Below are 52,500 nucleotides of genomic sequence, written 5' to 3'. Positions count from 1 at the left end.
CATGAGGATGAAGCCCTGCAGGATGGCGAAGTCCCGCGCGAAGATCGCGTCGTAGAGCGCCGAACCCACCCCGCCGAACGCGAACACCGTCTCGGTGAGCACCGCGCCCGACAGCAGCAGGCCGATGTACAGGCCGATCGTCGTCAACACCGGGAGCAGCGCGTTGCGGATGATGTGCCGGCGCCGCACCGTCGACGTCGCCAGGCCCTTCGCGTTCGCCGTCCGGACGTAGTCCTCGTTGATCACGTCGAGGACCGAGGCGCGGGTGATGCGGACGATGATCGCGAGCGGGATCGTGCCGAGCGCGATCGCCGGCAGGATCAGGTGCAGGACGGCGTCCCAGGCCGCGTCCCACTCACGGGTGAGCAGGCCGTCGAGCACGTAGAAGTTGGTGATGCGGGTGGCGTCCATCCGCACGTCCTGGCGGCCGGACCCGGGCAGCCAGCCCAGCTCGACGGCGAAGATCAACCGGAGCAGGTAGGCGAGGAAGAAGACCGGGATGGCCACGCCGAGCAGCGAGCCGACGACCGACGTGGAGTCCAGCCAGCTGCCGTGCTTGCGGGCGGCGAGGTAGCCCAGCGGGATGCCGACCCCGATCGCGAAGATCATCGCGAAGATCGTGAGCTCGATCGTGCCGGGCATGCGCTCGAGGAACTCCGTGGTGACCGGGCGGCCGGTCCGTGCGGAGGTGCCGAAGTCGAGCCGGATCGCACGGCCCAGGAAGCGCAGGTACTGGACGATCAGCGGTTCGTCGAGGCCGAACAGCTCGTTGTAGCGGGCGATGGCCTCGGGGGTGGCGCGCTCCCCCAGCGCGGCCTGCGCCGGCCCGCCGGGCAGACCGCGGAGCCAGGCGAACAGCAGGACCGAGAGCCCGAGCAGGATCGGGATCAGCTGGAGGAGGCGCCGGACGATGAAGCGGAGCACGCGCTCAGGTTCCCTCTCACGGAGCGGACCGGCCCGACAGGCTCGCGGCGGCCCCGTGCAGGGGCCCGCCGCGAGCCTGGCGACGTGGTGGAACGGCCCCTGCAGGGTCCCGCCGCGAGCTTGCGAGTGGCGGGGGGCAGGGGTCCTTCGTCAGTCGCTGAGGGACACCGTCGAGAACACCTCGGCGGTCAGCGGGCTGGGCTCGAGACCCTGCACGTTCTCAGCGACCACCAGGGCCGGCGGCGAGTGCGAGATCGGGACACCCGGCAGGTAGTCCATGATCAGCTCGTTGGCCTCCTGGTACAGCTCCGTGCGGTCGGCCGGGTCGGGCTCGGCGTCCGCCTCGGCCAGCGCGGCGAAGATCTCCGGTGCGCTGAACGCCCCGAACTCCGCCGACGCCTGGTTGTTCGACGCCTCGGCGAAGAACGTGCCGATGAAGTTGTAGGCGTCGTTGTAGTCACCGGTCCACCCGAGCAGGTGGACGTCGGCCTGCCCCGCCTGGACGGCGTTCAGGTAGTCCGGGTTCCACGGCAGCGCCGTCGGCACGACGGTGAAGCCGGCGTCGGTCAGGTTCTGGCTGATCACCTGGAACATCGCGGCCGGGTCCGGCAGGTACGGGCGGCTGACGTCGGTCGGGTAGAAGAACCGCAGCGTGGTGCCGGTGGCGCCGGCCTCGGCCAGCAGCTCCTGAGCCCGGGCCGGGTCGTACTCGTAGGTCGTGACGTTCTCGGACCAGCCGTCGACCGTCGGCGGCATGAACTGGGTCGCCACCTCGGCCCCTCGGGCAGCAGCGAGGTGACGATCGTCTGGCGGTCGATGGCGTGCGCGATCGCCTGCCGGACCCGCGGGTCCTGCAGCGCCGGGTTGGCCCCGGAGCCGGCCACGTTCCCGCCGTTCATGCCCAGGTACAGGATGTTGAACGGGTCGCGGACCAGGACCTGCGCCCCGGTGTCCTCGAGCGTGCCGTAGTCCGCCGGGGAGACGAAGTCGTAACCGTCGATCGAGCCGGACTCCAGCTCCTGCCGGCGGGTGTTCCCGTCGGAGATCGTCCGGAAGATGACCTCGTCCAGCTGGGCCTGCTCACCCCAGTAGTCCTCGTTGCGGACGATGGTGACCTCGCCGTTGCCGCGGTCCCAGCTCTCGAACATGAAGGGGCCGGTGCCCACCGGGTGCTCGAGGGCGTACTCCGAGTAGGTCAGCGCGTCCTCGCTGCCCGACACCTCGTCGGCGTTGTACTCCTGCAGCGCCGTGGGGCTCTGGATGGAGAACGCCGGCAGTGCGAGGGCTGCCGGGAACTTGAGGTGACCTGCGACAGCGTGATCACCGCGGTGTTCTCGTCGGTCGCCTCGCAGCTCTCGTAGATGCTGGGGTGTCCGGGGTGTTGGCGAAGCCGCCGAAGACCGCCTGGTAGTAGTACGAGGCGCTGGGGCTCTGGGCCAGGCCCTCCCAGTTGTACCAACGGTCGAAGTTGAAGCAGACGGCCTCGGCGTTGAAGTCGGTGCCGTCGTGGAACGTCACGTCCTGCTGCAGGTTGAACGTGTACTCGAGGCCGTCCTCGCTGACCTCCCAGTCCTCGGCGAGCTCCGGTACCGCCTCGGTGCCGCCGAGCTCGTTGCCGAGCAGGCCCTCGAAGATCTGACGGGAGACGCGGAAGGTCTCACCGTCGCTGCCGAAGGCGGGGTCGAGCATGGCCGGGTCACCGGCCGCGCCGAACACCATGGTGCCGCCGGTCTCCTCGCCGCCCTCCTCACCGGAGTCCCGGTCACTGGAGGCACAGGCGGACAGAGTCACGGCCAGCAACGCGGCCGCTGATGCGGCCGCAGCGCGGGTATGACGACGGGTCATCGCGGAAAACCTGCCTTCTCGGCCCTCGCGGGCCGGATGAGCTCCGGGCGGGACTGCCGTGGACGGAAATCGATCCACGGACGTGGATCGGACCATAGGACGCCGCGACGCGCCCTGGAGAGCGCGCGATCGGCATCGACACCAACCCGTGACCTTGGTCCGCGCAGGTGAGGCGCTGGCACGGCCCACTGCGGGCGCCCACCGGGAGCCTCCGGAGGGGGTCGTCAGGCGATACCCATGGCGTGACTGCGCGCCCCGGTCCGCTCCTCGCTCGTTCCTCGCTGCGATGCTCCCGCGGCTGTCGTCACGCGTCGATGCGGCGGCGGCCCTCGAACGCGCGGCCCAGGGTGACCTCGTCGGCGTACTCCAGGTCGCCACCGACCGGCAGCCCGCTGGCCAGCCGCGAGACCGCCAGCCCCATCGGTGAGACGAGCCGGGCCAGGTAGGCGGCCGTCGCCTCGCCCTCGAGGTTGGGGTCGGTCGCGATGATCAGCTCGGTGACCGCGCCGTTCATCAGCCGGGTCATGAGCTCCTTGACCCGCAGGTCGTCGGGGCCGACGCCGTCGATCGGGCTGATGGCACCGCCCAGCACGTGGTAGCGGCCCCGGAACTCCCGCGTTCGCTCGATCGCCACGACGTCCTTGGGCTCCTCGACCACGCACAGGACGTCGTCGGTACGGCGCGGATCGCGGCAGATCTTGCACTGCTCGGCCTCGGCGACGTTGTAGCAGGTCACGCAGAAGCGGACCTCCTCCTGCACGCGGACGAGCGCGGCGACCAGCCGGCTGACGTCGGCGGACTCGGCCGACAGCAGGTGGAAGGCGATCCGCTGCGCGCTCTTCGGGCCGACGCCGGGCAGCCGGCCCAGCTCGTCGATCAGGTCCTGGACGGCGCCTTCGTACACGGGGGCGTTCCTCGGGGTCCGGTGGGTGCGGTCAGAAGCCGGGGAGGCCCAGGCCGCCGCCGGGAGCGCCGCCGAGCCCACCGGCGAGGGGGCCCATGGTCCGGGCGGCCAGCTCGTCGACCGCGCGCTTGGCGTCGCGCAGCGCGGCGACCACGAGGTCCTGGAGCGTCTCGACGTCGTCGGGGTCGACCGCCTCCCGGGCGATGGTCACGGCGGTGACTTCGCCGTTGCCGGTCATCGTGGCCGTGACCAGGTTGCCGCCGGCCGAGCCGGTGACCTCGGTGCGCGCGAGCTCCTCCTGCGCCGCGACCAGTTGCTGCTGCATCTGCTGGGCCTGCTGGAGGAGCTGTGCCATGTCGGGCTGACCACCGGGGAACATGCCACGAGACTAGGCCGCCGATACGACGCGCAGCGGCACCCCGACCGCCGCAGCCCTCGGACCTCAGCTCTCCCGCGAGCGCTCCACCAGCCGGCGCGCGATCACGTTCCGCTGGATCTCGTTGGTGCCCTCGCCCACGATCATCAGCGGGGCGTCGCGGAAGTAGCGCTCGATGTCGAGTTCGGCCGAGTAGCCGGCGGCGCCGTGGATGCGCATCGCGTCCAGCGCGACCTGCATGCACGCCTCGGACGCGTACAGCTTGGCCATCCCGGCCTCGAGGTCGCTGCGCCGGCCCGCGTCGATGCCGGCGGCGGCGTCGAGGACCAGGAGCCGGGAGGCGTGCACCTTCGTCGCCATGTCGGCCAGCAGGTTGCCGACCGACTGGTGCTCCCAGATGGGCTTGCCGAACGTCTCGCGCTGCTGGGCGTAGGCGAGTGCGTCGTCCAGGGCCGCCTGCCCGACACCCACCGCGCGGGCGGCCACCTGCACCCGGCCGAGCTCCAGGCCGGCCATGAACTGGGCGAAGCCATGCCCCTCCTCGCCGCCCAGCAGCGCGTCGGCGGGCACCCGGGACCCCGCGAAGGACAGCTCGCAGGACTCGACCCCGCGGTACCCGAGCTTGGGCAGGTCGCGGGAGACGTCGACCTGCCCCGGCTCGACCAGCAGGATGCTGATCCCGCGGTGCCTCGGCTGCGCGACCGGGTCCGTCTTCACCAGCGTCGCGATCACGCCGGCGTGCCGGGCGTTGGTGATCCACGTCTTGCCGCCGTCGACGACGTAGGCGTCCCCGTCCCGGACGGCGCGGGTGCGGATGTCCTGCAGGTCCGATCCCCGCTGGGCTCGGTGAGCGCCATGGCGGCGCGCACCTCGCCGGTCGCCATCCGTGGCAGCCATCGCTCCCGCTGCTCCGGGGTGCCGTGCACGGTGAGCAACCTGGCGACGACGCTGTGCCCGCCCATGGCCCCGGCCAGGCTCATCCAGCCGCGGGCGAGCTCGGCGGTGACCAGCGCGAAGCACCGGGCCGAGACGTCGGATCCGTCCCACCGCGCGGGGACGACGAGGCCGAAGACCCCCATCTCCTTCATCTGGTCGAGCAGCGCGGCGGGGTACTCCCCGCCCGCTCCAGCCGGCCGGCCTGCGGGCGCACCTCCCGGTCGACCCAGCGGGCGACGGCCTCGACGATCGCCTGCTCGTCCTCGGGAAGGTCGCGTGCGGTCACCGGCTCAGCTGTCCACCGGTCGCGCGCCGAGCTGCGCACGGAGCAGGGACAGGGCCGCCTGCTCCGGGTCGACGACGGGCGGGGGCTCCCCGTCGGCCGCGGCCGAGACGTCGGCCGCCCGCTCGTCCATCAGCTCGCGGGCCTCGGCCGCCTCGGCGGCCCGCGCGGCCTCCTGTGCCTGCTCCGGCGGAACGGCCGGCCCGGGGGCGGCCGCGGCGCCTCGACCACGGCGTCGACCCGCCAGCGGACGCCGAGCAGCTCGTTGAGCGCCTCGCGGATGACGTCCTTGTTCAGGTCGTCGCCGAGCCGGCGGGCCAGCGCCGGGGACGACGTCGCCAGCGTGAGGACACCGTTGGCCAGCTGGTGCACCTGGGCGTTCTTCAGCAGCGCCTCGGTGGTGCGCTTGTGCCGCTTGACGACGACGAGCAGCTCCGGCCACACGCGCCGGACGTCGGTGGTGGTGAGCTCGGCGTCGTCGGCGGCCGGCTCGGGGTTGGCCGAGACGACCGGCGTCGGCTCGCCACCGCGGGGGCGGGCGAGGACTCGGCGGCGGCCCGGGGCGGACCGGCCGCGGACGGCGTCCCGTGCTCGGCGGCATCGGTGCGCGCGGCGGCGGCGCGGGCCGCGGACGGGCTGGCCGGGTGCGGCCACTCCTCGTCGTCGGTGGGCTCGGGCGGCAGCGGGATGTCGGGCTCACCTGCGGCCGGGCGCGGCGGCGTCCGGCCCGCGGGCGGGCCGGGGGCGGGTGCGGCTGCGGCTGCGGGAGCCGACTTGCCCCGGCCCGAGCCCGGCTGCACCGTCTCGGGCCAGTCGTCGGCAGCCTGCGCCGCGGCGGCGGGAGGAGCGGCGGCCGGTGCCCGGCGCGGCGGTTCGCTGCGCTGCGAGGGGCGGACGTACTCCTTGCGGGCTCCCCATCGGTGGCCGCGGGCGGGACGGTGGGCGTGGGCGGGCCCGCAGGCGGAGCAGCAGGCGCTGGAGCGGGCGCCGGAGCCGGCAGGGGTGCGGCGGCGGCTCGCGGCGCCTCGCGGGGCGGGGCGGCCGGCGCTTCGCGGACCGGGGCGGCCGGTGCCTCGCGCACGGCCTCCGGCCGACCGGCGTGCTCGCCCGCGATGGACATCCGTCGCTCGAGCCGCTCCAGCCGCTGGAGGGTGGCCGCGGCCGCGCCGTCGGTGGCCGGCAGCAGCATGCGGGCGCAGACGAGCTCGAGCAGCAGCCGCGGCGCCGTCGTCCCGCGCATCTCGGTGAGGCCCTCGTGCACCGTGTCGGCCATCCGCGACAGCGTCGCCGAGCCCAGCGCCGACGCCTGCTGGTTCATCAGGTCCAGCCGGTCCGGCGGGCAGTCGAGCAGCCCGTTGCCGCCGGCGTCGGGAACCGCGTCGAGCACGATCAGGTCGCGCAGCCGGTCGAGCAGGTCGGTGGCGAAGCGGCGCGGGTCGTGCCCGGCCTCGACGACGCGGTCCACGGCGCGGAAGACCGCCGGCGCGTCGTGGGCGGCCAGCGCGTCGATCGTCTCGTCGAGCAGCGCGTCGTCGGTGACCCCGAGCAGCCCGACGGCGCTCTTGTAGGTGACGCCCTCGGGGCCGGCGCCGGCCAGCAGCTGGTCCAGGATCGACAGCGAGTCACGCACCGACCCGCCACCGGCGCGGACCACCAGCGGGAAGACCGTCGGCTCGACGGTCACGCCCTCGGCCTCGCAGGTCTTCTCCAGCAGGCTGCGCAGCGTCGTGGGGGCACCAGCCGGAACGGGTAGTGGTGCGTGCGCGAGCGGATGGTCGGCAGGACCTTCTCCGGCTCGGTCGTCGCGAACACGAAGACCAGGAAGTCCGGCGGCTCCTCCACCACCTTGAGCAGGGCGTTGAAGCCCTGCGTGGTGACCATGTGCGCCTCGTCGACGATGTAGACCTTGTAGCGGCTGCTCACCGGCGCGAAGAAGGCCCGTTCGCGCAGGTCACGGGCGTCGTCGACGCCACCGTGGCTGGCCGCGTCGATCTCCATGACGTCCAGGGAGCCGGGGCCGTCGGGTGCCAGGGCGATGCACGACTCGCACACGCCGCAGGGGTGGACGTCGGGCCCTGCTCGCAGTTCAGCGAGCGGGCCAGGATCCGCGCCGACGACGTCTTGCCGCATCCGCGCGGGCCGCTGAAGAGATAGGCGTGGTTGATCCGCCCGCCGTCCACCGCGTTCATCAACGGTGTGGTGACGTGCTCCTGCCCGACCACCTCGGCGAAGGTCGCCGGCCGGTACTTGCGGTAGAGAGCCAGGGCCACGCTTGCTGAGGTTACGTGGCCGCACCGACGGTCCGACGGACGTTCCCGGACCCGCTGTGGCCGACGGTGCCACCTGGCCCCAGCGAGTGTGCGCATGTCCACCTCTCGCCGGAGGGATGACGTGCATACGCGCACAATCGGCGCCTCACTGCGTCAGGTGCAGGAGGACCTCGATCGCGCCGTTGTCCTCGACGCGGACGAATCCGAGGTCCGGCGCCTCGATGCCGTGGTCGGCGAGGGTGAGCGGGACCGCCTCGGAGACGTCCACCCCGTCGGGGGTCCGGACGACGGAGAGGTCGACCTGTACCTCTGGCGTCTCGCCGGCCAGCGTTAGTTCGCCGGCCACCGGCACGGTCACCGGAGCCCGGTGAGCTCGGGCAGCTCGACCGGCTCCGTCGCGGCGAAGGTCGCGGCGAAGGTCGCGGCGAAGGTCGCGGTCGGGTGCGAGGCGACGTCCACGTCGGCGGACCCGAGGGCGCCGTCCTCGACGACGACCGCACCGCTGACCTGGTCGGTCGTGCCGGCCACGGTGACGTCGGCCCCGTTGAGGACCTCGGCGACCCGGTAGCCCGCCGTCGAGCCGTCCGAGACGGTCCACGTGCCGTCGGTGTCGGCACGGACCTGAGAGGGAGCCGAGAAAGAAAGGGACCCCCGCGCACCCGCCAGAGCCCGCTTATCCTTGCTGCCTTCCGGCCCTGGGGAGGTTCACAGGATGACGCCACACGAGGGGTCTGGCGCCCACTGTAGAGGAATGGAGCGGCGCCCCGGCGAGGGCTCCCGCTAGCCTTCCTGCCCATGACGCCCCGGCACGCCCTCGTCCTCCCCCGCCCCGCTCCTGACCCGGAGCACTGCGGGCTGAGCCTTCCCGCGCAGGTCACGACGGCCTGCCGCGTCGGCGTGCTCCGGACCCGATCCCCGACCCGGTCCGATCCAGGAGCGTCATGTCCTCCCCGCACTCCCCGTGTCCGCGACGTCCACCCGCGGCTTCCTGCTCGTGGTCCTGGCCGCCCTGTGCTGGGGCACGTCGGGCATCAGCGGCGCGATCGTCGCCGAGCGGACCGACCTCGGCCCGCTCGACATCGCCTGGCACCGCATGGCGATCGGGTCGCTGGTACTACTCGCCGGCTTCGCGGCCACCCGCCGCAGACGCGCCGGGAAGGCTCCCGCGCCGACCCACGCCACCGCCCTCCGGCTGGTGCTCGTCGCCGCCGGGCTGGCGGCCTACCAGCTCGCCTACTTCGCGGCGGTCGCCTCCGCCGGGGTCAGCATCGCCACGCTGGTCGCCCTCGGGCTGGCGCCGCTGCTCATCGCCGTCGGCGCCACCGTGCTGGGCCACGGCCGCCCCGACCGGGCCACGCTCGTCGCCCTCGTCGTCGCCCTGGTCGGCCTCGTCCTGCTCGTCGGCATCTCCGCCGGCGAGGACGCCGGGACGACGGTGCTGCTGGGCGCGCTGCTCGCGGTCGGCTCGGCGCTCGGCTACGCCGTCGTCACCCTGGCGGGCGGCGGCGTGCCGACCGGGGTGCCGGTGACCCTGGTCGGGTTCGCCGGCGGGGCGCTGATCCTGACGCCGGTCGCCCTGGTGGTCGGCCTGCGGTTCACGACCGACCCCGTCGCGCTGGGCGTGCTGATCTACCTGGGGGCGGTGCCGAGCGCGCTGGCCTACGGGATGTTCTTCACCGGGCTGCGCAGCGTCCCGGGCGCGGTCGCCGGCATCGTGACGCTGCTCGAGCCGCTGACGGCGACCGCGCTGGCGACGGCGTTCCTGGGCGAGCGGCTCTCCCCGGCGCGCTGGCCGGAGGAGTGCTCGTGCTCTGCGCCGTCGCGGGGCTGTACCTGCGGAGGATGGGAGATTCGAACTCCCGAGGGGTTGCCCCCAACCCGCTTTCCAAGCGAGCGCCATAGGCCACTAGGCGAATCCTCCAGTGCACCGGCGATGCTACCGGGCGCCGCCGCGGGGTGACGGTGCGGTCGGTCGTCGGGACGTCGCACGCCTCGGGAGGACCGCCCGGCGCGACGGACCCGCGGCCGTGCGGCATCCTGCACCGCAGCGGTTGATCATCGGGCCGCGGGGAAGGCTCCGAGGTGCGGGACGACGTGCCCGCACCCGGGCGAGCGAGAGGAGGCAGGACGTGAGCGAGTCGGGCAGCGCGCCGAACGAGGTGCGGCCGGAAGTGGTCGAGGCGATCGTCGGCGTCCTCCGGGGTGACGACACGGCCGATCTCCCTCAGGGCGCCACGGCCGCCGAGAAGGCGGCGGCCAAGGACGCGTACCTCTCGGAGTTCCTGGCCGAGCGCGGCAAGCGCGACCGCCAGTCGCACGCCTGGGAGCTGCTGCTGACCCGCAGCTACGACGAGCCGCCCACGTGGCGGCAGATCTTCGACGACCTGACGCCCGAGGTGCACGCCGAACTCGGCGAGCTCTACGACGTCCTGCCGGCCGGCGCCCAGGAGGAGTACGCGCGCCGGTTCGGGGTCCCGTCCACGGTCTGACCGCCGACCCGCCCGCCGTCCGACGACCCGACGACCGCCGACGTCCATGACCCGACCCGTGACCACCCCCGGCCGCCTCGTCGCCGGGCGCTACCGGTTGCAGTCGCAGATCGGCGGGGGCGGCATGGGCACGGTCTGGCTCGCCCAGGACGAGCGGCTCGGCCGGCAGGTGGCGATCAAGCAGGTGCTGACGCCGCCCGGGATGACCGCGGAGGAGACCGACCAGCAGCGCCAACGCGCGCTGCGGGAGGGCCGGATCGCGGCGCGGCTGAGCCACCCGCACGCGATCTCGGTCTACGACGTGGCACTCGAGTCCGGGCAGCCGTGGCTGGTCATGGAGTACCTGCCCTCGCGGAGCCTGGCTGCGGTCCTCACCGAGGACGGCGTCCTGCGGGCCGACCAGGTCGCCCAGATCGGCGCGCAGGTGGCCGACGCGCTGGCCGCGACGCACGCGGCGGGCATCGTGCACCGCGACGTGAAGCCGGCCAACATCCTCATCGGGGAGGGCGGCCGGATCGAGGGCCTGGTGAAGATCACCGACTTCGGCATCTCGCACGCCAGCGGCGACGTCACGCTGACCCAGACCGGCCAGATCACCGGCACTCCCGCCTTCCTGGCCCCCGAGGTCGCCCAGGGGCACGAGATGACGCAGGCCAGCGACGTCTTCTCCCTCGGCGCCACGCTCTACACCTGCGTCGAGGGAAGCCGCCGTTCGGCATGGAGGACAACGCGCTCGCCATGCTCCACAAGGTGGCGGCCGGCCAGATCCTGCCGCCCCATCGCGCCGGGTCGTTGACCGGTCCGCTCACGCGCATGCTCTCCGCCGACCCCGCTGACCGGCCGGCGATGACCGAGGTCCGCGACGAGCTCGCGAAGCTGGCCGCCGGACGCGGCGGCGACACCACGACCGTCCTGCTCGCCCGCACCGACCTGAACTCGGCCGCCCCCGGACGCAACCGGACGGCGGCGTTCCCGGCGGGGGTGACGGCTGCCGGCGCGGTAACGCCCACTCCGCCGACGCCGGCGCCCGGGCCGCCGGAGGCCCCGGCGGCGGCTCCGGTGCCGAAGCCGCGGGGACGGCGACGCGGGCGGGCGGTCTGGCTGCTGGCCGGACTGGTGGCCGTCGTGCTCGCCGGCCTGGTCGTGTTCTGGGTGGCCTCTCCGGACGACGAGGACCCGTCCGACCGGACCGCCGCCACCACCAGCGCCGCCACCACCAGCGCCGCCACGACGAGCGCCGAGCCGACGGACGAGACGGATGCGGGCGTGGACGCGGAGGAGTCACCTGCCACCTCCGAGCCGGCGGCCACGTCCGAGGAGGAGCCCCCGCCGACGACCCGGCCGCGGCCGCGAGGCAGTTCTTCGCCTCCGTTCCCGGGGACCTGCCGACGGCTTACCAGCAGACGAGCCCGAGGTTCCAGGCGGAGTTCCCCTTCGAGCAGCGGTTCGCCTTCTTCTGGCGCCAGTTCTCGAGCGTGCAGATCGCGAACGTCGAGACCGAGAGCTCCACCACCGTGGTCGCGGACGTCACCTACGTGCAGCCGGACGGCACCAGCGAGACCGAGCGCAAACGCCTGACCTTCGTCCCGGGCGACGACGGCCGGCTCCTGCTCGACAGCGACCTGCCCGCCTGAGACGAGCAACGGCGGCGCCCGGCGGGTGCTGGACCCGGTCGGACGCCGCCGTCGTGGTGCATGGCGGTGGCGGTGGGATTTGAACCCACGGAGGGGTTGCCCTCACACGCTTTCGAGGCGTGCTCCTTCGGCCGCTCGGACACGCCACCGCCGAAGAGACTACAGGCCCCGCTGAGCGCGGAAGAACGCGCGTAGCAGCGTGGCGGACTCCTCGGCCCGGACGCCCGCGGTCACCTCCGGCCGGTGGTTGAGCCGCCGGTCCCGGACCACGTCCCACAGCGATCCGGCGGCGCCCGCCTTCGGGTCGTCGGCGCCGTAGACCACCCGGTCCACCCTGGCCAGGACGCTCGCGCCGGCGCACATCGTGCAGGGCTCGAGGGTCACCACCAGCGTGCAGCCGGTCAGCCGCCAGCCGTCCCCGTGCACCCGCGCCGCCGCCCGCAGGGCCAGCACCTCGGCGTGCGCCGTCGGATCGCCCTGCTTCTCCCGCTCGTTGGCCGCCTCGGCCAGCACTGCCCCGTCCGGCCCGAGGACGACGGCGCCGATCGGGGTGTCCCCCACTCCTCCGCCGCGGCGGCCAGCCCCAGCGCCCGCCCCATCGCCGCGTCGACGTCCACGCTCACCCGGACCACCCGCCGCCACGCGTGTGCTCTGCGCCGCCTGAGCAGGCAGAACACGAGCGTCCGCGGGGCACATGGGGCGGGACCTCTCCGGGAGCTTGTGCTCTGCCCCGCTCAGCGGGGCAGAGCACAAGCGTCGGCAGAGCACCTGTCGAGGCGGTGCGCGTCACGCCGCGGTCCCGTCCAGCGGGAAGCCCACCAGCTCCGACAGCTCGGCCAGGGCCGCGGCCGGGTCGACGACCTTGATGGTCGAGAAGCCCAGGGCTCGGGCCGGCTTGAGGTTGATCCCGAGGTCGTCGAGGTAGGCGCAGTCGGTGGCTGCGACCGGCCGGCCGACCGCGTCCGACAGCCGCGTCAGCGCCCTGCGGTAGATCTCCGGCTCGGGCTTGCGCACGCCCTCGGCCGACGACTCGACGATCGCGTCGAACAGGTCCAGCAGCTCACCCAGCGCGCCGGCCCGCTCCATGGGCGCCACGTTGTTCGACAGCAACGCGAGCGGCAGTCCGGCCTCGCGCAGCCGGCGCACGGCCGCGACCATCTCCGGGCGCAGCTCACCGCGCAGAGCAGCCAGCACCCGGGCGGCCTCCACCCGGTGCCCGGCGGCCAGCGCCTCGGCCTCGAACACGGCCGAGAACCCGTCGACGTCCAGCTCGTTGCGCTCGAACCGCGCCCAGGCGTTGGTGTCGGGTTCGGTGGAGTTCAGCCGCACGATCAGGCCCGGCGGCAGCCCCACCTCCTCCTCGTACGCGGTGAACGCCGTCATCGGGCTCTCGGTGATCACCCCGCCGAGGTCGAACACGACCGCCGAGACGGCGCCCCGCCCGGCGGTCACGGGGCGACCGCCGCGGCCAGCTCGTCGGCGAACCCGAGTCGTTCCGCGATCCGCTCCACCATCTCGTCGGCCCAGAGGTCGTCGGCGGTCACGATCGCCCGCAGGTCGTCGTGCGGGAGGCCGTCGTCGGCGAACACGTCGAGGTCACCACCGGGCCACCCCGACTCGTCGTCGTCGAACGCGCCGTCGGTGTCCACGCCGATGCCGTACCGCTCGACCACCTCGGCAGCCAGCACCCACTCGAGCATCGTCGCGTCGGAGATCAGCGCTCGGACCATCCCGCCCGGTCCGTGCCGCAGGACGACGAAGTAGAGCCGGGAGTCCACGACCACCACGAACGGCGGCGGCCATCCGTCGGCGCCGGGCCCGCCGAGGGCGCGCTCGAGCACCGGCAGCTCGTCGCCGGCGTCCTCCGCCAGCAGCTCGACCCGCCACCGCTCGCCGGCCCGGCTGACCCGGACGGCGAAGCTCGTGCGCACGCCGGCAGCGTCGCTCATCGCTTGCGCAGCACGGTCAGCCCGTCGGAGAGCGGCAGCAGCACCGTCTCCCACCGGGGGTCGGCCACCAGCGCGGCGTTCAGCTCCGCGAGCGCCACGTCGTCCGGGTCCTGCGGATCGAGCACCCGCCCGTCCCGCAGGGTGTTGTCCAGCAGCACCACGCCGTTGCCGGTCATCCGGCCGTGCAGCTCCTCGACGTAGGCGGCGTACCCGCTCTTGTCGGCGTCGACGAAGGCTAGGTCGAAGGTCTCGACGGCGGGCAGCTCGCGCAGCGTCGGCAGCGCCTCACCCAGGCGCACCTCGATCCGGTCGGCCACGCCGGCCCGCTCCCAGTAGCGGCGGGCCATCGCGGTCCACTCGGCGTTCCGGTCCAGGCAGAGCAGCGAACCGTCAGCGGGCAGCCCACGGGCGATGCAGAGCGCGGAGAACCCGGTGAAGGTGCCGATCTCGATCGCCCGGCGAGCACCCACGGCGCGGGTGAGCAGCTGCATGAACGTGCCCTGCTCGGGAGCGATCTGGTACGTCGCCGACGCCTCCCCACGGGCCGCGAGTGCCGCGGTCTCGGCGAGGAGGTCGGCCACCACGGCGTCGGCGGGCTCGGAGGACGCGCGCACGTAGTCGGCGAGCGCCGGGGTCAGGAGGAAGGAGCGCGGCGTCATAGCCTGTAGATCATGGCCGATGCCGCAGGAACCGGTGCCGCACCGGCCCTCGCTCCCCGTCCCGACCATGCCCGCCCCGCCGGTGGGCGTCGTCGGGCTCGGCCAGCTCGGCGGCTCGCTGGCCGCCGCGCTCGTCGCCGGCGGGCGTCCGGTGCAGGGCTGGGACGTCGACCCCGGCGCCCGGGACGCCGCCGCGGCCCGCGGGGTGCAGATCACCCGCGAGCTGTCGGGCGTCGTCGTCCTCGCCGTCCCGCTGCCGGCGATGGCGGGTGCGCTCGACGACCTGGCCATCGCTCCCGACGCCACCGTCACCGACCTGGGCTCGGTCAAGCGTCCCGTCCTCGAGAGCGTCGGGCGCGCGCTCGGCGGTCGCTACGTCGGCGGTCATCCCATGTGCGGCACGGAACGCTCCGGCCACACCGCCGTCGACCCCGGCCTGTTCGCCGGCGCCCGGTGGGCCCTGTGCCTGGAGCCGGACACCGAGCTGCCGCGGTGGCTGCGGGTCGCGGAGGTGGCGTTGGCGGCCGGGGCCGAGGTCGTGCCCGTGACGGCCGAGGAGCACGACGACGCGGTCGCCGCGATCAGCCACGTGCCGCACCTGCTGGCCGCGGCCCTCGCCGCGGCGGCCGCCGAGGCCGGACCGCTCGCCCTGGCGCTCGCCGCCGGCAGCTTCCGGGACGGCACCCGGGTCATCGGCAGCGATCCGGCCTTCGTGCGGGCCATGGTCGAGGGCAACGCCGGGCCGACCGCCGGCGCGCTGGCCCGCGTGCAGGAGCAGCTCACCCGTCCGTGGGCCGAACTCCTCGCCGACGGCCACGCCGTCGCCACCCGGCAGCAGGGCCGGCGGCCCGTCCGCGTCCCCCTGGAGCGCGCGGCGCTGCTCGCGCTGGGCAGGTCCGGCGGGGCGGTCACCCGCCGGCTGGCGGCCTTCGTGGCGGGCCACATCCCCGAGGACATCCCGGACGACGAGGTCCCCGACCCGGCGTGACCGGGCCCCTGTTTCGGCCCGCCGCCGGAGGGCAGGGTGTGCGCATGGACGAGACCGACATCCTCAGCCGCATCCACTCCCTGGTGGACGAGGAGCACAAGCTCCGCGAGAACGCCGAGCACACCGACGACACGCGTGCCCGGATGAGCAAGCTCGAGGCCGACCTGGACCAGTGCTGGGACCTGCTGCGCCAGCGGCGGGCGAAGCGGCAGTACGACGAGGACCCCGACGAGGCCGAGGTCCGCCCCGAGTCGACCGTCGAGAGCTACCTCCAGTAAGAGGACCCTCTGCAGGGGCCGAAGAGCAGACCGGAAGCAGGCGTTCTCTACGCCGACCGCCGAGCCGGCCCCCGGTGCTCGGTGCCCAGCAGCGCGAGCTGCCAGAGCAGCCGGGACCGGGGGTCGGTCACCTTGCGGCCGGTGACCGACTCGATGCGCCGGAGCCGGTGCATGACCGTGTTGCGGTGGCAGTAGAGCTCGTCGGCGGCGCGGGTGGGTGAGCCGTCCGAGCCCAGGAACGCCGCGAGGGTGTCGAGCAGCACCTCGCGCTCTTCCCCGGCAGCGCGAGCAGCCCGCCGAGGGTCTGCCCGACCAGCCGGGAGCTGATCTCCGGGGAATTGCTCAGCAGGGCCTCGGGCAGCCGCTCGTCGATGGTGACCACCCGCGAGGTGCCCGCCGGCAGGGTGCGTGCGGCCGTCTCTGCCAGCCGGTACGCCGACCCGGCCGCGGCCGCGCCCTCGACGACGGCCGAGACGCCGACCGGCCCGCCCGCCATGGCGCGCAGCCAGTTCATGACGTCGCAGCCCGGCAGGGTGCCCAGCGCGACGATGCCGACCTGGCTCCCGTTCCGGCTGCCCCACACCGAGCGGATGCCGCGCTTGAGCAGCGCGGCCGTGGGCGAGTCCAGGGACGGGGTGCCGTCCGGCTCGGGCAGCGCCACGACGGCCACGAGCCGGCCGTCCAGCGGCAGGGCCAGCAGCTCCGACGCCGTCCGGACGAACGCCGGATCGCCACCGCGCCCCTCCAGCAGCCCGTCGAGGACCCGCTGGCGGGCGCCGTCGTCCACCCCGGCCAGCCGCCGCTGCTCCTCGCGGTAGCCCTCGGCGACCGCGGCGCACTCGGCGTCGTTGGTGCGCCACACCGATCCCGCGACCTCGAGCAGCAGGGTGTCGTGCTCCCGGCTGCTGTGCCGGGACACGTCGAGCAGGGACTCCCAGGTGACCTGCCCGCCGAGCCGGTAGGCGCGCAGCACCGCCTCCAGCGGAAGGCCGAGCGCGGCGCGCCGTCGCCCGACCTCGCGCGCGTCCCGCAGCGAGGTGCGGGGATTCCCGGACGCCGCCCCGATCAGCGCGTGCAGGCCACGCTCGAGGTTGGCGCGGGTGGTGGCCCGCATCTCCTCCTCGGCGCTGCCGCGCAGGTCGCGGTAGGCGGGCTCGGTGCGCAGCAGGACGTCGATCATCCGGTCGGTCATGGCATCGAGCTGACCGAGCAGCAGCGGGGCCAGCTCGGCCAGCCGGGCCGCCACCTCGGGCCGGAACGGTTGCACTCGATCACCTCCTCGGAACGCGCCGCGCCCAGCACAACACGCGGTTGCGATCACTGTGCGATCAGCCCATTGTGACGACGAGCACGGCCCGGCAGGCTCAGCGGGACGTACTCGTGACCCAATCGTCGCCGACAGGTCCGCCTGCCGGTCGACGACCCCTCCCCGACGAAGAGGAGAAGTGGGCCCCTTGGCGCAGCCGCCTCCGCACTCCGGCAGCCAGCCTTCTCAGGACAGAACGCCCACCGCACGGCTCGAGATGAGCGGGATCAGCGTCGCCTTCGGTGGCGTCGCGGCGCTCAGCGACGTCTCGCTCACCGTGGAGCCCGGGCAGGTGCACGGGCTCATCGGGCCGAACGGCGCCGGCAAGACGACGTTGTTCAACGTCGCCTGCGGCCTCGTGCGCCCCTCCGCCGGCCGGATCACCTGGCGCGACCAGGAACTCCGCCGGCTCAAGCCCAGCCAGCTCAGCAAGCTGGGCATCTCCCGCACCCTGCAGGGGTGGGGCTGTTCGCCGGCATGACCGTGCTGGAGAACGTCATGGTGGGCGCCCACCGGCACGCCAAGGCCGGCTTCTTCTCCGCCCTGCTGGCGCTCCCCACCGCCGACAAGGACGACAAGCAGCTGCGCGAGCGCGCACACCGCGCGCTGCTCGAACTGGGCGCCGAGAGCTACGCCGGGCGCTACCCGGGCAGCCTTCCGTACCCCGTGCAGAAGCGGGTCGCCCTGGCCCGCGCCCTCGTGGCCGACCCCGACCTGCTGCTCCTCGACGAGCCCGCGTCGGGCCTGGCCGAGGACGAGATGCACGAGCTGGGCGAGCTGATCCGCTCGCTGTCCTCCCGCATGAGCGTCCTGCTGGTCGAGCACCACATGGACCTCGTCATGCGGGTGTGCGACCACATCACCGTCCTCGACTCCGGCGAGCAGATCGCCGCCGGCACCCCGGCCGAGGTCCAGGCCGACCCGAAGGTCACCGAGGCCTATCTGGGCGACGAGGTCGTGGAGACCGACGCCTCGGAGCTCTCCCGCACCGACGGAGGTCGCAATGCCTGAGGCCCACGGCAGCACTGCCGTCTCCGCCGCCGGAGCGGGCACCTCCCCGGGACGTCGCTGCTCGAGGTCCACGACCTCACCTCCGCCTACGGGCCGGTGCGCGCGCTCGACGGCGTCACCCTCAGCGCGGAGGTCGGCCGCATCACCGCCGTCCTCGGCGCGAACGGGGCCGGCAAGACGACCCTGCTGCGCACGATCAGCGGTCTGGTCCGCCCCCAGGGCGGCAGGGTGGTGCTCGACGGCGAGGACATCACCAAGGCCCCGGTCGAGGCGATGGTCAAGAAGGGGATGTCGCACGTCCCCGAAGGCCGCGGGGTCATCGCCGAGCTGACCGTGGACGAGAACCTGCGGGTCGGTTCGCTCTTCCGCGGCAAGGTCGGCCGGGACGAGTTCGACCGGGTCTACGACCTCTTCCCGCGGATCGCCGAACGCCGCGACAACCCGGCGCACACCCTCTCCGGCGGTGAGCGGCAGATGCTCGTCATCGGCCGCGCGCTGCTGGCCAAGCCCCGCATCCTGCTGCTCGACGAGCCGTCCCTGGGCCTGGCCCCGCGGATCGTCGCGCAGATCTTCGGGCTGCTGCGCCAGCTGGTCGACCAGGAGGGCCTGTCGGTGCTGCTCGTCGAGCAGAACGCCCGCAGCGCCCTGTCGGTGGCCGACGTCGGCGTCGTCCTCAACCTCGGGAAGGTCGTCGTCACCGACGACGCCCGGACGCTGATGGCCGACGAAGGCCTCCGGCACGCCTACCTCGGCTTCTGAGCCCCCGCCCCCTCCGGTCAAGGAAGGCACACTTCGTGCAGCAGTTCGTGAACGTGACCCTCACCGGGTTCACCCAGGGCATGATCTACGCGGCGTTCGCCCTCGCCCTGGTGCTGATCTGGCGGTCCACGCGGATCGTCAACTTCGCCCAGGGCTCGATGGCGGCCGCCACCGCGTTCATCGCGCTGGCGCTGATCGACGCCGGGCTGTCCTACTGGATCGCCTTCGTGGTGGCGCTCGCCAGCGGCTTCCTCCTCGGCGCGATCGTCGAGCGGGTCATCATCCGGCAGGTCGAGGGCGGGCCGGAGCTCAACGCCGTCATCGTGACCCTCGGTCTGTTCGTCGCCATCCAGGCACTGATCGCGATCATCTTCGGCTCGTCGTTCCAGTCGTTCCCCACGCCGTTCGGCGTCCGGGGCTTCGAGGTCGGTGACACGACGATCGCCATCACCCCGACCAGCCTCTACATCCTCGGCTCGGTCCTGATCACCATGGCGCTGTTGGTCGCGCTGTTCCGCTTCACGCGGGTCGGCCTGGCTATGCGCGCCTCGGCGTTCGGCCAGGAGGTCGCCCGGCTCCTCGGCGTCAAGGTCGGGCTCATGCTCACCCTCGGGTGGGCGCTGGCCGCCGTGGTCGGCTCGCTCTCCGGGCTGCTCATCGCCGGCGGCGGATTCGTCTACCCGGCCTACATGGACAGCCTGATCGTGTTCGGCTTCGTCGCCGCCGTGCTCGGCGGCCTGGACTCCCCATCGGGGCGGTCGTCGGCGGGCTCATCCTCGGCCTGGCCCTCAGCTACGTCAGTGGCTACGCACCTCGCGGCAGCGCCCTGGTGAACATCACCGCCCTCGTGATCCTCATGGTCGTGCTCCTGGTCCGACCAGGCGGCCTGTTCGCCAGCAGCACGGCCCGGAGGGCATGACGATGAGCGAATCGCAGACGCCCCTGTCCACCGCCGGCCCCGACGGCGCCGGCAAGGCGGCCGAGGAGGCCCCGGGGAAGAGCACCGCGGCGGCGGACGCCCCTCCGCCCAGGCCGAAGGTCGCTCCTTCCTGCCGAAGTCGACGCTGCTGCGCCACCTCCTCCTCGTGCTGATCGCCGCCGTCGGCGCGGTGATCCTGCTCGAGATCACCGACCCGTTCACCAACTCGCAGCTGGCGCAGCTGACCTACTACGCCATCGCCGCGGGCGGCCTCACGGTCCTGACCGGGCTCAACGGGCAGATCTCGCTGGGTCACGGTGCGCTCATGGCCGTCGGCGCGTACACGACCGCCCTGTTCCTCCAGGCCGAGGAGCCGGTGGCCCTGCCGCTGATCCTGCTCGTCTCCACGGCGATGGCGACTGTCGTCGGCGCCCTGGTGGGCGTCGCCGCGGCCCGTCTGCACGGGCCTTACCTCGCCGGCGCCACCCTGGCACTGGCGGTGGGCCTCCCCGGGCTGGCGATCTACTTCCACGACACCCTGGGCGGCGAGCAGGGCATCCGGGTGCGCGCACCGCGCGCGCCGGAGAGCTTCGAGACCTTCATCGACTTCGTCTCGGGCAACTCGGCGACGGGTACCAAGTGGCTGGCCTACGTCGGGGCCATCTGCCTGATCCTCACCTACTTCCTGCTGGCCAACCTGGTGCGCAGTCGCATCGGCCGCACCTGGCGGGCGGTGCGTGACCAGGAGGTCGCCGCCGAGCTGGCCGGCATCAACCTCGGCGCCTGGCGGGTGCTGGCGTTCACCGTGAGCGCGGCCGCCGCGGGGCTCGCCGGCGGTGTGCTGGCGCTGGTCGTCCGGCTCGCCGCGCCCAGCGGGTTCACGCTGGTGCTCTCGCTGGCGCTGCTGACCGCCATCGTGCTGGGCGGACTCGGCAGCCTGCTCGGAGCCCTCCTCGGCTCGGCACTGCTGGTCTTCCTGCCGCCGTTCGTCACCGACCTCGGCGCCGACTTCGGGCTGAACAACACCGAGGCCGCGCAGCTGGCGCCTTTCGTCTACGGCGTCGTCCTGATCGTGGCGATGATCTTCGCCCCGGCGGGCTTCGTCGGCACCATCCGCCTTCGCTGGCTCACCTACCGGGCGAAGCAGCGTGCGGCGGCTGCCCGCGCGTCGAGCGGGAGCTGAGGACGTCCCGATCCGTCCGCTCCACTCAGCGCACCTGCCGATAACCCAGACTCCCGGGCACCGACGCCCGGGCCGCACCAGAGGAGAACTGTTGTCCAGATCCTCCCGACGTCTCGTGTCCTTCCTGGCCGCAGCCACCGTCGTGTCCACCGTCGCCGCCTGTGGCGGCGGCAGCGATGACGACGGGGGCGGTGGTGGCGGTGGCGGTGGCGAGAACGAGGCCTCCGACATCGGGATCACCGAGAACTCGATCAAGCTCGGCGCGCACTACCCGCTGACCGGTGTGGCCGCCCCCGGCTACAGCGAGATCCCCACCGGTGTCGAGGCGTACTTCAACTGCCTCAACCAGGAGGGCGGGGTCTACGACCGCGAGGTCGAGTTCGTCTACCGCGATGACGCCTACAACCCCACGCAGACCAGCCAGGTCGTGAACCAGCTCGTGCTCGAGGACGAGGTCTTCGCGATCATGGGCGGCCTCGGCACGCCCACGCACAGCGCCGTCCTCGACTTCCTGAACAGCGAAGGCGTGCCCGACCTGTTCGTGGCGTCCGGCTCGCTGCTGTGGGGCGACGACCCGGAGGCCAACCCGTACACGTTCGGCTGGCAGACCGACTACATGAGCGAGGGGAAGATCATCGGCGAGTACATCGCCGAGGAGTTCCCGGACGCCCAGGTCGGTCTCTTCCTCCAGGACGACGACTTCGGCGAGGACGGCGAGGCCGGCATCCGCGAGTACATCGACGACCAGATCGTCGCGGCGGTGCGGTACACCCCGGGCAACACCAACGTGGCCCCGCAGATCTCCGAGCTGCAGGCCGCCGGTGCCGACTTCGTCGTCGGCTTCAACGTGCCCAGCTACACGGCGCTGTCGCAGCTGACCGCGCTGCAGATCGGCTACCAGCCGGAGCAGTGGTTCTACTCCAACGTGGGTTCTGACCCCACGCTGGTCGGCTCGCTGCTGAACCGCTTCTCCCAGGGTGCGGTGAGCGACGCCAGCCTGCTCGACGGCGCGCTGACCACCGGCTACCTGCCGACGGTGGACCAGACCGACAACCCCTGGGTCCAGGAGTTCCAGCGGATCTGGGACGAGTGCGGTGGCGAGGGCGAGCTCAGCAACTACCGCATCTACGGCATGGCGCAGGCCTACACGACCACCCAGGCGCTGCAGGCCGCCGGCCAGAACCCGACCCGCGACGGTCTGGTCGAGGCCATCGAGGCAGTCGGCAGCGAGTGGGAGGGTCCGGTGTTCGCGCCGTTCCGCTACTCCGAGGACAGCCACATGGGTACCAGTGGCATGTCGATCGAGCGGATCGTCGGCAACGGCTCCGAGGAGGTGCAGCCGGTCCGGGTGACCGACATCGGTGACGCCCCGATCGAGGAGTTCGACGGCGAGCCGGCCACCCCGCCGACGAACGCCATCCCCGACGAGGAGGCCTACGAGGGCTGACGAAGGACCACCCTTCCCCCACGCCTCGCACGCTCGGCGCGGGACCCTGAAGGGCGGCCGTTCCAGCACGGCACCAGGGCCGCCGGTCTCCTTCGGGAGACCGGCGGCCCGTCGCCTTCCTGTGTCGCGCCGAAGTTGATCATCGGCTCCGGGTCTGCGTCTGCGGCGTGTCAGCCGGTGTCGCGCGCACGGAGCCGATGATCAACTCCCGGTCTGCCAGGACGTGTGCAGGGCGGACGGCCGGGTAGGGCGCGAGAAGCAGCCAGGCGGCCCCGAGGAGCAGACGATGATCCAGGAACCGAGCTTCGTGCGCGAGGCACGGACGATCCGGCGGGCGGTCGTCACGGGCGGCGCCGGATTCCTGGGCTCGCACCTCTGCGAGCACCTGCTCGACCGCGGCGTCGAGGTGGTGTGCCTCGACAACTTCCTCACCGGTTCCCCGGAGAACGTGGTGCACCTGATGGAGCACCCGGGCTTCCGGCTGATCCGCTGCGACGTCACCGACTTCGTGCACGTGCCCGGGCCGGTGGACCTGGTGCTGCACTTCGCCTCCCCGCCAGCCCGATCGACTACCTGAAGATGCCGATCGAGACCCTGAAGGTCGGCAGCGTGGGCACGCTGCACACGCTCGGACTGGCCCACGAGAAGGGCGCCCGCTACGTGCTCGCCTCCACCTCCGAGGTCTACGGCGACCCGCTGGAGCACCCGCAGCGCGAGGAGTACTGGGGCAACGTCAACCCGGTCGGCCCGCGCGGCGTCTACGACGAGGCCAAGCGGTTCGGGGAGGCCCTCACCACCGCCTACCGGACGTCGAAGGGCACCGACACCGGGATCGTGCGCATCTTCAACACCTACGGGCCGCGGATGCGCGCCGACGACGGCCGCGCGATCCCGGCGTTCGTCGGCCAGGCGCTGGACGGCCGCTCGCTGACCGTGGCCGGCGACGGCTCCCAGACCCGGTCGATCTGCTACGTCGACGACACCGTCCGCGGCATCCTCGCGATGGCGTTCTCCGGCCACCCCGGCCCGGTGAACATCGGCAATCCCGATGAACTGTCGATGCTGCGGCTGGCCCGCTGGATCGCCGAGCTGACCGGGTCGGAGTCACCGATCGAGTTCATCGACCTGCCCGTGGACGACCCGAAGGTGCGCCGCCCCGACACCACCCGCGCCGAGACCCTGCTGGGCTGGCGGCCCACGGTGCCGTCGGAGTCGGGTCTGCGGCGCACCGTGGAGTGGTTCGCCGCTCAGCGCGAGCGCACCGCCCTTCGCGCCGGGTGAGGGAAACGACACGCGGAGTTCGCTGCCGGGGCATCTAGGCTGTCGGTTGCGGGCTCGGGGGAGCCGCACACCCCCGAGTCGACCACAGAGAGCGAGCATGGGCCGCCACGCCGATCCCACTGCCACCCGCCGCAGGGCGCCCCTCCCCCTCCTCGTCGCCGCCGGCATCGTCGTCCTGCTGATCGCCGGCGGTCTGGTCTGGTGGCTGTCGGGCTCGGAGGCCTGCGAGGTCCGCGAGACGGTGGCGGTCACCGTCGCCCCGGAGCTCGAGCCCGTCGCCGAGGAGCTCCTCGCGGAGCCGGTGGAGCTCGACGGCGGCGTGTGCGCGGTGGCGGAGGTGACCGCGCAGGAGCCCCTCCAGACCGTCGGGGACCTGGCCGCGCTCGAGGACGGGGCGCTGCCCGACCTCTGGGTGCCCGATTCCTCGCTGTGGGTCGCCCGCGCCGGCGACGCAGCGCTGGAGGCGGTGGGATCCGTCGGCTCGTCCCCCGTGGTGCTCGCGACCAGCCGGGAGGCCGTCGAGGCGCTGGGCTGGGCCGGGGCCGCACCCGGCTGGGGCCAGGCCCTCGCCGGCGATCAGGCCCTCGCCGTGCCCGACCTCGCGACCAGCGCCGAGGGGCTGGCCGCGCTCAGCGCCGTCCGCGGCGCCCTCGGCGGTGGTGAGGACGCCGACAACGCCGTCGTCCAGGCGGTCCTCGCGGCCCAGCGCGGACCGGCGATCTCGGCCGCCGAGGGTCTGGCCGCCGGCCGGGACGGCGGCGTGGACGCGCCGCTGGTGCCGGTGAGCGAGCAGGAGGTGTACGCCTCCAACCAGGAGACCGAGAACTCCTCGCTGGTGGCCGTCTACCCCACCGAGGGCAGCCCGTCGCTGGACTACCCGATCATGCGGGTCGGCTCCCCTCCGGGGATGCGGCCACAGCCGTCGACGGGGTGGTGCGCCGGCTGACGTCGGACACCGCGCGCACGGCCGCGCTCGACGCGGGTTTCCGCGACCGCGACGGCTCGGCCGCCGCCGACGCCGCCGACGCCGGGATCCAGCAGATCGCCCCGCCGGCGGTCGAGCTCGACCCGGCCGGCGTCCAGACGCTGCTCGGGCGGCTGTCCAGCCTCGCCTTGCCGTCCCGCATCCTCGCGGTCTTCGACGTGTCGACGTCCATGGAGGCGCCGGCCGGTGGCGGGACGCGCGCCACCCTGGCCCGCGACGCCGCCAAGGCGACGCTCTCCCTCGTGCCGGGCAACTACGCCCTCGGCCTGTGGGTGTTCGCCTACCAGCTCGAGAACGGGCAGGACTGGGTCGAGCTGGTCCCCACCCGGGAACTGGACGCCGACGCCGAGGGCCGGCCGCAGCGCGACGTCCTCGACAGCCAGCTCGACAGCATCCCGGGACGGCTGACCCCCGGCGGGACGGGGCTGTACGACACCACCCTGGCCGCGGTGCGGGCGGCGCGCGAGGACTACGACCCGACCGCGGTCAACAGCGTCCTCGTGCTCACCGACGGCACCAACGAGGACGACGCGGGTGGGATCACGCTGGAGAACCTGCTGATCCAGCTCGCGGCGGAGGCCAACCCCGAGCGGCCGGTCAAGGTCATCGGCGTCGCGCTGGGCCCGGACGCCGACCTGGCGGCGCTGGAGCAGATCGCCGAGGCGACCGGCGGCGAGGCCTACTCCGCGGTGGACCCGGCCGACCTGCAGACAGTGCTCTTCGACGCCCTCCGCCAGCGCGGCTGACAGCACCTCCCCGGAAGCTCGTGCTCTGCCCCGCTCAGCGGGGCAGAGCACAAGCACCCGAGGTCACCTCGTCGGCAGGGCCTCGATGACCTCGTCGACGGTGATCCGCCTGAGTGCGGGGTCCAGGTCGGCACCCCACGGGTCGCCGCTGCCGTCCCCGTGCCAGAGGACGACGTGCTGCGGCCGCGCCGGCGGCCCCCACAGCGCGGGCGACACCGGCCCGAACAGCACCACCGAGGGACGGCGGTAGGCGCTGGCCAGGTGCGCGACCCCGGTGTCGCCGCAGACCACCACGCGGGCGGCGGCGACCACCGCGGCGAGCTCCAGCGCCGACGTCCGGCCGGCCAGCACCGCCTCCTCCCCAGCCCGGCGGCGGCCGCGACCGTGCGTGCCAGCTCGACCTCCGCCGGGCCACCGGTGATCCGCACGTCGTGCCCGGCGTCGGCGAGGTGACGGGCGACGGCGACGAACCGGTCCGGGGGCCAGCGCCGTCCCGGATGGGCCGCGCCCGGGTGCACGACGGACGCTCCGGCCACCGTGGACGGCACGGGCGGGACGGCGAGGTCGAGCGCGTCCGGGTCGGCGGTCACGCCGAGGCCCTCGGAGACCAGCCGGCACCAGCGCACCACCTCGTGCTCGTCGGCGTACCAGGTCGGGCCCGGGTAGCCGGGGCTGTCGAACGTGAGCAGCCGGTCCGGCTGGAGGTCGGCCACGATCACGTGCGACGCCGGGCCCTTGCCGTGCAGGTCGACGGCGAGCTCCGGCGGCGGTCCGGACCAGTCCAGCGGCTCCAGCTCCCGGGCCGGCAGCACCTCGTCGACGACGTCGACCAGCTCCGCCAGCGGGCGCAACGCGGTCGTCGTCGCCAGGACCAGCCGGTGCTCCGGTACCGCGGCCTGGATCGCCCGCAGGGCCGGCACACCGGTGAGCAGGTCGCCGAGCCCCAGCGGCCGCAGCACCACCGCAGCCGGCCGGCCGCTCATGCCCGGGATCGCGCGACCAGCGACGTCGTGGAGTGCCCGTCGAGGTAGGGCAGGACGACGGCCTGGCCGCCCCAGGTCCGCAGCACCGCGGCCTCCGGGAGGTCGGCGCCGGCGTAGTCGCCGCCCTTCGCCCACACATCGGGCCGCAGCCGCTCCAGCACCGTCGAGGGGTGTCCTCCTCGAAGACGACGACGGCGTCGACGAACTCCAGCGCCTCCAGCACCCGCGCGCGGTCGGATGCCGTGACCAGCGGCCGGCAAGGGCCCTTGAGCCGGCGCACCGAATCGTCGGAGTTGATGCACACGACCAGGCAGTCGCCCAGGCCGCGGGCGGCCCGCAGCGTGGCGACGTGGCCGGGGTGCAGCAGGTCGAAGCAGCCACCGGTGGCGACCACCGTCCCGCCCGACGCCCGCACCCGGGTGAGCAGCGCGTCCACCGACGTCGCGGCGGCGCCGTCCGGCTCGCTGCGCGCCTCCGCGTCCCAGGCCGACGCTCCCCGCCCGCCACGAACGCCGAGGCCGCCGCCACGGCCGCGGCCACCGCCTCACCGGTCACCGCGCCGTCGGCCAGGGCGAGGGCGGCCGCGGCGGCGAACGAGTCGCCGGCGCCGCAGGGGTCCCCCGCTGACGGGGACGGCCGGTACGACCATCGGTGCCCCCTCGCCGTAGGACAGCAGCGCCCCCGGGCGCCCAGCGTGATCGCGACCGCGCCCACGCCCCAGCTCCGGATCAGCTCCTCGGCGCGCGCGCCGATGGCGGCCAGACCCTGACCGGTCACGCCGGAGGCCACCCGGGCGGCCTCGGCGCCGTTCGGCGTCACCAGCCGGGCGTTCGGCACCGGGTCGGCGCCGCGTGGGTGCGGGTCCCAGACCACCGGTCCGCGGGCCGCGGCCAGGGCCGCGCGGACGTCGGGCGCCGCCGTCGTCCCCCGGCCGTAGTCGGCGACCAGCACGGCAGCGGCGTCCCGGATCGCGGAAGCCGCCTCGTCGGGCAGGGCACCCAGCGTCGCGACCGGCGAACCGCTGTCCAGCCGGACGACGGAGTGGTCGCCGACCCGCACCCGCTGCTTGACCGCGGTTCCTCCGCTCGACGGGATGGCCAGCAGCCGCACCCGTCCGTCGAGCAGCGCGCGCAGGCGGCGCGCGCCGTCGTCGGTGTCGATCGGGGCGACCAGCACCACCTCGCGCGCCGACGCCGCCGCCGCGATCGCCGCAGCCAGGGCCGCACCACCGGGACGCTCCCGGGTCTCGACGTCCTCCACGACGGGCACCGGCGCGTCCGGGGAGAGCCGGGACGCCGTCCCGACGAGGTCGACGTCGAGCAGCGCGTCACCGACGACGACCAGCGGCCCCGTCACGACGCGCTGCCGAGCGTCGGGCCGCTGGGCACCCGCGAGGGCTCGGCGAGGACGGCGGCGTCGAACGCGGCGCACACCAGGTGCAGCGCCACCAGATGGCACTCCTGCACCGTCGCCGTCCACGGGGAGTCGATGCAGACGGCGTCGTCGGCCGCGGCGGCCAGCGGGTTGGGCGCCGGCCCGGTGAGCGCCAGGACGGTGATCCCGCAGTCGCGGGCCCGCCGGGCGGCGGCCACCGCGTTCGGGGACCGGCCCGAGGTGGACAGCACGACCAGCACGTCACCGGGGCGCCCGTGCGCCTCCACCTGGCGGGCGAACAGCTCGTCGGCCGGGTAGTCGTTCGCGATCGCGGTCAGCGACGAGGTCTCCGCGGTCAGGCAGATGGCGGAGAACGGCGGCCGGTCGGCGCGGTACCGGCCCACCAGCTCGGCGGTCAGGTGCTGCGCCTGCGCGGCGCTCCCCCGTTCCCGACGGCCAGGAGGCGGCCACGGGCCTCGCCGCACAGCACGTCGGCCAGCCGGCGTCCCCACCGGTCGAGCGCCTCCAGCTGCGAGTTCAGCGACCCCAGCGCGACGGTCAGCGAGGCCACGTGGTCGGCGCCGGTGAGGTGCGTGCAGGTGTCCGGGGCGGGCACGTCAGCCACCACGTTCTCGAAGAAGGAGTGCGGGGTGACGCTCATCGGGCGACCTCCACGGGAGAGCGGCGGGCGAGCACCTGCCGGTAGACGGTGTCGGTGTCCGCGACGACGCGGCTCCAGCGGTAACGGCTGCGCGCGCGCCGCACCCCGGCCGCGCCGTAGGCCGCACGGCGCTCGTCGTCGGCGAGCAGGGCGGCCAGGACCTCGCCGAGCCGCGCCGGGTCGCGCGGGGGACGAGGTCGCCGGTGACGCCGTCGACGACGGAGTCCTGCAGCCCGCCGACGGCGGTGGCGACGACGGGACGGCCGCAGGCCATGGCCTCCAGCGGCGTGATGCCGAACGGCTCGTACCAGGGGACGGCGAGGACGACGTCGGCCGAGCGCACCCAGGCCGGGACGTCGGCGCGGGCCACCGAGCCGGCGAACACCAGCCGATCCCCGACGCCCGCCTCCGCCGCGATCGCCCGCAGCCGGCGCACCTCCGGATCACCGTCGACCGCGTCGGTCGGCGGCCCGCCGACCACGACCAGCTCGGCGTCCGGGACGGCGCGCAGGGCCCGCACGGCGTCGTCCTGGCCCTTGCGCTCGACCAGCCGGCCGAGGACCAGCAGCCGCTTCCGCTCCCCCGGGGGCCACCGGCCCGCGCGGGGTGAACACCGCGGTGTCGACGCCGCACGGGACGATCGAGACGCGGTCGCTGGGCAGGCCGAGCCGGCGGAGCTCGAAGACCTCGTCGGAGCAGGTGGCCACCACGTGGCTCACCTCGCGGCACAGCCCGCGCTCGAGGTCGATCCGCTCGGCGGGCGAGGTGTCCGCGTCGCCCTGGTGCCGGCGCTTGACCGAGCCGAGGGCGTGGAAGGTCTGCAGCACCGGCACCGGTGAGAGCAGGCTGGCCGAGGCCTCCACCGACGCCAGGCCGCTCATCCAGAAGTGCGCGTGCACGACGTCCGGTCGCGCGGCCGCCCACCCGTGCCGGAGCACCCGGGCGAAGGCCGGCATGTGCTGGAGCAGCTCGTCCTTGGGCAGCGCCTCGGGCGGGCCGGCGGTCACGTGCACGACGTCGTAACCGTCCGGGGTGACCACCCGCTCGGGGAGCGAGGCGTCGTCGCGGCGGGTGTGCACGGTGACGTCGCGCCCGCGCTCGGCGAGACCGGCGGCCAGGGCGGCGACGTGCACGTTCTGCCCGCCGGCGTCCACCCCGCCGATGGCTGCCAGCGGGCTCGCGTGCTCGCTGACCAGGTCGATCCTCATGGGGTCACCTCCTCGAGCAGTGCATCCCAGTCGCGGAGGAACCGGGGAAGCCCGTACCGCTCCAGCGCGACGGCACGCGCCGCCTTGCCGGCCAGCCGGGCGGCGTCCTCGTCGTGCAGGAAGTGCCGGACCGCCTCCGCCAGCCGCTCCGGGCGGGTGGACAGCACCCCGCCTCAAAAGGCACGGCCTCGACGGCCTCGGTGGTGGCGAGCCCGACGACCGGCATGCCCAGGTGCATTGCCTCCAGCAGCGAGAGCCCGAGGGAGGTCCAGCGCACCGGGTGCACGTAGACGCGGCGGCGGGCGAGCTCGGCGTGCATGGCGGCCTGCGGCGGGTCGTCGAACAGCTCCACGCGCCCCGGGTCCAGGCCGTACTGCTCGTGCAGCCCGGTCAGCCCCATGCCGAAGACGTCGAGCGGGGCGGCCTGCGCGAGCCCGGGCAGCAGGTCGGCCCCGACCGTACGGCCCCGGCGGACCGGCTCGTTGACGACGACGGCGGCCCGCGCGAGCTCGCCGGTGTACCGCTCCCCCGGGTCGACGATGCCGTGCTCGATGACCGTCGTCGGGGCGCGGCCGTTGTCGTAGAAGAGCCGGTTGAAGTGGGTGACGTGCGCGATCGGGATGTCGTCGCGGTCGGCCAGCGGATGCCGGGTGTGCGGCACCGGGCCGTCCTCGGGCTCGAGTCCGGGCGCGTTGTGCTCGAGGAAGACGGCGGGCAGGTCGCGGCCGGGTTCGCGGCCCAGCCAGGCGCGCACGAGGTCGAGGTCGCGGGTCCGCTGCAGGACGACGACGTCGACCTCCTCCCCGCGCAGCGCCTCGGGGTCACCTCGCGGGCAGAGACCGGCCAGTCCCAGGTGCGGGCACGGCCGAGGCCGTCCGGGTTCCGGTCCGGGGTCACCGGGATCAGGTACTCGTGGTCGCCCTGGACGAACGCCGTCGTCCAGGAGCCGTGCACGTGCCAGACGAGGATCTTCACGTTCTCCCTGGATCGTCACCGCCGCCTCCCGGGAGACGGCGGGGGTGCGGAGGACGGCCGGCTGTTCGACCGTGACGAGCTTCTCGACCGCGGCGACGACGTCGTGCGCCGTCACCGAGGTCAGGCAGGGGTGGCCGGGCACGGGGCACTCGCGCGCCCGGGTGTTCCGGCAGGGGGCGGACTGGTCGCCGAGCAGCACTGTCGGCACGCCGTAGGGCGCCCACCGCTGCGCCGGGACGACCGGGGCGAACAGGGACACCACCGGCGTCCCGACGGCGGCGGCCAGGTGCGCCGGGCCGGTGTTGCCGACGACGACGGCCGCTGCGCCGTCGAGCAGCGCGGCCATCTGCGCCAGCGTGGTGGCCCCGCCGAGGTCGGCGCCCGACGTGCCGGCGACGGCGGCGGTCAGCTCCCGCTCCCCGGGCCGCCGGTCACCAGCACCCGGTGCCCGGCGGCGGTCAGCGCCCCGACCGCCTCCGCGCAGCGCTCGGCCGGCCAGGCCCGCGCCGGTACGGACGCCCCGGGGTGCAGGACGATGTATCCCGGCGACAGGTCATGGCCCCCGGCCGGTGCTGCGCCGGCGGGAGCGGCCGCCGGACCGAGAGGCGGCCGTCGTCCCCTCGGGCAGGTCGAAGCCGGCCGCCCGCGCCAGGGACAGCGCCCGCTCCGGCTCGGGGAGGTCGTCGGCCACCCGGTGGCGGACGTCGAGCAGCGAGCCCGGGTAGTCGACGCTGATCGCCGAGATGCGCGGCACCCCGGCGGTGCGCAGCAGCAGCGCCAGCGGCAGCGGCGACTGGTGGAAGGAGGTGGAGACGACCGCCTCGTCGGGCGCCAGCGCGCGGACGCGGTCGGTCAGCTCCGCGAGGTCATCGGCGTCGACCGGGGGCGGGTTCCCGAGGATCCACGGGCACCGCCAGGTCCAGACCTCGTCGACCCCGGGCAGCAGGGCCGCGGCCTCGGCACCCGCCGGGCCGGCGAGGAGCACCACCCGGTCGGCTCCGGCGGCGACCGCCCGGACCAGCGGCCCCTGCAGCAGCACGTCGCCGGCATTGTCGAGCCGGGCGACGAGCACGGTGCGGCTCACCACGTGCCGCCCAGGACGTCGTCCACGGCGGCGGTCAGCGTCGGCGCCACGTGCGGCGCCGCGTCGACCTCGGGCTTCCGGGTCACCGGTGTCGGCACCATGATCCCGGCCGCCCCGGCCGCGGCCGCGGCGTCGACGTCCGCCCCGATGTCCCCGACGACCACGCAGCGGGACGGGTCGACGTCCAGCTCGGCGCAGGCCGCCTTGACCATGCCGGGTGCCGGCTTGCGGCAGTCGCAGCCGCCGTCGGGGCCGTGCGGGCAGTACTGCAGCGTGTCGAACGGGCCCAGCAGCTCGTCGAGCCGGGCCATGCAGGCGTCGACCTGCTCGCGGGTGATCAGCCCCGCGCGACGCCGGACTGGTTGCTCACGACGCCGACCCGCACCCCGCGCGCCCGCAGCCGGTCCAGCGCCTCCTTCGCGCCGTCCACCGGACGTACCCAGGCGGGGTCGCCGTTGTAGGGAAGTCGTGCACCAGCGTGCCGTCGCGGTCGAACAGCACCAGGTCGGGGAGCCCCTTCCAGCGCTGCACCCCCACGTGCCGGACGACGCCGCGCAGCCAGTGCCAGGTCGCCAGCGCCGGGATCAGCGCGCTGGTGAGGGCCATCCTGGCCACCTCGTCGCGGGTGCGCGGGCCAGGCGCGATGCGGGCCCACGCGAACTCCGCCGTCCCGGCGAGCCAGACGGCTGCAGCGGACGTGGCGGCCCGTGGCTTCCCGGCGACGGCGAACCCGACGGCGGCCAGGGCGGCGGCGGTGACGGCGGTGTGCTGCGGGCGGCGGCCGAGCGCGGCGTCGGCCCGGTTCCGCCAGTGCGGCCCGTGCAGCCGGCGCATCAGGACGTCGTCGGCGTTGCCGGCCTGCACGCGGACGCTGATCCACCGGTCGGCCGGCCGCACCGGGTGGGTGATCCACCGCTGCCCGCGGACCAGGCGCGCGCCGGTGTCCATGATCCGCAGCGCCAGGTCGGAGTCCTCGCGGAAGGCGCGGGGGAAGCGCTCGTCGAAGCCGCCCACCGCGGCCAGCGCGGCGCGGCGGTAGGCGAGGTCCGCGGTGATCCAGCTGCTCGTGGCCAGGCCCGCGGTGCCGCGCTCCCAGTCGGTGGGACGGCGGTCCTCGGGCAGCGGCACCCGCACCCGGCCCTGGCTCCCGGCGACGTCGGCAGGCAGGGCCGCCAGGTCCTCGGCCAGCCGCTCGTACCAGTCGGGATCGGGGACGACGTCGTCGTCGAGGAAGGCGACCCACTCGGTGCCGGCGGTGCGCCAGCCGAGGTTGCGGGCGCACGCCGGGCCCCCGCCGCCGGTGCGGACGACACGGACCGCGGGCAGGCCGGGGCGCTCCGGCCGCAACGGGGCACCGGCGGGCCGGTCGTCGACGAGGATCAGCTCAGCTGGCCGCGGCCCCGGGGCCGCGGCCAGAGCGTCGAGGAGCACGTCGAGGGAGGGCCGACCGATGGTCGGGACGACGACGCTGCTCCGCTGGAGCACCGGCGGCACGAGACGCCTCGTGCCCGATCGTGTTCCGGGAGAAACACTACGGGCTTGAAGCTTTGCCCGAGGGTGTCAGCGCCGGCCGCGCGCCGCCGCCGACACCCGAGCCAGGGCATCGGTGACCAGCGGCGCGTCGTCCCCGAGCATGCTCAGCAGGTGCGCGACGAGGTCGTCGTGCGTGGCGGCCGCCTGCTCGACGCGCTGTCGGCCGGCCGGCGTGAGGCGGGCGTGCAGCAGCCGTCGGTCGGTCCCACCTCGCTCGCGCAGGACCAGCCCGTCGGCGACCAGCCGGTTCACCGTGCTGGTGACGCCGGCCCGGGACAGGCCCAGCGCCTCGGCGAGCTGACCCATGCTGGCCCGTGCGCCCGGGGACTCGGCCACGCGGCGGAGCGCCTCGAAGGCGGTGAGCGACAGACCGTGCTGGCGGTGCAGCGCGGAGTCCACGCGGTGGGTGATCCGGTCGTGCACCTGCACCAGACGCAGCCAGGTCTCGGCCGGGCGGGGCGTCGCACCGGGGACGGCCCCGGCATCGCGTGGGATACCGCGGGCGAGCGCGTCGTCCGGCCGGGGCACCCTCCATCGTCGCCGACGGCGGCCTCAGGCGCTCCCGAACACGGCGTGTCGGCGTGCGCCTCGCCGTCCGCCGGCGACGGAGACCAGCCCGGACACGCTGCCCACGAGGGCGAGCGCGGCGGCGCTCAGCGGGACGAGCTCGGTCCAGCCGTCGGTGGCCACCACGTTGTCGGCCCCGGCGACCTGCAGTTCGACGTCGGCGACCACGGCGGACCGCGCGCCGACCAGGTCGACGGTCGTCCGCCCTGCGGCGGCGCCGTCGGGGATCCGGATCTCGGCCTCCACCTGGCCGTCGGGGCCTGCGGTCGCGGTGCCGAGGAGGGCGCCGCCGTCGTGCAGCGCGATGGTGACCCGCTCGCCGGGCAGGAAGCCGGCCGCCTCGAGCGTCACCGTCCCGCCGGGGCTGACCCGGGTGGGGGCTCGGGGTCCTCCGCCGGCACGGGTACGGCTGGCGAGCGCGACGGCCGCGAGGGCGTCGTCCGGGTCGGGCTGGTGGACGGCGTCCCGGACGTCGGGCCCGCGCCGGCCTCCGCGCCGGTGCGTGGCGGGGCCGTCGCCGTGGCGGACGGGGACGTGCTGGCCGGCGGCACGGGTTCCGGCGTCGTGGGCCGGGCGACGGCGGCGCAGTCCTCCTGGGTCGGCCGGGTGAAGCTGTACTCCACGAGCTCGTCGACGTAGCCCGACCCGTCGGCCGCGGTAAACTCGAGGCGCCCGTCGATGGTCTCGCCCCAGGCGACGTCGCCGCTGCGCAGGACGACGCTCCCGCCGGGCTGGAGCTGCGCCTCGTCCTCGCCGGACGGCGTCCTGGTGGTCGAGAGCCGCACGGCGTAGGGGCCGTTCCGGCGACGACCTGCACGACGAGGCCGCCGGGCTTGCAGCTCGGGCCGTGCGTCACCCGGGCGTCGGGGCGGGTCGGGTCGTCGAGCGCGGCCGCCGGGCCGGCGGTGGCCAGCGCGGCGCCCAGGACGAGGAACACGAGACTCGTGAGCAGGCCGGCCGATCGACGGTGGGCCGTCACGCGCTGTTCGGCGACGAGCCCGCGGGTGGTTCTGATACTGCTCCCCATGCGGCGCAACTACGTGGTGCGTTTCGCTCGGAATGATGACGGATGTGACGCTTCGTTGCCAGCCCGTTACTGGTCAGTCGGGCGTGTCGCGCGGCGTGTCGACGATGTCGAGCCATCGGGGTCCGCTCCCGGGCCTGAGATGCCGGTCACTACGGTGGCCGGGTGGATGAAGCAGCGGGCCGTCGTCGGCAGAACGAGGTCTACCGGGCCGGCGTGTACGGCCATCTCCCGCGGGTGCCCGTGGCGGCCCGCAGGCTGCAGGACGCGGCGAAGAAGGCGCTGAACGCGCGGGCGTACGCCTACGTCGCGGGCGGCGCGGGCGACGAGGGCACGCAGCGGGCGAACCGGGCGGCGTTCGACAGGTGGGCCGTCGTCCCACGGGTGCTGCGCGACGTGAGCAGCCGGGACACCTCCGTGGAGATCTTCGGCCGGCGCATCCCCGCGCCCCTGCTGCTGGGGCCGGTCGGCGCGCTGGAACTGGTGCACGACGAGGCCGACCTGGCGGTGGCGCGCGCCGCGGCGTCGACCGGCGTGCCGATGGTCTTCTCCAACCAGGCGTCGTACTCGATGGAGCAGTGCGCCGCGGCCATGGGCGACGCGCCGCGCTGGTTCCAGCTGTACTGGTCGACGTCGGACGAACTGGTGGAGAGCCTGGTCGGCCGGGCCGAGGCCTCCGGCTGCGACGCGCTGGTCGTCACGCTGGACACCACGATGCTGGGCTGGCGGCCCCGGGACCTCGACCTCGGGCACCTGCCGTTCGCGCTGGGCAAGGGCATCGCGCAGTACACCTCCGACCCGGTGTTCCGCCGACTGGTCGAGGAGAAGGTCACCGCCGGCGGTCCGAAGGAGCCCCAGCCCCGTCCCACCCCGCGGCGGTGCGGGCGCTGGTCAGCATGGCCAAGGCCTGGCCCGGCTCCTTCCGGGACAACCTGAAGTCCCCGCTCCCCGGGCCGCCGTCGAGACCTTCCTGGGCATCTACTCCCGGCCCTCGATCACCTGGGACGACCTCGCCTGGCTGCGCTCGAGGACGCGGCTGCCGATCCTGCTCAAGGGCGTGCTGCACCCCGACGACGCGCGCCGCGCGCTCGACGAGGGCGTGGACGGGCTGGTCGTCAGCACCCACGGCGGCCGGCAGGTGGACCGCTCGATCTCCGCGCTGGACGCACTGCCGGAGGTGCTCGGTGCGGTCGCCGGCCGGGCGCCGGTCCTGCTCGACAGCGGGATCCGCAGCGGCGCCGACGTCTTCACCGCCGTGGCGCTCGGCGCGACCGCGGTGCTGCTCGGCCGGCCGTTCGCGTGGGGCCTCGCGCTGGCCGGCGAGGACGGGGTGCGGCAGGTGATCTCCGACGTCGTCGGCGAGTTCGACCTCACCCTCGGCCTGACCGGGCACACCGCCGTCGACCAGCTCTCCCCGACATCCTCCGCCGCGTCGGCTGAGCCGGCCCGGTCCGCTGCCGGGGTGCCGAGCCGGCGAACCGGGGACGACGTCGGGCACGACGGGAGGTGCCCCGCGTGGGCCGGGAGACTCGGCGGCATGCCTCCCCCGTCTGCCGGCCGCCGTCGCTGGGACCTCCTGGTCGTCGGAGCCGGCACGGCGGGGCTGATCGGCGCGCAGACCGTGGCCTCGCTCGGCGCGCGGGTGCTCCTCGTGGAGCCGACCGGTTCGGCGGCGACTGGCTGTGGACCGGATGCGTCCCGTCCACGGCGCTGCTCGCGGCGGCGAACGCCGCGGCCGAGGCTCGCGCCGCCGACCCCTCGACGTCGACGGGGTGCGCGTCGACGTCGAGGGGTCCTGGCGCACGTCCGCCGCGCGATCTTCAGCCGGCTCGTCGTGGACGGCCGCCACCGGATCCGGGACGCGACGGTCGTCGGACCGCGGGCCGGTGAGGCGCTGGCCGAGTTCACCCTGGCCGTGATCCAGGGGCTCTCGACGTCCGACCTCACGAGCGCCATCCATCCGTACCCGCCCTATGCCGACCCGCAGTGGAACGCCGCGATCGGGGACGCCCGCGGACGACTCGCCCACCCAGCCGCCCGGGTCGTCATCGGCGGGCTGCTCCTGGCCCGCAGAGCTCTCCTCGCCACGCGCCGCTGATCCGCGGGCCGGGGCCCGGGACACGCCGGGCACGACACACCGGGCGGGGGTTGACTGTCGGTATGACCAGGCTCACAGTGGTCCGTGGGGCGGGAGAGCCGGCTAATGAGTGGCTATCCACTGCTGGATAGACCGACCAACGCGGCCAGACCGTCAGGCCCGGCCTCCCGCCCCCACACACTCCCCGCCCGTCAGGCCGGCGGTTCCGACGTGGGCGCCGGGGCACTCGGCGCGGCGGATTCGCGGGCAGCGGGCGGCGGTCCAGCAGACGACGTGGGCTCCGGCTGCGGTTCCGGAGTGGGCTCCGGCTGAGGTTCCGGAGACGGTTCCGGAGACGGTTCCGGAGACGGCGTCGGCTCCGGCTGAGGTTCCGGCGTCGGCTCGGGTGCCGGCTCCGGCTCCGGCTCGGGCGTCGGCTCCGGGACGGGCTCGGGTTCAGGCGTCGGAGTCGGCTCGGGCGCGGGTTCCGGAGCGGGCTCCGGCGGCGGCTCGGGGGCCGGCGGCGGCTCGGGGGCCGGCGGCGGAGGCGGCGGAGGCGGCGGAGGCGGCGGAGGCGGCGGCGCCCAGTTGGCGCCATTGCTGACCAGCACCCGGACGGCTGTGTCCGTGCGGATCGGCGTCCCCGCGCCCGGATCGAGGCCCAGGACGACACCCGGACGGCGGCCGCTGTCCACCGGCACCACCGTGCCGGTCAGACCGGCGCCCGCAAGGAGCCCGAGGCAGCGATCGTCACCGGCACCGGCGCAGCCGGCCGGGATGACGCGCAGGGCCCCGGCGACGTACTGCGGGTCCGCCGGCGGGAAGGGCACGGCCGGGCGGGCGCCCAGCACCGGAGCCAGGGCGTCGTGCCAGATGCCGGCGGCCTTGCCACCACCGAAGCCGCCCACGTCCCGGTTGGCGACCGGGTCGTACACCATCACGCTGGCGGCGATCTGCGGGGTGTATCCGACGAACGCGATCGAGTAGTTGTCCTGCGTCGTCCCGGTCTTGCCGGCGATCTGGTGGCCCGGGATGTAGGCGCGCGCTCCGGTCTGGCCGGGGTGGCCCGGCTCCACGTCCTTGCGCAGCGCCTGGGTCAGGGTGTGCGCGATCCCCGGGGCGACGACCTCGGGGGTGCATCCGGCGCCCTGTCCCACCGGGTGGCCGTTCCCGTCGAGGATCGGCTCGCCGTCCCGGTCGAGGACCCGCAGCACCGGCGTCGGCGCGCAGTGCGTGCCGCCGGCGGCCAGCGTCGCGTAGGAGTTGGCCAGCGCCAGCGGGCTGGTGGCCTCCGCGCCGAAGGTGAACGAGCCCCGGTTCTCGGCCACGATCCGGTCGGCCACGGGATCGAGGGAGGTCAGGCCCAGGCGCTGGGCCATGCGGACCGGCCCTCGACGCTGCCGAGCTGGTCCTCGAGCGCCAGGAAGTAGGTGTTGGAGGACATGTACAGCGCGCGCTCCATGTCCAGCGTGCGCGGGTAGCGGCCGGCGTTCTGCACGTCGTAGAACCCGTCGCCGTCCCGGTAGACCGTCGAGACGTAGGGATCGGACGTGGTGAGCTCGTGCCGCAGGCCGAACCCCGCCTCCATCGCGGCGGCGGCCGTGAACACCTTGTACGTCGACCCCGCGCCCTGCCCGGCGGCCAGGTTGAGGTTCACCGTCGTCTGCGCGGGGTCGGTCTCGTCGAGCCCGTAGACCCGGTTGACCGACATGGCCAGCACCCGACCGGTGCCCGGCTCGATCGCCGTGTAGATGCCGGCCCGCGGGTCGCCGATGGCCAGGGTGTTCAGCACGGCGGCGTCGCCGGCCCGCTGCATGGCGGGGTCGAGCGTCGTCTCGACGGTCAGGCCCGCACCCTCGAGCTGCCCCGTGGTCAACCCGAGGGTGCCGGTCAGGTGGCTGAGCACGTAGTCGCAGAAGAACGCGCCGACGGTGGCCTCGGCGCAGCCCCGCGGGGGCCCTGCCCCGGTGTGAGCGTCACCGGTGCACGGCGGGCCTCGTCGGCGGCCGCCTGGTCGACCATGCCGAGCTCCAGCATCCGCCCGATGACGACGTCGCGGCGCTCGGTCGCCCGGTCCGGGGCGACGAACGGGTCGTACCTCGTCGGGCTCTGCACCAGCCCGGCGAGTGTGGCGGCCTGCGCGACGGTCAGCGCATCCGGCGTCACGTCGAAGTAGGTCTCGGCGGCGGCGTGGACGCCGTAGGCGCCGGCCCCGAAGTACACGCGGTTGAGGTAGCGGGTGAGGATCTCGTCCTTGCTGAAGTTCCGCTCGAGCCCGAGCGCGATCTGCGCCTCGCGCAGCTTCCGGCCCAGCGTCTGCTCGATCGCGGCCTCGCGCTCGTCGGTCGCGTCCGCGGTCTGCAGCCGGATCTGCTTGACCAGCTGCTGGGTCAGCGTCGACCCGCCCTCGACGACCTCGCCGGCGACCACGTTGCGCACCAGCGCGCGGCCGAGGCCCTTGCCGTCGACACCCTCGTGGTCGAAGAAGCGGGCGTCCTCGATGGCGACGAGCGCGTCTTTCATCACCGGCGCGATGGCCTCGCCGGGCACGACCGTCCGGTTGCGTTCGTACAGCTCGGTGATCAGCGAGCCGTCCGCGGCGAGGATGCGGGTGTTGCCGGGCGGAGTGCTGAAGATGAGGTCGGCCTCGACCGGGCTCAGCAGGTCGTCGACGTAGTCGGTCCCCTGGCGACGCCGCTCAGCACCGGGAGGGCGAGGCCTGCGACCAGGGCTCCGGCCGCCAGCACGGCCAGGGCGAGCTGCACGAGGGTCTCCGGCCGACGGCTGCGGGCGGGCGCCGGGTCGGGCTCGACCCCGGGCAGCAGCAGACCACCAGCGTGGGGACGGGGCGACACACGACTCCTTCGACGACACGGCGAACGTGCCCGCCGATCGACGGGCCCGTTCTGCTCTGCCCGCCCGCCCGCTACCTCGTGCACGATCCAGCGGGCTGTCATCGAACAGCAAAGTGCGGAACCCCGTCCCCGCTGGAGCCGTCATGTCGTCGCAAGATTCCGGCCCCGGACGGGTGACGGTCACGGAGCCGCGGCTTCCGGGCCCACTGTCGGGCGAGCGCGGGTTCGGCTCCACGAGGCCCTGCTGGGTCTGTTGCCCTACCCCGCGTACCTGCACAAGCCCGCGATCGCGAGACCCGAGTCATCACCGATGACGAGATCCTGGCTGCTCGCCTGCCTCCTGACACACCCGTGCGTCGACTGCAGTGCGGCGGACCCTGCCGTCCTGGAGTTCGACCACCGCTCGACCGAGACGACGACGGCGGCGGTCGCTGTCCTCGCGCGGTTCGGCTATCCGCTCCAGCGGATGCAGCGGGATGGCCGAGCTGTGTGACGTTCGCTGCGCCAACTGTCACCGGCGCCGAACGCACGCCCAGCGTGGATGGTGGGCCGCATCCGTCGGGATCGAACGGGTGCGAGCCGTCGACCCCGGGTCGGGCACCGCCTGACGACTCCGGGCCGGCGAGTGCGCCGCAGATGCGGGACGCATGAGCAGGTTGCGCAACGCCGGCCCTGGATCATCGTTCCCAGAAACGAACCTGCGCGCCTCTCCCGTCGGAGAAGCGCGCAGGTCGGTGTCTCAACCAGACGTGCACCCGAAGGGATTCGAACCCCTAACCTCTTGATCCGTAGTCAAGTGCTCTATCCGTTGAGCTACGGGTGCCGGTGTTCAGTTGTCGTGCGCGGAGGCTCCGGGATTTGAACCCGGGATGGGGATTAACCCAAACCGCATTAGCAGTGCGGCGCCATAGACCGGACTAGGCGAAGCCTCCCGGGGCTCGAGTCACCTCGTAACCACCGAGGAGGAAGACTACCAGCGGCCCGGAGCCCCTCCCAGCCCGGGTCGCCGACATCGCCGTCCCGCCAGGCATAGGTACCTATACGTGCGTCCGGCGCTGCAGAACGCAGGTATAGGTACCTATGCCTCGACGCGGGGGCGGTCAGGCGGCCACGGACTCCCGCGACAGGCCGACGTCGACAGCCGCCCGCCGGCCGGGCACCAGCGTGACGACGACGGCGAGCGCCGCACCCGCCGTCGCGAGCACCAGGCTCCCCGGCACCCCTGCCGGGCCCTCGATCAGCGCGCCGCCCAGCGCCGCACCGATCGCCGAGGCGCCGACGGTGATCGTCGACAGCCAGGTGAACGCCTCCGTGGTGGCATGCACCGGGGCCATCGAGCCGACCAGCGTGTTCTGCACGGTGAGCGTCGGAGCGATCGCCGTCCCGCCCAGGAACAGCAGCACGCCCAGCGCCCACGGACTGGAGATCCAGGCCAGCGGCGCGAGCCCGATCGTCACGCCGAGCAGCAGCAGGCGGTACTGGCGCGGCAGCGAGGTGCTGAGCACGCGGGCGCCGAACCAGAGCCCGCCGATGACCGAGCCCAGTGACCACACCGCGAGGAGCAGACCCGAGAGTCCCGGCGAGCCGGTGGAGTCGGCGAACGCCGGGATCGCGACCTCGAGCGCGCCGAAGCCGAGCATCAGCGCGGCGCCGCTGAGCAGCAGCCGGGGCATGCCCGGGGTGAGCACCGTGGAGAACAGGCCGGCCCGGGCGCCGACCACCGGCTCGTAGGCGCGGGTGGCCGCCGACGTCGCGATGCCGAGTGCCCCGATGACGCCGAGCACGCCGGCGAGACCCACGGCGGCAGCCGGGCTGACGAACACCGCGAGCGCGGCCACGAGCGACGGGCCCGCGACGAAGACCAGCTCGGTGGCGGTGGCGTCCAGCGCGTAGGCCGTCGGGCGCACCCGGACGTCGACCCGCGACCACAGCGCGCGCACGGTCCCCGACACCAGCGGCGTCGCCATGCCGGCCAGGCCGGAGGCGGCGATCACGACGGCGTTCCCGCCGTCGCCCAGGACGACGGCCACCAGCAGTGCGAGCAGCAGCGGATAGGCACCGGCCTGCGCGAAGAGGATGGGGCGGGGCCCGCGGCGGTCGGCCAGCCGGCCGAGGACGGGGGCCATGACGGCCGACGCGACACCCAATGTGGCGGCAGCGAGCCCGGCGATGGCGTAGGAACCGGTCTGCTGTTGCACCATCAGGAGCAGCGCGAGCGGCACCATGGCCGACGGCAGGCGTCCGGTGAAGCCGGCGAGGAGGAGGACCGGGGCGGAGGGAAGCCGCCACACGGACAGGTAGGCACGCACGGAGAACTCGTTTCGGACTGCAGGGAAGGGAATCTGTAGGCGGTCAAAGACAGTTGACCACCTACGCAGGGCCGAGGCTATCACCCATCGGTAGGGAGTCACATGGATTACGACACCTACGGGTCGACCGCCGTCGAGCTGGCCATCGAACTGGCCAACGCCGACCGCACCGACCCGGAGTGGGCGCGCGCCTTCCTGGGCTCCCACGACGACTGGTTCACCCCGGGCACGCCCCTGGAGCTGTCCCCGGCGAGACGCACAAGGCGGGGGCCACCGCCCAGCTCATCCGCGCCGTCGCCCTGGCGCAGACGCAGGACGACGTCCTCACCCGGCTCAACGAGCTGCTGACGCTGGCCCGCCCGCGCCCGTACGCCACCGATCACGACGGCGAGCTGCACCTGCACTACGCCCGCCCCGACGCCCCGGTGCTCGAGCAGCTGACGACGACGGTGGCGATGGGCCTGTCGCAGGTCGTCGTCCAGCACGGCTGGCAGCGGCTGGGCGTGTGCTCGGCGGAGAACTGCGACGACGTCTACGTGGACACCTCGCGCAACGCCAGCCGCCGGTACTGCTCCAACACCTGCGCCAGCCGGTCGACCGTGGCCGCCTACCGCGCCCGCCAGAAAGCCTGACCCCGGCGCCCCATCGTGATCAGGTCTCCTGATCGAATTGGGTCCTCCCTCGCGGTCGACGGTGAGGGGGACCCAGAACGATCAGGGACCCTGATCAACAGCGGGGCCCGGCGCGGGGGTTAGCGTCCGCCCGTGGCCTCGCCCCGGCAGCTCGACCGACGGCTGCACGCGTTCATCGCCCGCCTCCCCATGACGCCGGCCGACCGCTGGCTGCGGCGGCTCTCCACCGCGGCGAACCACGGCCGGCTCTGGCTGGCGGTCGCCGCCGCGCTCAGCGCCAGGAAGGGCCCGCTTCGCCGGGGGCGGTCCGCGGCGCCGGCTCGATTGCGTTCTCGAGCCTGCTGGTCAACGCCGTCCTCAAGCGGCTGTTCGGCCGGGTCCGGCCGGACCTGGAGAACCTGCAGATCCACCGGCGGCTGCGCCGCGAGCCGGGCAGCCTGTCGTTCCCGAGCGGGCACTCCTCCTCGGCGGCGGCCTTCGTCACCGGCCTGGCCCTGGAGAGCCCGGCGGCCGGCGCGGCGCTGGCCCCGGTGGCGCTGGGCGTCGGCTACTCGCGGGTGCACGTGGGCGTGCACTACCCGGGGACGTCGTCGCGGGGCTCACCGTCGGCGCCGCCGTGGCGGCCGCCACCCAGCACTGGTGGCGGATCCGGCCGACGGAGCCGACCGAGGTCGGCGACGCCTCGGAGGCGTAGCGCCCCCGCTCACCGTGTACTGCTGCCGCGCCGAGTGCGCGGGCGCCTAGCCTTCGCGGCGTGATGCGATGGCTGTGCGCCTGCGTCGTCGCAGCCGTGCTGAGCGGCTTCGCCGGCCTGCTCCTCACCGGCCGCTACATCAACGACGGGCCGGTGCTCATCACGCTGGCCGCCACCCACGGGCTGCACGCCGGCGACCTGTTCGTGGTCGCCGGATGGCTCGCCGCCATGACGGCCCTGGCGCTGCTCACCACCCGCCAGGGACGGCGGCACGGCGGCTGACGTTCCCCGCGCGGGCGCCGGTGCCGATCGCTACGGTCGGGGCAGGGATTGCCTCCGCGATCTTGTGGGCAGTGCACGGCGCAACGCACCCGAGGTACCGAGGGAAAGAGGACACCATGCTGGTTCGCCGGATCGCCCGGCCCCTGCTCGCCGCTCCGTTCATCTACGGCGGCATCAGCACCCTGCGCAAGCCGCAGGACCGCGTGCCCGGGGCCGCCCCGGTCGTGGAGAAGATCGCGGAGACCGCCGACAAGCAGCTGCCGGTCCAGGTGCCGCGGGACGTCGAGCAGTACGTCAAGGCCAATGCCGCCCTGCAGGTGGGTGCCGGTGCGCTGTTCGCCCTCGGGCGGCTCCCCGGCTGACCTCGCTGGCGCTGGCCGGGTCCACCGTGCCGACGACGCTGGCCGGTCACCGCTTCTGGGAGGAGGACGACCCCAAGGTCTCCTTCGAGAAGATCGCGCACTTCGTGAAGAACCTGGGGCTGATCGGCGGTCTCCTGCTGGCCACCGTCGACACCGAGGGCAAGCCGTCGGTCGGCTACCGGGCCCGGCGCGCGGCCAAGCGGGCGGCGAACAGCACCGAGAAGAGCTTCGAGAAGGCGCAGAAGCGCGCCGCCAAGGCGCAGAAGCAGGCCCAGAAGCGCGCGAGGAAGGTCAAGAGCTGAGCACACCGCTCCCGCCCGCGGCCGCGCTCCGGAGGATCGCCTTCCTCCTGGAGCGCGCCCGCGAGCCCAGCTACCGCGTGCAGGCCTTCCGCACGGCCGCGGCAGTGGTCGACGGGCTGAGCGACGACCAGCTCGACCTCAAGATCCGCACGAACACGCTCAAGGACCTCAGGGGCGTGGGGCCGAAGACGGCGGCCGTGGTCGTGCAGGCGCACAAGGGGCAGGTGCCCGAGTACCTCACGAAGCTCGAGGACGCTCACGCCGAGCTGGCCCCGATGGCCGACGACGTCGCCGAGTTCCGGGCCGCCCTGCGCGGCGACCTGCACCTGCACTCCGACTGGTCCGACGGTGGCAGCCCGATCCGCGAGATGGCCGAGACCGCCATGGCGATCGGCCACGAGTACATGGCGCTCACCGACCACTCCCCCGGCTCACCGTCGCCAACGGGCTGACCGCCGCGCGGCTGGAGAAGCAGCTCGACGTCGTCGCCGAGCTCAACGCGGAGCTCGCGCCGTTCCGGATCCTCACCGGCATCGAGTGCGACATCAACGTCGACGGCAGCCTCGACCAGTCCGACGAGCTGCTCGGCCGGCTCGACGTCGTCGTCGCCAGCGTGCACTCCGACCTGCGCGCGGACTCCACGGCCATGACGGCGCGGATGCTCACCGCCGTCGCCAATCCGCACACCGACGTCCTCGGGCACTGCACCGGCCGGCTGGTCATCGGCCGCCGGCAGCGCAACGGCGAGCAGAAGCCGCGACCGGAGAGCCAGTTCGACGCCGAGGCGGTGTTCAGCGCCTGCGTCGAGTTCGGCACGGCGGTGGAGATCAACTCCCGCCCCGAGCGGCTCGACCCGCCGAAGCGGCTGCTGAGCCTGGCCGTCGATCTCGGCTGCGAGTTCGCGATCGACACCGACGCGCACGCGCCCGGTCAGCTCGACTGGCAGTACAACGGTGTCGAGCGGGCGATCGAGTGCGGTGTCCCCGTGGAACGTGTGATCAACACGCGGCCGGCCGACAGTCTGCTCGACCGGGCCCGCTGAGCGGGCCTCGGCGGCGCCCGTCGCCCGGCCGACGCCGAGGTTTCTCGCGAGGGACGCCCCGAGCCCGCCCACCAGGCCCTTCTCCTCGCTACGGTGCCGCGTGTCCGGACGGCACCCACTGCGGAGCCGGGGAGCGGAACAGCGGGGGCGCATGGATCGGCTCACGTACGCAGGCTTCCCGTCGGCTCGGCGTACCGCTCCCGCGGGCGGCACCGGGGAGCCGCCGGAGCGGCTGCGGATCCTGCACGTCAGCGAGGCCTACGGCGGTGGTGTCGAGACGCTGGTGCGCCAGTTCACCAGCCAGCAGGCGGCCCGCGGCCACGCCGTGCACCTCCTCGCGCCGCCGGGGATGGCCGACGTCCCCGGCGTCGCGCGGAGCACCTGGACGCCGCGCCGGAGCCGGCCCACGTCGGTCGGCCCGGCACTGGTCGCCCTGGGACGGGCGGTGCGGGAGCACCGGCCCGACGTCGTCCACCTGCACTCCTTCGTGGCCGGGTTCCTCGGGCGCCTGCCGGGGCGTGCGCTCGTCAGCATGGACGTGCCGCTCCTGTACCAGCCCCACGCCTGGTCGTTCGAGGTGTTCGGTCGGCGCTCGGCGGCGGTCGCGCTGCGGACCTGGGAGCGGTGGGCGGCGCGGCGGACCGACCTGCTGCTGACGAACTGCTCGGACGAGGTGCAGGAGGGTCGCCGAGCCGGGGTGGACACGAGCGCGCGGGTGCTCGGGGTCGGGGTCGATCTGGCGGCGTTCACGCCGGTTCCCGAGTCGCACCGGGTACGCGCCCGGCACGACCTCGGCCTGTCGTCGCCGCACGTCGTGCTCTGCATGGGGCGACTGGCACACCAGAAGGGCCAGGACCTTCTGGTCACCGCCTGGGAGCGGCAGCGGCCGCCCGACACGGTGCTCGTGCTGCTCGGCCCCGGCGACCCCGAGCCCCTGCGCGACCTGGCTCCCACGCAGTGGGGCGCACGGTGCTGGCCGTCGGCGGCCAGGACGACGTGCGCCCGTGGCTGTGGGCCAGCGACCTCCTGCTCATGCCGTCGAGGTACGAGACGGTCGGCCTGTGCGTCGCCGAGGCCATGGCCTGCGGGGTGCCCGTGGTCGCCACGGCCGTCAACGGCGTCCGGGAGACGGTCGGGTCGGGCACGGGAGAGGCGGCCGGAGCGGTCGTGCCGGTCGGTGACATGACTGCGCTGCTCGCCGAGACGGCGCGGCGCCTCGCCGACCCCGGCTGCGCCGGGCGGAGGGCGCCTGCGGCCGGGCGCGTGCGGAGGAGTCGTTCCGACCCGAGCTCCTCGCGGACCGGCTGGAGAAGGCCTACCGCGACGCCGTCCGGGCGCACGGCCGCAGCACCGGCGAGGGGAGACGACCTCATGACCGACCGCAGGATGCCCACGTTCCTGGTGGCCGGGGCCGCCCGTTCCGGGACGACGGGCCTGGTGGAAGGACTGAGATCGAACCCGGGGGTCTTCGTCACCTCCCCAAGGAGCCGCACTACTTCGCGCTGCACGGCCAGAGCCCGGACTTCCGGGCGCCCGGCGACGCGCAGACGATCAACAGCGTGGCGGTGACCCACCGTCAGGCCTACCTCGACCTCTACCCGCCGTCGTCGGCGCACGTGGCACTCGGCGACGCCTCGGTCTCGACGCTGTACTACCACGAGCGGGCCCTGCCGGAGATCCGGGCGGTCAACCCGGACATGCGGGTGGTCGTGCTGCTGCGCGAACCCGTCGCGCGGGCGTACTCGAGCCACCAGTACCTGCGCGCCCGTGGCTTCGAGCCGTGCGAGGACTTCCTGACCGCCGTCGCCGACGAGCCGCGGCGACGGGCGGAGAACTGGCACCACTTGTGGCACTACACCGGCATGAGCCGGTACAGCGACGGGTTGGCCGCGATGCAGGCGCAGCTGCCGCCGGAGAACGTCCGGGTCTGGTTCTACGACGACCTCGAGCGCGACTTCGCGGGCACGGTCACGCAAGTGCTGAGGTTCATCGGCGCCCCGCCGGTTCCAGGCGAGGGCGAGCAGATCCCGCGGGTCAACACCTCCGGCACACCACGGTTCGAGCCCGTGCAGCGCGCGATCTGGTGGGCGACCCGCCACGAGGCGCTGCGCAGCGGGGTCAAGCGAGTCACCTCCTTCCGGTTCCGCGAGCGCGTCCGGCGCATGACGCTGCGCCGGGAGGGGCCCCGCCAGAGGCCCATGCCCGGCTGCAGCCGCTGTTCGCCGACGACCTGGCGCGGCTGCGCACGCTGGTGCCCGGGCCGCACCCGACCTGGCTCGCCGCGGCGTGAGGGCGGGCCCGATGCGCGTCCTCCAGCTGCACAACCACCACTCCGGGCTGGGCGGCGGGGCGATGGAGGTGCTGGCGCACGAGGCCGGACTGCTCGGGGGCGCCGGACACGTCGTCGAGCAGTTCACCCTCCCGCCCGCCGAGCAGTTGGGCCTGTCGGCGGTGCGCGCCGGGGCGAAGGCGGTGTGGAACGTGGCTGCCGCCCGGGAGGCCCGCGCGCACATCCGCGCTTTCCGGCCGGACGTCGTCCACGTGCACACGCCGTTCCCGCTGATGTCGCCCTCGGTGTTCCGCGCCGCGACAGCCGAAGGGGTGCCGGCCGTGGCCACGATCCACAGCCACCGGTACTCCTGCGTGGCGGGGACGTGCTGGCGGGACGAGCGCGTCTGCGAGGACTGCGTCGGCACCCGGCTGAAGCTCGCCGGCGTCCGGCACCGCTGCTACCACGACAGCGTCGGCGCGAGCGGCGCGCTCACGCTCGGACTGGTCGCGCACCGCGCGGTGGGTACCTTCCACCGCCACGTCGCCCGCTACCTGACGTTGACCGGCTTCGCCCGGGGCCTGCTCGTGCGCGACGGCTTCCCGGCGGACCGGATCACGGTCAAGCCCAACTCCGTCCCGGACACCGGCTTCCGCGCCGAGCCGCGCTCGGACGAGCGCCGCCTGGTCTTCGTCGGCCGGCTGGTCGACGTCAAGGGCGTCGCCACCCTGCTGGAGGCCTGGCGGCAGGTGCCACCCGGGATGCGGCTGGTCATCGCCGGCGACGGGCCGCTGCGCCCCTGGTCGAGGAGCACGCGACCCGCGACCCGTCCATCGACTACCTCGGGTGGCTGGGCGAGGCGGAGGTGCTCGAGCTCATGGCCGGGGCGGAGGCCGTGCTCGTCCCGTCGGAGTGGTACGAGGGCGGGCTGCCCCTGGTCGCCCTGCGCAGCCTCTCGGTCGGCACGCCCGTGGTGGTGACGGACCTGGAGAACATCTGTGCCGACGTGCTGGCCGACGACGTCGGCTGGGCGTTCCCCGTCAAGAACCCCGCCGGCCTGGCACGGACCCTCGCCGGCCTGATCGCGGACCCGACGCTGACCCGGGAGCGGCGGTCGAGGGCGCGATCGTCCTACGAGCGCCGGTTCTCGCCCTCGGTGAACCTCGCCCGGCTGGAGGAGGTGTACCGCTCCGTCACGGCCGGGTCGCCGGCCCGGTAGCCGGGCCTCCCCGGCACGGCCGCTCGAGCTCAGGCGGTGGGACTCACCAGTCCCACACAGGGGAGGAGATCCACTACCGTCACACACCCGCTCCGACCCGATCGGAGCGCCGATCCACTGCCTCGACCGAACCCGGCGCGACACAGCACGGCACGCCGGGGCCTCGGATCCGGCATGTCACCGACCGTTGATTCTTGGCCGACCACCGGGAGCGCCTCATGGTCACGCGCACATCGTTCGGACCCGATGTCGTCATCGCCGGCGCCGCACGCAGTGGCACCTCCGCGCTGGCAGCCCAACTCAGTGCGCACCCCGGCATCGACGCCGGGAAGGTCAAGGAGCCGAACTACTTCAGCCGGTACCTGGACCGCGGGGACCATTGGTACGAGAGCAATTTCCGGAGCCGCAGCGATGGCGTGCTCCGGCTCGACGCGAGCACGTCGTACACCTCGCCGCTGTACCCGCACGCACTGGAACGCCTGGCGACCGTTTCGTCGGAGGCGTACGTCATCTACTCCGTGCGGCGGCCCAGCGAGCGGGCGCTCTCGCACTACCTCCTGCGGCGGCACTACTTCCACATCGATGACGAGCCGACGTTCGGTGGAGCGCTCCGCGCCACCTCCCTCTACGTCGACCAGGGCGACTACAGCCATTGGCTGCCACGGCTGAGCGACTGGTTCGGCCCGGAGCGATTGCTGGTCGTGCCCTTCGAGCTGATCACCGCACGACCTCGGCACGTCACCGAGGAGGTCTGTCTGCGGCTCGGCATCGACCCTCCCCGAGGCCGCGAAAGAGGGGGAACTGCACCGCAACGCCGTCGTGGAGTACCGCAACGAGCACATCCGTCGGATCGCCGGGAAGTTCCGCCACAGCCGCGCCTACCCCGCGGTTCGATCGCTGGTGGGCGCTGATCGGCTGCGTCGAGCGCGAGCATTGATCACACGGCCGCCCACCCTGCCGACACGAGACGAGTCCATGCAGTCGTGCGCACCGGACCAGCTGGCCCAGCTGCAGGCGCTCGACGACCGCGCCGGAGAGGCGACGCGCACGTACCTCGACGCTCAGGACGAGCGTCTGGGCCTGCGCTGGGCACCGCTGTCCTTCGCCGCCGCGACGACGTAGCAGCAGGGCGGTCGGTCAGTCCGCCGGTGCCCGACCGGAACGTCGCGCACAGGGCCTCGCCGCCGGGTCGGCGGTGACGGCCACCGGCCGGGTTCAGACGCCGGCGTACTGCTCCTCGCGGTGCAGTACGGCGGCGCGTGACGGGGCGGCACGTCGAGCAGCGAGGACGCCGAGGACGAAGCCGAGCGCCAGCCAGCCCACCGGTGAGATCTGGCCGCCACCGATGGTGAGCATCCGGACCAGCGGCAGGCACAGCGCCGCCGCCACCGGCACCATGGAGGACGGCAGCCGGTCGAGCCGGGCAGCGAGCCACCACAACGTCGCCGCCACCGTGCACACGACGACGAGGGCCGGCACTGCAGCGAAGATCCCGTTGCGCAGCAGGGTGTCGAACACGAGATTGTGCGTCGACACGCCCACCGTGTCGTAGCCCCCGGTGAGCCAGTGGTCGGCAACGGCATCGAAGGCATCGCCGTAGTGGCCGGCGCGCCCTTCATAGCTGGCGGTGTCGATGAAGAACCGGTTGTAGATCACCGCGCCGAGCCCGGAGACCGCCACCCCGCCGAGAGCGATCAGGCTGGCGCCCGCGATGGCCAGCTGCCGTCCGGACAGCTCCCCCGACGCAGACTGCGCAGGACCGCCAACAGCGGCCACATGATCGCGGCGAGCAGTACCGCGCGGCTCATCGACAGCATGAGCAGCACGGTGCCGAGCACCATCGAGAGGCGGTACAGACGGCTCTGCCACCGGGTGGGATTCACGCCCACGCGCATGGCCCAGGTGGAGATCAACATCGAGAGCAGGAGCGCCCCGAAGATCTCGTGCCGAAGATTGCCCGCGACCTCACCCTCGGCTCGCCCGAAACCCGTGAACGCCGACCTGAATATCTCCCGCTGGAAGATCTCCGGATCCCCGGCAGCCACGGTGCGCCCCAGCACCGCGACCGGATTGACGCCATTGACCGCCATGGCCAGGCCCAGGCCGACCAGCAGGCTCACGCACAGCACGACCGCGGACAGCCGGGCGGCGGCGATCACAGCGGAATCTGTCACTCGCAGAGCTCGGCAGACATAGCCTGCGAGGACGATGGCGCTGGCCAGGTACAACAGTTGCCTGGCGACGGGCACGAGAGGCAGCCCCAGGTACAGCTGCGAGGCAGCGATTGCGCCGATCATGTACAGGTTGGCCACCACGAAGGTTGCCCCTGTTCTCAGCGCGGGCGCGTATGCATGCGCTCGCAGCCGCAGCAGCAGGTATGCGGTGAAGCACAGGATGGCCAGTTCATGCAGGGAGTCCATGCCGAACGGCACCGCCGGCGCAGCGATCCACTGCAGGGGAAGGAGTGCGAACAGGACGAGCAGGGCGACGCTCACCGGGGGCCACCGGACAGCCGAGCCCACGGCAGCCTCTGCCCGTCACCTGAGTGCACCGTGCAGGGCTCGACCGGATCGTCGTCGCGCGCGGCTGCCTCGAGCGCCTCCGGCAGCCGCGGCCCGCCCTCGACCAGGTCGTCGCGGCCGAGCCCGTCCTGCAGCGTCGGCACGCTGGAGGCGTGAAAGCCCATTCGCGGATGGTGCCACAGGCGGTGCCGTTTCTGGACGCGGCGGCGCCTCCTTCTCGAGGCCGCCTGCCCGCGCCACCAGCCCACCACGACCGCCGCTACCCCGGTCGTCTCAGCCGAGTTCGACGATGACGAGGTCTCCGGCGAGCCCGACGGCGATCTCGGCACGTGGTGGTTGAGTGCGAACGGGCACGTCGCTGTGACGCGGGATGTACACGGCCGCCGGTCGAGGCGTGGGCAACCGGATCTTGACCGACGCCGCCGGAACACGGAGGTCCTGACCTCCATGGCGCAGCGACTCCACCTCGACATCTCGCCACAGCAACAGGTAGTGGCGCCCATCGCGCTTGTACGCGACCAGTGTCTGCAACGGATGGCTGGACACGATCTCTGCATCGAGTGGCTGTGCCCGGGGTCGCTGTCCACGATCGTCCATGAGTCGCAGGAGGCGCTGGGTGGCGAAGAACTCTGGCTTTCGACGCCAGTTGTCCGGGGTGGCGTCAGACCGCGAGTCGGGCACCGCGACCAGCCCGTAGTGCGCTTCCCGATCGCTCGTGGCGTTGATGCTCTGCTGCGTCTCGTCGTCGACCGGGTCAGGATCGTCCAGGAGCTCGAAGCGACCGTAGATGCTGTCGCGTCTGAAGAAGTCGCATATGCCACGGACCGCGTAGGTGGCGGCCGCGTCCTCGCTGATCGTGGCGCCTCGATCGGTCGCCCGAGAATCGTTGTAGCCGGTCTCGGTGAAGAACCAGCGGTCCGCCTGGGGGAAACAGGGCCGCAGGATCTCGAGATGGCGGTCGATGTGCTTGGTGGGGCTGACCCCCGGTTGTACATGTGCGCGTTTCCCCAGTCACACCACGCGGAGAGGTCGCCCAGGAGGTGCGCGCGCTCCGGCGTGACGTCGGTGCGCGTCGATGGGCCGGCCACGGGCACGTCGTCGAAGGCACGGTCGGCGCGGACGCGTTCCCACAGCGTCCGCTGCATCAGGCGTCCGTGGGCCGCCCACTGAGGATCGACCTCGCCGTCGACCACCGAACCGTCGATCTCGTTGCACCCGCCGAGGGAGTGCAGCAGGGACCCCAGACCGTCGAGCCTCGGGCCGTAGAACTCGGTGAGGACCTTCAGTGCAGCGTCGGTCGCCTCCTCCGCACGCGGCCAGTCGGCCAGGGTCGCCACGGTCGCGTGCCAGCGCA

At 73.8% G+C, this 52,500-nt stretch carries 71 protein-coding genes, 4 tRNA genes, 1 other RNA gene and 8 pseudogenes (1 of these 84 running past the window's edge); 34 read left to right on the top strand and 50 right to left on the bottom strand.

What is annotated here, in order from left to right:
• The 15 genes and pseudogenes from U6N30_RS00760 to ffs form a co-directional block, all read right to left on the bottom strand.
• Positions 1 to 924: the 5' portion of an ABC transporter permease gene (locus tag U6N30_RS00760; RefSeq protein ID WP_324275747.1), read on the bottom strand. The gene continues 81 nt to the left of window position 1, outside the view; only the first 924 of its 1,005 coding nucleotides appear in the window; the start codon lies at positions 922 to 924; its stop codon lies off the left edge, out of view.
• Positions 925 to 1,074: 150 nt separating this feature from the next.
• A complete protein-coding gene (locus U6N30_RS00755; protein WP_324275746.1) occupies positions 1,075 to 1,680 on the bottom strand; it encodes an ABC transporter substrate-binding protein in 606 nt (201 codons plus the stop codon).
• Between the two features lie 89 nt (positions 1,681 to 1,769).
• Positions 1,770 to 2,201, bottom strand: a pseudogene (locus U6N30_RS00750) (ABC transporter substrate-binding protein); the annotation flags it as partial.
• Between the two features lie 43 nt (positions 2,202 to 2,244).
• Positions 2,245 to 2,715: an ABC transporter substrate-binding protein gene (locus tag U6N30_RS00745; protein ID WP_324275745.1), complete on the bottom strand. Its 471-nt coding sequence runs from the start codon at positions 2,713 to 2,715 to the stop codon at positions 2,245 to 2,247.
• A gap of 358 nt (positions 2,716 to 3,073) precedes the next feature.
• The gene (recR, locus tag U6N30_RS00740; RefSeq protein WP_324275744.1) at positions 3,074 to 3,673 is read right to left on the bottom strand and encodes a recombination mediator RecR; all 600 of its coding nucleotides are present in this window, start codon (positions 3,671 to 3,673) and stop codon (positions 3,074 to 3,076) included.
• A 31-nt stretch (positions 3,674 to 3,704) separates the two neighbouring features.
• Entirely contained in the window at positions 3,705 to 4,028 is a 324-nt protein-coding gene (locus tag U6N30_RS00735; protein ID WP_324275743.1) for a YbaB/EbfC family nucleoid-associated protein, read from the bottom strand.
• A gap of 87 nt (positions 4,029 to 4,115) precedes the next feature.
• Positions 4,116 to 4,865 carry an acyl-CoA dehydrogenase family protein gene (locus tag U6N30_RS00730; RefSeq protein ID WP_324278113.1) on the bottom strand — a complete coding sequence of 250 codons (750 nt, stop codon included), beginning with the start codon at positions 4,863 to 4,865 and terminating at the stop codon, positions 4,116 to 4,118.
• The gene (locus U6N30_RS00725; RefSeq protein ID WP_324275742.1) at positions 4,778 to 5,137 is read right to left on the bottom strand and encodes an acyl-CoA dehydrogenase family protein; all 360 of its coding nucleotides are present in this window, start codon (positions 5,135 to 5,137) and stop codon (positions 4,778 to 4,780) included. Before U6N30_RS00725 ends, U6N30_RS00730 begins: the two co-directional genes overlap by 88 nt.
• Positions 5,134 to 5,271, bottom strand: a complete 138-nt coding sequence (locus tag U6N30_RS00720; protein ID WP_324275741.1) for a hypothetical protein — start codon at positions 5,269 to 5,271, stop codon at positions 5,134 to 5,136. Before U6N30_RS00720 ends, U6N30_RS00725 begins: the two co-directional genes overlap by 4 nt.
• Before the next feature lie 4 nt (positions 5,272 to 5,275).
• A complete protein-coding gene (locus U6N30_RS00715) occupies positions 5,276 to 6,952 on the bottom strand; it encodes a DNA polymerase III subunit gamma/tau (RefSeq protein WP_324275740.1) in 1,677 nt (558 codons plus the stop codon).
• A complete protein-coding gene (locus U6N30_RS00710) occupies positions 6,949 to 7,275 on the bottom strand; it encodes a hypothetical protein (RefSeq protein ID WP_324278112.1) in 327 nt (108 codons plus the stop codon). Before U6N30_RS00710 ends, U6N30_RS00715 begins: the two co-directional genes overlap by 4 nt.
• A complete protein-coding gene (locus U6N30_RS00705) occupies positions 7,188 to 7,538 on the bottom strand; it encodes an AAA family ATPase (RefSeq protein ID WP_324275739.1) in 351 nt (116 codons plus the stop codon). Before U6N30_RS00705 ends, U6N30_RS00710 begins: the two co-directional genes overlap by 88 nt.
• Before the next feature lie 145 nt (positions 7,539 to 7,683).
• Positions 7,684 to 7,896 carry a hypothetical protein gene (locus U6N30_RS00700; protein ID WP_324275738.1) on the bottom strand — a complete coding sequence of 71 codons (213 nt, stop codon included), beginning with the start codon at positions 7,894 to 7,896 and terminating at the stop codon, positions 7,684 to 7,686.
• A complete protein-coding gene (locus U6N30_RS00695; protein ID WP_324275737.1) occupies positions 7,893 to 8,066 on the bottom strand; it encodes a hypothetical protein in 174 nt (57 codons plus the stop codon). The genes U6N30_RS00700 and U6N30_RS00695 overlap by 4 nt, the downstream gene beginning before the upstream one ends.
• 112 nt (positions 8,067 to 8,178) lie before the next feature.
• Positions 8,179 to 8,273, bottom strand: an RNA gene (gene ffs, locus U6N30_RS00690) — signal recognition particle sRNA small type.
• Positions 8,274 to 8,499: 226 nt separating this feature from the next.
• Between ffs and U6N30_RS00685 the strand changes: the two are divergent.
• Positions 8,500 to 9,270: pseudogene (locus U6N30_RS00685) on the top strand (DMT family transporter); the annotation flags it as partial.
• A 104-nt stretch (positions 9,271 to 9,374) separates the two neighbouring features.
• Here U6N30_RS00685 and U6N30_RS00680 read toward each other — a convergent pair.
• Positions 9,375 to 9,459 (bottom strand) — tRNA-Ser (locus U6N30_RS00680).
• Positions 9,460 to 9,667: 208 nt separating this feature from the next.
• Between U6N30_RS00680 and U6N30_RS00675 the strand changes: the two genes are divergently transcribed.
• The 3 genes from U6N30_RS00675 to U6N30_RS00665 are packed head-to-tail and all read left to right on the top strand — an operon-like array spanning position 9,668 to position 11,605.
• On the top strand, positions 9,668 to 10,027 hold the full coding sequence (locus U6N30_RS00675; RefSeq protein ID WP_324275736.1) for a hypothetical protein: 360 nt from the start codon (positions 9,668 to 9,670) through the stop codon (positions 10,025 to 10,027).
• 46 nt (positions 10,028 to 10,073) lie between these two features.
• Positions 10,074 to 10,823, top strand: coding sequence for a serine/threonine-protein kinase (locus U6N30_RS00670; RefSeq protein ID WP_324275735.1), 750 nt, complete (start codon positions 10,074 to 10,076; stop codon positions 10,821 to 10,823).
• Positions 10,766 to 11,605: a hypothetical protein gene (locus tag U6N30_RS00665; RefSeq protein ID WP_324275734.1), complete on the top strand. Its 840-nt coding sequence runs from the start codon at positions 10,766 to 10,768 to the stop codon at positions 11,603 to 11,605. Before U6N30_RS00670 ends, U6N30_RS00665 begins: the two co-directional genes overlap by 58 nt.
• Positions 11,606 to 11,722: 117 nt before the next feature.
• Here the strand turns inward: U6N30_RS00665 and U6N30_RS00660 are convergent.
• The 5 genes from U6N30_RS00660 to U6N30_RS00640 form a co-directional block, all read right to left on the bottom strand.
• Positions 11,723 to 11,810 (bottom strand) — tRNA-Ser (locus U6N30_RS00660).
• A 10-nt stretch (positions 11,811 to 11,820) separates the two neighbouring features.
• On the bottom strand, positions 11,821 to 12,222 hold the full coding sequence (locus U6N30_RS00655; RefSeq protein ID WP_324275733.1) for a nucleoside deaminase: 402 nt from the start codon (positions 12,220 to 12,222) through the stop codon (positions 11,821 to 11,823).
• Positions 12,223 to 12,447: 225 nt separating this feature from the next.
• Complete coding sequence (locus U6N30_RS00650) at positions 12,448 to 13,113, bottom strand: HAD-IA family hydrolase (protein WP_324275732.1); 666 nt, start codon at positions 13,111 to 13,113, stop codon at positions 12,448 to 12,450.
• Positions 13,110 to 13,610, bottom strand: a complete 501-nt coding sequence (locus U6N30_RS00645) for a tRNA adenosine deaminase-associated protein (RefSeq protein ID WP_324275731.1) — start codon at positions 13,608 to 13,610, stop codon at positions 13,110 to 13,112. Before U6N30_RS00645 ends, U6N30_RS00650 begins: the two co-directional genes overlap by 4 nt.
• Positions 13,607 to 14,269 carry an O-methyltransferase gene (locus tag U6N30_RS00640; RefSeq protein ID WP_324275730.1) on the bottom strand — a complete coding sequence of 221 codons (663 nt, stop codon included), beginning with the start codon at positions 14,267 to 14,269 and terminating at the stop codon, positions 13,607 to 13,609. Before U6N30_RS00640 ends, U6N30_RS00645 begins: the two co-directional genes overlap by 4 nt.
• Before the next feature lie 67 nt (positions 14,270 to 14,336).
• Here U6N30_RS00640 and U6N30_RS00635 point away from each other — a divergent pair, with 67 nt between their 5' ends.
• Both U6N30_RS00635 and U6N30_RS00630 read left to right on the top strand, forming a co-directional pair.
• Entirely contained in the window at positions 14,337 to 15,257 is a 921-nt protein-coding gene (locus U6N30_RS00635) for a prephenate dehydrogenase (protein ID WP_324275729.1), read from the top strand.
• Positions 15,258 to 15,301: 44 nt separating this feature from the next.
• Positions 15,302 to 15,535 carry a DUF2630 family protein gene (locus U6N30_RS00630; RefSeq protein WP_324275728.1) on the top strand — a complete coding sequence of 78 codons (234 nt, stop codon included), beginning with the start codon at positions 15,302 to 15,304 and terminating at the stop codon, positions 15,533 to 15,535.
• A 47-nt stretch (positions 15,536 to 15,582) separates the two neighbouring features.
• On the opposite strand, the gene U6N30_RS00625 is transcribed toward U6N30_RS00630, so the two are convergent.
• A complete protein-coding gene (locus U6N30_RS00625) occupies positions 15,583 to 15,798 on the bottom strand; it encodes a helix-turn-helix domain-containing protein (protein ID WP_324275727.1) in 216 nt (71 codons plus the stop codon).
• A 203-nt stretch (positions 15,799 to 16,001) separates the two neighbouring features.
• Positions 16,002 to 16,715, bottom strand: a pseudogene (locus U6N30_RS00620) (RsbRD N-terminal domain-containing protein); the annotation flags it as partial.
• Positions 16,716 to 17,058: 343 nt separating this feature from the next.
• Between U6N30_RS00620 and U6N30_RS00615 the strand changes: the two are divergent.
• From U6N30_RS00615 to U6N30_RS00565, 11 genes are all read left to right on the top strand, one after another.
• Complete coding sequence (locus U6N30_RS00615; RefSeq protein WP_324275726.1) at positions 17,059 to 17,322, top strand: ATP-binding cassette domain-containing protein; 264 nt, start codon at positions 17,059 to 17,061, stop codon at positions 17,320 to 17,322.
• Complete coding sequence (locus U6N30_RS00610) at positions 17,301 to 17,852, top strand: ABC transporter ATP-binding protein (RefSeq protein ID WP_324275725.1); 552 nt, start codon at positions 17,301 to 17,303, stop codon at positions 17,850 to 17,852. Before U6N30_RS00615 ends, U6N30_RS00610 begins: the two co-directional genes overlap by 22 nt.
• Before the next feature lie 96 nt (positions 17,853 to 17,948).
• A complete protein-coding gene (locus tag U6N30_RS00605; protein ID WP_324275724.1) occupies positions 17,949 to 18,611 on the top strand; it encodes an ABC transporter ATP-binding protein in 663 nt (220 codons plus the stop codon).
• 35 nt (positions 18,612 to 18,646) lie between these two features.
• Complete coding sequence (locus U6N30_RS00600; protein ID WP_324275723.1) at positions 18,647 to 19,444, top strand: branched-chain amino acid ABC transporter permease; 798 nt, start codon at positions 18,647 to 18,649, stop codon at positions 19,442 to 19,444.
• Positions 19,445 to 19,532: 88 nt separating this feature from the next.
• The gene (locus tag U6N30_RS00595) at positions 19,533 to 19,703 is read left to right on the top strand and encodes a hypothetical protein (RefSeq protein ID WP_324275722.1); all 171 of its coding nucleotides are present in this window, start codon (positions 19,533 to 19,535) and stop codon (positions 19,701 to 19,703) included.
• The gene (locus tag U6N30_RS00590; protein WP_324275721.1) at positions 19,697 to 20,713 is read left to right on the top strand and encodes a branched-chain amino acid ABC transporter permease; all 1,017 of its coding nucleotides are present in this window, start codon (positions 19,697 to 19,699) and stop codon (positions 20,711 to 20,713) included. Before U6N30_RS00595 ends, U6N30_RS00590 begins: the two co-directional genes overlap by 7 nt.
• Before the next feature lie 91 nt (positions 20,714 to 20,804).
• Positions 20,805 to 22,160 carry an ABC transporter substrate-binding protein gene (locus tag U6N30_RS00585; RefSeq protein ID WP_324275720.1) on the top strand — a complete coding sequence of 452 codons (1,356 nt, stop codon included), beginning with the start codon at positions 20,805 to 20,807 and terminating at the stop codon, positions 22,158 to 22,160.
• A 286-nt stretch (positions 22,161 to 22,446) separates the two neighbouring features.
• Positions 22,447 to 22,737 carry an NAD-dependent epimerase/dehydratase family protein gene (locus tag U6N30_RS00580; RefSeq protein ID WP_324275719.1) on the top strand — a complete coding sequence of 97 codons (291 nt, stop codon included), beginning with the start codon at positions 22,447 to 22,449 and terminating at the stop codon, positions 22,735 to 22,737.
• A gap of 2 nt (positions 22,738 to 22,739) precedes the next feature.
• A complete protein-coding gene (locus U6N30_RS00575; protein WP_324275718.1) occupies positions 22,740 to 23,441 on the top strand; it encodes an NAD-dependent epimerase/dehydratase family protein in 702 nt (233 codons plus the stop codon).
• Positions 23,442 to 23,538: 97 nt separating this feature from the next.
• Positions 23,539 to 24,387 carry a substrate-binding domain-containing protein gene (locus U6N30_RS00570; protein WP_324275717.1) on the top strand — a complete coding sequence of 283 codons (849 nt, stop codon included), beginning with the start codon at positions 23,539 to 23,541 and terminating at the stop codon, positions 24,385 to 24,387.
• A complete protein-coding gene (locus U6N30_RS00565; protein WP_324275716.1) occupies positions 24,372 to 25,172 on the top strand; it encodes a vWA domain-containing protein in 801 nt (266 codons plus the stop codon). The genes U6N30_RS00570 and U6N30_RS00565 overlap by 16 nt, the downstream gene beginning before the upstream one ends.
• 63 nt (positions 25,173 to 25,235) lie before the next feature.
• On the opposite strand, the gene U6N30_RS00560 is transcribed toward U6N30_RS00565, so the two are convergent.
• The 15 genes and pseudogenes from U6N30_RS00560 to U6N30_RS00490 form a co-directional block, all read right to left on the bottom strand.
• On the bottom strand, positions 25,236 to 25,484 hold the full coding sequence (locus tag U6N30_RS00560) for a glycosyltransferase family 9 protein (RefSeq protein ID WP_324278587.1): 249 nt from the start codon (positions 25,482 to 25,484) through the stop codon (positions 25,236 to 25,238).
• A 110-nt stretch (positions 25,485 to 25,594) separates the two neighbouring features.
• Positions 25,595 to 26,155: pseudogene (locus tag U6N30_RS00555) on the bottom strand (glycosyltransferase family 9 protein); the annotation flags it as partial.
• A 217-nt stretch (positions 26,156 to 26,372) separates the two neighbouring features.
• A pseudogene (locus U6N30_RS00550) lies at positions 26,373 to 26,549 on the bottom strand (adenylyltransferase/cytidyltransferase family protein); the annotation flags it as partial.
• 170 nt (positions 26,550 to 26,719) lie between these two features.
• A pseudogene (locus U6N30_RS00545) lies at positions 26,720 to 27,511 on the bottom strand (PfkB family carbohydrate kinase); the annotation flags it as partial.
• Positions 27,508 to 27,933: a D-sedoheptulose-7-phosphate isomerase gene (locus U6N30_RS00540; RefSeq protein ID WP_324275715.1), complete on the bottom strand. Its 426-nt coding sequence runs from the start codon at positions 27,931 to 27,933 to the stop codon at positions 27,508 to 27,510. The pseudogene U6N30_RS00545 and the gene U6N30_RS00540, both read right to left, overlap by 4 nt.
• Before the next feature lie 11 nt (positions 27,934 to 27,944).
• Positions 27,945 to 28,190, bottom strand: coding sequence for a hypothetical protein (locus U6N30_RS00535; protein ID WP_324275714.1), 246 nt, complete (start codon positions 28,188 to 28,190; stop codon positions 27,945 to 27,947).
• Positions 28,147 to 28,740, bottom strand: coding sequence for a glycosyltransferase (locus U6N30_RS00530; RefSeq protein ID WP_324278586.1), 594 nt, complete (start codon positions 28,738 to 28,740; stop codon positions 28,147 to 28,149). Before U6N30_RS00530 ends, U6N30_RS00535 begins: the two co-directional genes overlap by 44 nt.
• Positions 28,634 to 29,398, bottom strand: a complete 765-nt coding sequence (locus U6N30_RS00525) for a glycosyltransferase (RefSeq protein WP_324275713.1) — start codon at positions 29,396 to 29,398, stop codon at positions 28,634 to 28,636. Before U6N30_RS00525 ends, U6N30_RS00530 begins: the two co-directional genes overlap by 107 nt.
• Positions 29,399 to 29,402: 4 nt before the next feature.
• On the bottom strand, positions 29,403 to 30,782 hold the full coding sequence (locus U6N30_RS00520) for a glycosyltransferase family 9 protein (RefSeq protein WP_324278585.1): 1,380 nt from the start codon (positions 30,780 to 30,782) through the stop codon (positions 29,403 to 29,405).
• Positions 30,783 to 30,926: 144 nt separating this feature from the next.
• A complete protein-coding gene (locus tag U6N30_RS00515) occupies positions 30,927 to 31,460 on the bottom strand; it encodes a glycosyltransferase family 9 protein (RefSeq protein WP_324275712.1) in 534 nt (177 codons plus the stop codon).
• The gene (locus U6N30_RS00510; protein ID WP_324275711.1) at positions 31,454 to 31,768 is read right to left on the bottom strand and encodes an HAD-IIIA family hydrolase; all 315 of its coding nucleotides are present in this window, start codon (positions 31,766 to 31,768) and stop codon (positions 31,454 to 31,456) included. The genes U6N30_RS00515 and U6N30_RS00510 overlap by 7 nt, the downstream gene beginning before the upstream one ends.
• A 55-nt stretch (positions 31,769 to 31,823) precedes the next feature.
• Positions 31,824 to 32,951: a glycosyltransferase family 2 protein gene (locus tag U6N30_RS00505; RefSeq protein WP_324275710.1), complete on the bottom strand. Its 1,128-nt coding sequence runs from the start codon at positions 32,949 to 32,951 to the stop codon at positions 31,824 to 31,826.
• Between the two features lie 66 nt (positions 32,952 to 33,017).
• A complete protein-coding gene (locus tag U6N30_RS00500) occupies positions 33,018 to 33,518 on the bottom strand; it encodes a MarR family winged helix-turn-helix transcriptional regulator (RefSeq protein WP_324275709.1) in 501 nt (166 codons plus the stop codon).
• 24 nt (positions 33,519 to 33,542) lie between these two features.
• Complete coding sequence (locus U6N30_RS00495) at positions 33,543 to 33,908, bottom strand: hypothetical protein (protein ID WP_324275708.1); 366 nt, start codon at positions 33,906 to 33,908, stop codon at positions 33,543 to 33,545.
• Positions 33,905 to 34,342, bottom strand: a complete 438-nt coding sequence (locus U6N30_RS00490; RefSeq protein WP_324275707.1) for a hypothetical protein — start codon at positions 34,340 to 34,342, stop codon at positions 33,905 to 33,907. Before U6N30_RS00490 ends, U6N30_RS00495 begins: the two co-directional genes overlap by 4 nt.
• Before the next feature lie 404 nt (positions 34,343 to 34,746).
• Here U6N30_RS00490 and U6N30_RS00485 point away from each other — a divergent pair, with 404 nt between their 5' ends.
• Both U6N30_RS00485 and U6N30_RS00480 read left to right on the top strand, forming a co-directional pair.
• The gene (locus U6N30_RS00485; protein ID WP_324275706.1) at positions 34,747 to 35,517 is read left to right on the top strand and encodes an alpha-hydroxy-acid oxidizing protein; all 771 of its coding nucleotides are present in this window, start codon (positions 34,747 to 34,749) and stop codon (positions 35,515 to 35,517) included.
• Positions 35,489 to 36,679: an alpha-hydroxy-acid oxidizing protein gene (locus tag U6N30_RS00480; protein ID WP_324278584.1), complete on the top strand. Its 1,191-nt coding sequence runs from the start codon at positions 35,489 to 35,491 to the stop codon at positions 36,677 to 36,679. The genes U6N30_RS00485 and U6N30_RS00480 overlap by 29 nt, the downstream gene beginning before the upstream one ends.
• Before the next feature lie 191 nt (positions 36,680 to 36,870).
• On the opposite strand, the gene U6N30_RS00475 is transcribed toward U6N30_RS00480, so the two are convergent.
• The 4 genes from U6N30_RS00475 to U6N30_RS00460 all read right to left on the bottom strand — a co-directional run bounded on the left by U6N30_RS00475 (position 36,871) and on the right by U6N30_RS00460 (position 39,513).
• Complete coding sequence (locus tag U6N30_RS00475; RefSeq protein ID WP_324275705.1) at positions 36,871 to 38,037, bottom strand: penicillin-binding transpeptidase domain-containing protein; 1,167 nt, start codon at positions 38,035 to 38,037, stop codon at positions 36,871 to 36,873.
• Positions 38,016 to 38,564: a penicillin-binding transpeptidase domain-containing protein gene (locus tag U6N30_RS00470; protein WP_324275704.1), complete on the bottom strand. Its 549-nt coding sequence runs from the start codon at positions 38,562 to 38,564 to the stop codon at positions 38,016 to 38,018. Before U6N30_RS00470 ends, U6N30_RS00475 begins: the two co-directional genes overlap by 22 nt.
• On the bottom strand, positions 38,549 to 39,208 hold the full coding sequence (locus U6N30_RS00465; protein WP_324275703.1) for a transglycosylase domain-containing protein: 660 nt from the start codon (positions 39,206 to 39,208) through the stop codon (positions 38,549 to 38,551). Before U6N30_RS00465 ends, U6N30_RS00470 begins: the two co-directional genes overlap by 16 nt.
• A 107-nt stretch (positions 39,209 to 39,315) precedes the next feature.
• Positions 39,316 to 39,513 carry a hypothetical protein gene (locus tag U6N30_RS00460; RefSeq protein ID WP_324275702.1) on the bottom strand — a complete coding sequence of 66 codons (198 nt, stop codon included), beginning with the start codon at positions 39,511 to 39,513 and terminating at the stop codon, positions 39,316 to 39,318.
• A gap of 253 nt (positions 39,514 to 39,766) precedes the next feature.
• Here U6N30_RS00460 and U6N30_RS00455 point away from each other — a divergent pair, with 253 nt between their 5' ends.
• Positions 39,767 to 40,006: a hypothetical protein gene (locus tag U6N30_RS00455; RefSeq protein ID WP_324275701.1), complete on the top strand. Its 240-nt coding sequence runs from the start codon at positions 39,767 to 39,769 to the stop codon at positions 40,004 to 40,006.
• Positions 40,007 to 40,263: 257 nt separating this feature from the next.
• On the opposite strand, the gene U6N30_RS00450 is transcribed toward U6N30_RS00455, so the two are convergent.
• From U6N30_RS00450 to U6N30_RS00440, 3 genes are all read right to left on the bottom strand, one after another.
• Positions 40,264 to 40,336: transfer RNA gene (locus U6N30_RS00450), tRNA-Arg, on the bottom strand.
• A 20-nt stretch (positions 40,337 to 40,356) separates the two neighbouring features.
• Positions 40,357 to 40,445, bottom strand: a tRNA-Ser gene (locus U6N30_RS00445).
• Between the two features lie 168 nt (positions 40,446 to 40,613).
• A complete protein-coding gene (locus U6N30_RS00440; protein WP_324275700.1) occupies positions 40,614 to 41,822 on the bottom strand; it encodes an MFS transporter in 1,209 nt (402 codons plus the stop codon).
• Between the two features lie 179 nt (positions 41,823 to 42,001).
• On the opposite strand from U6N30_RS00440, the gene U6N30_RS00435 reads away from it, so the two are divergent.
• From U6N30_RS00435 to U6N30_RS33005, 10 genes and pseudogenes are all read left to right on the top strand, one after another.
• The gene (locus tag U6N30_RS00435; RefSeq protein ID WP_324275699.1) at positions 42,002 to 42,454 is read left to right on the top strand and encodes a CGNR zinc finger domain-containing protein; all 453 of its coding nucleotides are present in this window, start codon (positions 42,002 to 42,004) and stop codon (positions 42,452 to 42,454) included.
• 80 nt (positions 42,455 to 42,534) lie between these two features.
• On the top strand, positions 42,535 to 43,212 hold the full coding sequence (locus U6N30_RS33020) for a phosphatase PAP2 family protein (RefSeq protein WP_422678174.1): 678 nt from the start codon (positions 42,535 to 42,537) through the stop codon (positions 43,210 to 43,212).
• Positions 43,209 to 43,430 carry a hypothetical protein gene (locus U6N30_RS00430; RefSeq protein WP_324275698.1) on the top strand — a complete coding sequence of 74 codons (222 nt, stop codon included), beginning with the start codon at positions 43,209 to 43,211 and terminating at the stop codon, positions 43,428 to 43,430. The genes U6N30_RS33020 and U6N30_RS00430 overlap by 4 nt, the downstream gene beginning before the upstream one ends.
• Before the next feature lie 116 nt (positions 43,431 to 43,546).
• Positions 43,547 to 43,792 carry a hypothetical protein gene (locus U6N30_RS00425; RefSeq protein WP_324275697.1) on the top strand — a complete coding sequence of 82 codons (246 nt, stop codon included), beginning with the start codon at positions 43,547 to 43,549 and terminating at the stop codon, positions 43,790 to 43,792.
• 26 nt (positions 43,793 to 43,818) lie between these two features.
• Entirely contained in the window at positions 43,819 to 44,094 is a 276-nt protein-coding gene (locus U6N30_RS00420; protein ID WP_324275696.1) for a hypothetical protein, read from the top strand.
• Positions 44,095 to 44,171: 77 nt separating this feature from the next.
• The gene (locus tag U6N30_RS00415) at positions 44,172 to 44,546 is read left to right on the top strand and encodes a PHP domain-containing protein (protein ID WP_324275695.1); all 375 of its coding nucleotides are present in this window, start codon (positions 44,172 to 44,174) and stop codon (positions 44,544 to 44,546) included.
• Positions 44,432 to 45,136 carry a PHP domain-containing protein gene (locus tag U6N30_RS00410; protein ID WP_324278583.1) on the top strand — a complete coding sequence of 235 codons (705 nt, stop codon included), beginning with the start codon at positions 44,432 to 44,434 and terminating at the stop codon, positions 45,134 to 45,136. The genes U6N30_RS00415 and U6N30_RS00410 overlap by 115 nt, the downstream gene beginning before the upstream one ends.
• A gap of 151 nt (positions 45,137 to 45,287) precedes the next feature.
• A pseudogene (locus tag U6N30_RS33015) lies at positions 45,288 to 45,866 on the top strand (glycosyltransferase family 4 protein); the annotation flags it as partial.
• The gene (locus U6N30_RS33010; RefSeq protein WP_422678173.1) at positions 45,761 to 46,705 is read left to right on the top strand and encodes a glycosyltransferase family 4 protein; all 945 of its coding nucleotides are present in this window, start codon (positions 45,761 to 45,763) and stop codon (positions 46,703 to 46,705) included. The pseudogene U6N30_RS33015 and the gene U6N30_RS33010, both read left to right, overlap by 106 nt.
• Positions 46,696 to 47,091, top strand: a pseudogene (locus tag U6N30_RS33005) (sulfotransferase); the annotation flags it as partial. The gene U6N30_RS33010 and the pseudogene U6N30_RS33005, both read left to right, overlap by 10 nt.
• On the opposite strand, the gene U6N30_RS00400 reads toward U6N30_RS33005, so the two are convergent.
• Positions 47,070 to 47,267, bottom strand: coding sequence for a hypothetical protein (locus tag U6N30_RS00400; RefSeq protein ID WP_324275693.1), 198 nt, complete (start codon positions 47,265 to 47,267; stop codon positions 47,070 to 47,072). The pseudogene U6N30_RS33005 and the gene U6N30_RS00400 sit on opposite strands and share 22 nt — an antisense overlap.
• A 170-nt stretch (positions 47,268 to 47,437) precedes the next feature.
• Here U6N30_RS00400 and U6N30_RS00395 point away from each other — a divergent pair, with 170 nt between their 5' ends.
• The 4 genes from U6N30_RS00395 (at position 47,438) to U6N30_RS00380 (ending at position 49,746) form a co-directional block, all read left to right on the top strand.
• A complete protein-coding gene (locus U6N30_RS00395) occupies positions 47,438 to 48,385 on the top strand; it encodes a glycosyltransferase family 4 protein (RefSeq protein WP_324275692.1) in 948 nt (315 codons plus the stop codon).
• Complete coding sequence (locus U6N30_RS00390; protein WP_324275691.1) at positions 48,271 to 48,624, top strand: glycosyltransferase; 354 nt, start codon at positions 48,271 to 48,273, stop codon at positions 48,622 to 48,624. Before U6N30_RS00395 ends, U6N30_RS00390 begins: the two co-directional genes overlap by 115 nt.
• Positions 48,625 to 48,842: 218 nt before the next feature.
• Entirely contained in the window at positions 48,843 to 49,535 is a 693-nt protein-coding gene (locus tag U6N30_RS00385; protein ID WP_324275690.1) for a sulfotransferase family protein, read from the top strand.
• Positions 49,536 to 49,599: 64 nt separating this feature from the next.
• A complete protein-coding gene (locus U6N30_RS00380; RefSeq protein WP_324275689.1) occupies positions 49,600 to 49,746 on the top strand; it encodes a hypothetical protein in 147 nt (48 codons plus the stop codon).
• 93 nt (positions 49,747 to 49,839) lie between these two features.
• Here U6N30_RS00380 and U6N30_RS00375 read toward each other — a convergent pair whose 3' ends face one another.
• The 4 genes from U6N30_RS00375 to U6N30_RS00360 all read right to left on the bottom strand — a co-directional run bounded on the left by U6N30_RS00375 (position 49,840) and on the right by U6N30_RS00360 (position 51,692).
• Entirely contained in the window at positions 49,840 to 50,304 is a 465-nt protein-coding gene (locus U6N30_RS00375; protein ID WP_324275688.1) for a hypothetical protein, read from the bottom strand.
• 14 nt (positions 50,305 to 50,318) lie between these two features.
• Positions 50,319 to 51,119, bottom strand: a complete 801-nt coding sequence (locus U6N30_RS00370) for a hypothetical protein (RefSeq protein WP_324275687.1) — start codon at positions 51,117 to 51,119, stop codon at positions 50,319 to 50,321.
• Positions 51,116 to 51,289: a hypothetical protein gene (locus U6N30_RS00365; RefSeq protein ID WP_324275686.1), complete on the bottom strand. Its 174-nt coding sequence runs from the start codon at positions 51,287 to 51,289 to the stop codon at positions 51,116 to 51,118. Before U6N30_RS00365 ends, U6N30_RS00370 begins: the two co-directional genes overlap by 4 nt.
• Positions 51,290 to 51,419: 130 nt before the next feature.
• Positions 51,420 to 51,692, bottom strand: a complete 273-nt coding sequence (locus tag U6N30_RS00360) for a hypothetical protein (protein ID WP_324275685.1) — start codon at positions 51,690 to 51,692, stop codon at positions 51,420 to 51,422.
• Positions 51,693 to 52,500 lie beyond the last annotated feature (808 nt).

Source organism: Blastococcus brunescens (assembly GCF_035320885.1).
GTDB classification, from domain to species: domain Bacteria; phylum Actinomycetota; class Actinomycetes; order Mycobacteriales; family Geodermatophilaceae; genus Blastococcus_B; species Blastococcus_B brunescens.
The sequence above is the reverse complement of the archived record's forward strand: the minus strand, read 5'-3'. Positions and strand labels throughout refer to the sequence as shown.

Coding starts and splice junctions, on each gene's coding strand:
- U6N30_RS00570 (WP_324275717.1), top strand. CDS start 23,539: ATGGGCCGCCACGCCGATCCCACTGCCACCCGCCGCAGGGCGCCCCTC.
- U6N30_RS00510 (WP_324275711.1), bottom strand. CDS start 31,768: ATGGCCCGGCTCGACGAGCTGCTGGGCCCGTTCGACACGCTGCAGTAC.
- U6N30_RS00475 (WP_324275705.1), bottom strand. CDS start 38,037: ATGGCCCAGCGCCTGGGCCTGACCTCCCTCGATCCCGTGGCCGACCGG.
- U6N30_RS00380 (WP_324275689.1), top strand. CDS start 49,600: ATGCAGTCGTGCGCACCGGACCAGCTGGCCCAGCTGCAGGCGCTCGAC.
- U6N30_RS00640 (WP_324275730.1), bottom strand. CDS start 14,269: ATGACGCCGCGCTCCTTCCTCCTGACCCCGGCGCTCGCCGACTACGTG.
- U6N30_RS00615 (WP_324275726.1), top strand. CDS start 17,059: ATGAGCGGGATCAGCGTCGCCTTCGGTGGCGTCGCGGCGCTCAGCGAC.
- U6N30_RS00595 (WP_324275722.1), top strand. CDS start 19,533: ATGAGCGAATCGCAGACGCCCCTGTCCACCGCCGGCCCCGACGGCGCC.
- U6N30_RS00630 (WP_324275728.1), top strand. CDS start 15,302: ATGGACGAGACCGACATCCTCAGCCGCATCCACTCCCTGGTGGACGAG.
- U6N30_RS00645 (WP_324275731.1), bottom strand. CDS start 13,610: ATGAGCGACGCTGCCGGCGTGCGCACGAGCTTCGCCGTCCGGGTCAGC.
- U6N30_RS00425 (WP_324275697.1), top strand. CDS start 43,547: ATGCTGGTTCGCCGGATCGCCCGGCCCCTGCTCGCCGCTCCGTTCATC.
- U6N30_RS00670 (WP_324275735.1), top strand. CDS start 10,074: ATGACCCGACCCGTGACCACCCCCGGCCGCCTCGTCGCCGGGCGCTAC.
- U6N30_RS00395 (WP_324275692.1), top strand. CDS start 47,438: ATGCGCGTCCTCCAGCTGCACAACCACCACTCCGGGCTGGGCGGCGGG.
- U6N30_RS00755 (WP_324275746.1), bottom strand. CDS start 1,680: ATGCCGCCGACGGTCGACGGCTGGTCCGAGAACGTCACGACCTACGAG.
- U6N30_RS00535 (WP_324275714.1), bottom strand. CDS start 28,190: ATGAGCGTCACCCCGCACTCCTTCTTCGAGAACGTGGTGGCTGACGTG.
- U6N30_RS00575 (WP_324275718.1), top strand. CDS start 22,740: ATGCCGATCGAGACCCTGAAGGTCGGCAGCGTGGGCACGCTGCACACG.
- U6N30_RS00735 (WP_324275743.1), bottom strand. CDS start 4,028: ATGGCACAGCTCCTCCAGCAGGCCCAGCAGATGCAGCAGCAACTGGTC.
- U6N30_RS00385 (WP_324275690.1), top strand. CDS start 48,843: ATGGTCACGCGCACATCGTTCGGACCCGATGTCGTCATCGCCGGCGCC.
- U6N30_RS00665 (WP_324275734.1), top strand. CDS start 10,766: ATGCTCCACAAGGTGGCGGCCGGCCAGATCCTGCCGCCCCATCGCGCC.
- U6N30_RS00580 (WP_324275719.1), top strand. CDS start 22,447: ATGATCCAGGAACCGAGCTTCGTGCGCGAGGCACGGACGATCCGGCGG.
- U6N30_RS00635 (WP_324275729.1), top strand. CDS start 14,337: ATGCCCGCCCCGCCGGTGGGCGTCGTCGGGCTCGGCCAGCTCGGCGGC.
- U6N30_RS00525 (WP_324275713.1), bottom strand. CDS start 29,398: ATGAGGATCGACCTGGTCAGCGAGCACGCGAGCCCGCTGGCAGCCATC.
- U6N30_RS00725 (WP_324275742.1), bottom strand. CDS start 5,137: ATGAAGGAGATGGGGGTCTTCGGCCTCGTCGTCCCCGCGCGGTGGGAC.